We start from the raw sequence: 57671 nt of genomic DNA on the forward strand, positions 1-57671 counted from the left end.
AAAGTCCTACTATTGTAAACCAATAGCAGGACTAAAATATAGTTGTAAATCTATTTTAGGATTAAGTGTAAATATGTAAACTTTTTTTAGGACGAGACAAGATTGCGTTCACGAGCGAGATGCTTACGCTAGTAGAGCACAAAGCTTATTTGACTTTTTTGTAAATTTTATACAATAAGTATACTATTGCTGCCAAAAAACATATATAAAATATTTGCCAAATTAGCAATGATATTGAGAAGTCATTAATTGTTACATCTTTCATAATTATATAGTTTAAAGTCTTTTACCTGTAATTATTTCGCCAGTCTTATTATTAATTAAATGATCCATTAATTATTCTATCATTTTTTTAATTTAATTTAGGCACTATAACATCAAGATGCTGTTTTTCTTGCCAACGCTATGGCATAAACCGAAGATATTATAAATAGAACTAACGGGATTACAAAAGCAGTGTTTATCCTGTGGTAATTGTACAGTATTCCTGTGATGTAAAACATTATAAAAAATAAGATTACAAAACAGCTCAGCAAAATTTTATAATTTCTGCTTCTTAAAAATAAAACAAGCAGACCAGATGTAGGAATGACTATTAATCCTTGCCAAAGTATTGACGACGTGTTATTAAAGAGGTCGTACAAAAACTGGCAGAAATATATAATTAAAAGAATAAAATTTGGTACTCCATTCTCTTGAACGCCATAAGTTATTAAAAAAGATAGCACGGCGATGAATTTTATAACTTTCAAATTTATAGACATGAATTTTTTGTTTAGGTGTGTTATTGATATCTCGCTGGCGCAAGTCCCCATTTAGAAGTATGAATACTCCCAGTCTACCTCATAGCCCTAGGACATTCTAGGGCTATTATTAGTATGATTTAAACTTCTGAAACTAGTATTAAAATGTTATTTTCTTAAGTAATGATATAAAAGATGTAAAACATAAAATACAAAAGCAAACAAAAAGACAAATGTTGCTACTGGGATATAAGTTAGCACGTAATAAGTATCGTGGATATTAACATCTAAACAATATTTAGATGGATAAATACAACCATAAATCAGCAATGCGCCTCCTAAAATCAGAAGGAAATAAATAATGTATTTCATAATCTAGTGTAATATTCATCTAAAAAAAACGCATTAAAAAATGTAAAATCTCCAAATGGGATAAATCCTCTGCTAATCTGCGGAAGTTTGTAGTTCAATAATTCTGTAGGGAACTTTGAAATTTGGTATTTTTTTTCAACTAATTCATTAATTTTATGAATTTCATCAGCATACAAAACTTCAAGATTTTCATTTTTATATGGTTTTTCAATCCATTTTCCAAGACTTAAATCAACTTTTGCATCTAGAACATAACATGTAAAATATGGGCACAAAACACTTATGTTTAAACAAATAGAATGAAGATTTTTATCATTCATTTTGGTAAGTTGTAAATTGAAGGCTCTATCACAAGAACTAAACAAAGTTGCATCATGAAAATTCATGTTTAAGTTTATTGCTTTGAAATCTTCTATTAATTCAGTAAAACAGCCTTCATTTCGATGCTTGTTCTCAAAAAAGATTAATGTTTTACATAAATTTTTATGCTCATAACTTTCGTTATATTTTTCCAATTCACTTAGTTCCGAAATATTAGACGGATAATTTGAATTTGAAATATTTTTTAAAATTTCGATTATCATAATATATTTAATTACAATTGCTTGGAAAAAACCAATTATTTCGATATTCAGTTGGTGGGACTGTGCTGACAGGATTTAGTACTAATCTACTTCCGGGAACCATAAATTCAAATTCATCTTTCAATGTTTTTCTAAAAAATTGATCTACCATTAATTCAGTTGCAGGAATAGCTTTATAATAATTTTTTGTTTTTTCCATTGCTGTGTTTACCGCCTTTGCGGCAATACTAGCTGCTATTCCAGAAGTAATGTCTGTATTTCCTATTGATGTATTTGTAGGCATTTGAAAAGATACTGCTTGTGGTAATACGATTGTTTCCGTACTAGTGCGTAACGGGGTTAAAGATTGAATTATTACAATATTAAATCGAATGTTTTTCACAGCAGCTTCTTGCCAAGGTACACCATTTAATTTTATAAAATTAAAGCTAGAACAATCAGGATAAACATCTTTAATGTCAGATCCACTACTTCCACCAGTACCTCCTCCACTTTTAGGAGTACTTGAATTCCCACTTGAACCTCCATCTCCACCAAATGCACCAGCAATGCTAAAGTCCCTAGGAGCTGGAGCAGGAGATTTCTGCGTAACAATAACGTTATTTAATGGAATTGCCGCAGTTCCTCCTCTCTGTAAGGTGTCGTCACGTTCTCCACCATAATTAGCGCTCTCATCAAACATTTCTATCATCTTAGATGTCGAGCTATGTTTGTGATCTTTGTCAAATAACATTATCACATCTTGTACATCTTCAATAACAAGACCTTCTTTTAATTTCGCCCTTTTAAAAAGCCTTTTTTAAAATCCCAATGAATGATATAACCGCTAAAAAAAGTTAAAACCTCAAACCCTTGCTTTTTTTGCGCATCATCAATTTTGTCTTGCGACTCTGGAAATCTCTCCTGTATTAGAGCCTGATACTTTGATCCCGATTCATACAAATATAACATTTTCTGTCCTTTGTAATCTGGATCTTCGGGGTTATCCTTAATAGGTACAGTGATTCCTGTAGAGTTATCACTCAGTTGGATTACTTTGGCATTTTCCCAATAGTAATCAAGATTTCTAAATGCTTTATTAAATTCTCCTTCTTCTGATTTATTGGTTGTGGAGTTTGATTTGTAGTTTTCAAACCAATTTTTAGCCTGACCAATTTTAGCATTTTGACTTATTAATTGACCTGTGTCATTTTCTTCATTGTCACAGCCAGCAGTTAAAATAATAGTACCAAAAACCAAAAAAGGCATTAGTACTTTTTTTAATCTTTTCATAATAAAATAGTTATAAGGTTAGTATTCTTAAAACTAACCCTTCGAAAAACTATTCAACTACCATATAAGTCATTTAAATATCAGAATAAGACATTTTTTTATTACGGAAATATCTGTTTCAACTTTGACATAATCTCACGCGGCAATCGCATTTAAAAGATTTTGTTAGATATTTAGTAATTTTTTGTTTTTAACTATTTCATGTCTCAAAAATCGTACTTTTGTTTTGATAACTAAATGATACAAATCATTGAAAAATGTATCATACATAGCAAATATATTTTTTACATATTGATTGTTGTGAACCTTAATATTATCTTTGACTTATGAGCACATTTACAAAACCAAACCATATAGGGCGAAAAATAAGCCGAATTCGTGAACTTAGAGATATGAAGCAGGAAGCCTTGGCGCAGGCTTTAGGAACGAGCCAGCAAACCATTTCAGCTTTAGAAAATAGCGAAGAGATTGATGATGAAAAGCTAAAACAAATTGCAAAAGCTCTAGGAGTAAGCCTTGAAGCGCTTAAAAATTTTTCAGACGAAGCGGCAATTAATTTTTTTAATAATTTCTATGATAATAGTGGAAGTCATGGTACTAATTTCGGAACCAATAATACCTGTAATTTTAATCCACTAGATAAGCTAGTTGAAGCTTACGAAGAAAATAAAAAGCTTTACGAACGTTTGGTTCAAGCTGAAAAAGATAAAGTTGAGTATTTAGAAAAATTATTGAAGGATAAATAATTGTTCTTTTTACAATATAAAAGCCTAATAAATTTTAATGTTTATTAGGCTTTTTTACAGAATTAAAAAATTGCATTTTTTTAAAAGAACTGAAAATATTATTAAAAATGACACAAACCGACAAGATTAGAATTAAAGTTTTAAATTATTCCCTAAGTCTTGAAAAAGTTGCAAGCTATATATTGGGTTTTATCTTAGATATTGAAGATGTTAATTTATCAAAAAGCTTTGGTAATACTTCTAATTCACTATCATTTAATCAAAAAGTTAATTTACTATTAGATTATGGGGCAATAGAAAAAAACGATAAGATTAAACTTGATTTAGCTATGAGTATTCGAAACCAGTTTATGCATAATCTTAAATGTGAAACATATCAATATGCATTTAATTGCCTAGATGGAGCTGAAAATAAAATAAAGAATTTGTATCCTGATTTATTTGCAAATGAGGATAATGAAATAAATTTAGAAGAATGCACCGAGAAAATTTTTACAGATTCATTTGTTATATTAGGCTCAATGAAAGGTGGTGTAGAACGAAAAATTGAATTATTAAGTTCGAGTTCATTTAATAAAAAACTAGTTGATTCATTTAAAAATAATAGTAAAGAAAAGTTTGAAGAATTATTAACCGAAATTCTTAATAAAGAACTTAATTTTCAGAATGAAGAAATTTTGGTTAATAGAATCACAAAACTTTTTACAGAAATTTTGGTTGGCTCGGTAGAAAAAATTAGTAAAACAAAAGAACCTTTACAATAGAATAGCTTGATTTATATAGTATATTGAGTAATTTTAATGCTTATTAGTTTTTAAAGAAAATATTTCTGTATTATCGGTTACCCATTTTTTATTATCACCTGTAATAAGACTTGTGAATTTCCCATTGATGAACACAATTTTTTTAATTTTTCCTTTTTCTGTTATTGTATCATTTTCGATATAAATTGGTTTTTTCAATTCATTTATATATTAAATTTTTTGGAGTAGGTCAATGAACTTGTAGTAATATCCAAAATTTTAAAATCCTTTTTATACGTAAGATCCAAGTAGATATAATCATCTTTAAAATTAAAATTATATATAAGAGCATTCTGACATTCTAAATGTTTAAGAGGAGTAATCTGTGAATAATCAACAATTACTTCTTCAAAATCTGATAAAAAAATTGTATCGTTAATTTTTGAAACTTTATCTTTTACTAGAATATCAGATTTACCAGAATAAAAACCTAGCTCATTTTTGTTTATCTTTTCGATCTTACATTTCTCGGATGAACAAGAAATCAAAATAAAATTAATTACCAGAAGCGTTACCTTTCTTATTTCCATCTACTTTTTTGTTTTTCTTTTTTGTTCGCTAGCGAGACTAATTATTCACTATCCTCATTTTTTATGCCTTTAAGCAAAGCATAAATTGCCATTGAATGTCCTTGGCCTAAGTCAAAGTCATTTTTAAGCCAGTTTACAATATCTCCAGCTTTTACTTCTGGTTTTAATTTTCCCTCAGTTGTAAATCCTTTTTGTTCTGCTAAAGTTTTAAACTCGGCTGGACCATTTCCTGTTTTTTCTTTAATTGTTTTTAAGTATCCTTGAAATGACATAATATTAATTTTAGTTAGTTAAAGTATTTGTACCGAAAATACAATAAATGTTTAATTGGTTTTAACTTTTCAAATGTCTAATATAATTATCAAGTAAACCCTGAATTTGCTGACTGGCAACAGGATTAGCAGAATGAACATTGAATTTTAAGTTTTGTAAATCTATTCCAGATTCATAAACCAGCCATTTGGCGCAAGCGTAACCATCTTCAGCAACTTGATCATTTTCATCAAGACCTAAATCATTATCAAAACTAATTAGCGCAGGAAGTCCTTTTTCAAGAATAACTTTTTTAAAATCATGGGAATTTCTAACCACAACGAAATCATCATTGGTCAGTTTTTTGTAAATCATATTTACGTCTCTAATATCGTCGAGAAAGAGTTTGTATGTCATTTTAAAGTTTTAAAAATTATTGAATATTTTGTCATTTCGACGAAGGAGAAATCGCACTAGAAACTCGACAAAGATTGGCGATTTTCTTTGTAGATTAACGAGTGCGATTTCTCCTTCGTCGAAATGACAAACTTTGAGCAAAAACTTTGACAAAGTTCTACACACAAAGCTTTGCGTTCTTAACGTTTTTTAAAAACACTCAAAATCAAAAAAAACTTAGCGCACTTTGCGTTAAAAAATATCGGCAAAATAAAAAAACTAAAGCACCCGATAAACAGGATACTGCATATGCGCCTTTTCATAATAAACAGAATGCTTGTAAATCCAATCTAATTGCGCTTCAGAGTTTTTAGCAAATTCAGCATCAGTTTGTTTTTTAGATTCTAGTTCGGCTTTTAGAGCAGGATTTTCTTTTAAAAGATTTGCTGCAGTATCTTCAAAAATATATTCAGAATAATGTTCTTTTTGCTGTAAAATAGGATCAAAGAAATTCCAGTTAAAAAATGAATCTACGCCTTCTGGTTCAAAAGCTTCTACAAGATATTTTACACCTTTTTGGTTGGTTGGAACAATGTAATCTCCTTTGGCGAAAGCCATTTTAACGATTTTAGAAGTTACGGTTGTATTTCGATGTGCATAATGTCCTTCGTAAGCAGACGGAACGGTTTTAAAATCGGCAATTCTGTAACTTTCTACTTCAATAATCGTGTCGTTTTTAAGCTGCGAAAAGCTGATATTATTGTTTTTCAAAAGATCAATAATATTCCAATAACCTCTCGGAATAACATAAGCCGTAGGAATCACAACTTCCTTAACCGATTTAAATTCTTTGATATACGGAACGTCTTTTTTGTACGGTTTGCTTCGGTCGTAATACAAACGATTTCCAGTTGTGGCGTCGCTTTTTTTGTAACCTGCTTCATATCCTAAAAATGAAAATGTAGTGGCTTTTGTGCTGTCTAATTCCCATTTTAAAGTATACGATTTTTTAGGTTGATATTGCTCTAAGTTTTTTACTCGAAGTTCTTTGATTTTCTGATAATTTGCATCGGTAAAATCCAAAGTCGATTTCATGTATTCGTATGTCATTTTTACACGCTCGGCATATTTTTTCAGCATGTGCGTTTCAACCACAAAACCAATCGTATTAAATAGGGAAGTGTAACCCGTTGTATATCGCGGACTATCAACAAACTGCCCAAAGCCTTTGTCTGGAGTATCTTTAAAAGAATCTACATAAGGCGTAGTTTCGATTTTCTTTTTCTGCAAATCTTTTACCAAAGCCGGCATCATTTCGTTGTTCATAAAATCGCCCAAAACAGTTCCCAGTTTATTATGCTGTGTCATAATATAAGTCAGCTTGTATTGATAATCAGATCCGTTGCTTACGTGATTGTCAATAAAAACATCGGCATTTATTTTTTGGAAAATCTCGACAAAACTTTTTGTATTTCTCGTATCCGATTTCATTAAATCACGATTCAAATCGTAGTTTCTGGCATTTCCTCTAAAACCGTAAATTTCTGGCCCGTCCTGATTTGCACGCGTTGTCGAATTACGATTTAAAGCACCGCCAATATTATAAACCGGAATGCAGACTAAAACAGTATTTTTTGGAGCTTTCAGTTTTCCAATTGCTAAATCTCTGTAAAATTGCATTGTTGCGTCGATTCCGTCCGGTTCTCCGGCGTGGATTCCGTTATTTACAAAAAGAACTGCTTTTGTTTTTTGAATTTTATCAAAATCAAATTCCTTGTCAGGATTGAAAGTTACCATGTGCAAAGGTTCACCAGAATCTGTTAAACCCATTTCTTTAATTTGAATCGTTGGAAAATCATTCGCTAAAAGCTTAAAATAAGCAATAGTTTCGGGATAAGATGCGGATTGATTTCCGTTTCCTTTTTCAAAAAAGGTATCGTATTTTTTATTGTTTTGAGCAGAAATGGTAAGCGTAAAAAGTGAAATGATAATGGTAAAAAATCTCATGATTTGGGTTTTTAATAGAAATCAAATATAGAGAAATTTAGATTTAAAGTTAGCCACGAATTTCACGAATTAGCACGAATTAATTTGTGGAAATTCGTGAAATTCGTGGCAAAAACTATTCAATCGTAGCTGAAAACTGTGACTGCGGCTGTAAACTGAATACTAAAAGCTGTACACTGCCAACTATTTTCTCTACTTTTGCAAAATGAATAAAAAACACCATTCTAACAATATACTTTCGAATTTAGGGATTGAGAGCCTAAACGAAATGCAGGAAACAGCGCAGGACCTAATCCTGAACGATAACAATGTTTTGTTACTTTCTCCAACGGGATCTGGAAAAACACTTGCTTTTTTACTTCCTGTTTTAGAATTATTACAGCCTGAAATTTTATCGGTTCAATGTTTAATTTTAGTTCCGTCGCGCGAACTTGGACTGCAGATTGAGCAGGTTTGGAAAAAAATGGGAACGCAGTACAAAGTAAACATTTGTTACGGCGGACATTCGATCGATACTGAAATCAAGAATTTAAGCAATCCTCCAGCAGTTTTAATTGGAACGCCCGGAAGAATCGCTGATCATATTGACAGGGATACTTTTAGAACAGATAAAATTCAAACGTTGATTTTAGACGAGTTTGATAAATCGCTTCAACTTGGGTTTCACGAGCAAATGTCTTTTATTATTGCAAGATTACCGAAAGTAAACAAAAGAGTTTTAGTGTCTGCAACGTCTGATATTGAGATTCCGAAATATACAAGAGTTGTAAATCCAACGGTTTTGGATTTTATTGTAGAAGAAGAGGAAAAGGCAAATCTTTCTATGAAAATGATTGTTTCGCCTTCTAAAGATAAATTAGAAAGTTTATTCAATTTAATTTGTTCTTTAAAATCACAGGCGGCTATTATTTTTTGTAACCATCGTGATGCTGCAGAACGTATCAGCGATACTTTAAACGAAAAAGGAATTTACGCCACATATTATCATGGCGGAATGGATCAGGACGAACGTGAGCGTGCTTTGATTCAGTTTAGAAACGGAAGTATCAGTTACCTTATCACGACAGATCTTGCTGCGCGTGGATTGGATATTCCGGAAATGAAACACGTTATTCATTATCATTTACCTTTAAAAGAAGATGAATTTACACACCGTAACGGACGTACAGCGCGTATGCAGGCAACGGGAACGGCATATATTATTGTTCACGAAAGCGAAAAACAATTAGATTACATCGATTATGGTATGTCTGTTTTGGATGTGAAAAATGTGACATCTCTGCCAAAACCACCAGAATTTCAAACTATTTATATCAGCGGTGGAAAAAAGACAAAACTGAATAAGTTCGATATCGTAGGTTTCTTTTCTCAAAAAGGAAAACTGGAAAAAGATGATTTAGGTCTTATCGAAGTAAAAGATTTTGTTTCGTTTGCGGCGGTAAAGTTTGGAAAAGTAAAAGAGCTTCTGAAAAATATAAAAGACGAAAAAATGAAGGGCAAGAAGTTTAAAATTGAAGTTGCCCGAAATGTCATAAAGAAAGAAGAAGAGAAAAATAAGAAATTTTAGGCTTTTTGAGATAGTTTTAGAAAGTTAGAATTGTGTTTATACTTCTGTATATCAGGTTTTTATTGTTTATTGAACAACATTAACAATTTTGTGTTAAAAAAATAATGAATTGATAGCTGTTTTTTCAATATTTCTGTGTTTTTTTGTTGCAGTAAAATTGTAAACCCCAAATCCACTATGAAAAAGATTATTACCATTGCCATTTTGTTCTTTAGTTTTGTTTCGTTTGCACAAATTAAAGTTATTGAAACAGTTCCTGTAGAGAAATTAGGAAAAGTAAATAACAACTACATTCAGAAAATTGGAGACGAGTATACTGTGTACTACACAAGTATTTTAAACGATGATGATTCTTCTCCGTTAAGAAAATTTTCTTTTAAAAACGTTAATAATGATTATACTAACCTATATAACATTATTATTGGCGGTTTTACAGCGAGTCCGTTATATGACATTAAATTAGAGTTACCAAACAACTACATTTGGTTACACTACACAGGAAATGTTGTTCCAGACAAAGCTACAGTTCAATTTATGGTTTCAAGCAAAGATAGAGACGCAGCAACAAACAGCGTTTCTGAGCCATTAGTTAAAGATCAAATCAGCAAATTATTCCAAAAGTAATTTGTTGTTAAAAACAATATATTGAAAAAGGCCGTTCAGTTTTTGAACGGCCTTTTTTAGTTTACAGTTTTCGGTCTCAGTTTACAGTTTTACTTGACTGAAAACTGCGACTGCGACTGAAGACTTATATCTTTTTCACGTATTGTGTAATAATAACAATTTGCTGTCCATCGACTTTTCCTTCGATATATTCGGCGTTTTCGTGGTCTAGACGAATATTTCTTACGGCAGTTCCTTGTTTGGCTACCATACTTGATCCTTTTACTTTTAGATCTTTAATCAAAACGACAGAATCTCCGTGTTGTAAAACAACGCCGTTACTATCGCGGTGAACCAGTTTGTTTTCGTCATCTTCGCCTTCACCAGTTGCTTGTGCCCAAGCCATTGTATCTTCGTCTAAATACATCATATCCAGTAATTCCTGAGGCCAGCCTGCAGAACGTAAACGGCTTAACATTCTCCAGGCAACAACCTGAACCGGAACGTTTTCATTCCACATGCTGTCGTTAAGACATCTCCAGTGATTTAAATCAACATTATCAGGATTTTCAATTTGGTCAATACAGGTATTACAAGCTAATATAGCTTCATCAATACCGCCTTTTTGAGTTGGTAATACTTGATATACTTTTAGGTTTTCTTCGGCGCCGCAAAGTTCACATTTAGATCCGCTTCGTTTGCTTAATTCTCTTTCGATGCTCATTATTTATTGTTTGTTTTAAAAATGCGAAATTACTTATAATTTGCTTCGCTTGCAAGTTTATGGATTTTGATGTTTTTTATTAAAATGATTTAGAATATTTTATTTCAGGAGGTAATATAATAACCATAGAATAGAAAAGATTATTCCAATTATTAAGATTCTGTTTCCATGTTTTCGGTCTTCTTTTGAATAAGTATAAACTCGATTTCCGTTTGGAAGTGCTTTTTTATAAGTTAATAGATGCCAACCAATAAATAATGCCCATATTCCTCCAAAAAATGCAGAAATATATCCCAAGATTAAAAAACCTTTATGATTTTCTTCTGGTTTAGATAATTCTAATATTCTTTGTTCTTCAATCTTTTTAATTCTTTCTTCGCTAACATCTATGCCTTTTTCTTTCAGGAGTTTTTTTGCAAGAGTAACATCAAATTTGTTCCATTCGTCACTTTTTGAAACTACCTCTATTAATTCCTCGTCTGAAAAAGTAAAAAGATAATAGTCTTTTTCAATTTCATTTATCTCTTTTTCAGATTTTTTAAGTAATATTTCGTTGGCTTTTTTAAAGTCTTCTTTCTTAATTTTTAAACAATACTCCGTACCAAAACCATTATTTGCAAAAGTGGGATCAAAACTTAATGAGTTATTTTCTAAAAGATATTCAATATTCGTTTCTTTTAATATTTGCCCAAGTTCTTCCGCAGAATGTTTATCGTTGAATTTTTCAAAAGTTATAAATTCTTCTGTCATAAATGTATTTCTTCTTTATTTCTGTACCCTAACCGCATCCGGAACCAATAATTCATATTCACCGCCATTTCGTAATACATCACGAACGATACTTGAACTGATATAAGATGTTTTTGCTGCAGTTAATAAAAACACTGTTTCGATTTTAGAAAGGCGTCTGTTTGTGTGAGCAATGGCTTTTTCAAATTCGAAATCGGCAGGGTTGCGCAAGCCTCTTAAAATGAAATTGGCTTTTAGTTTTTTGGCTAAATCTATAGTTAATCCTTCATAAGTGATTACCGAAATTTTTGGTTCATCTTTGAAGGTTTCTTCAATAAAGCGTTTTCTTTCTTCAAGTGAAAACATGTATTTTTTTTCGGCGTTGACACCAATGGCAATTACGATTTCATCAAATAAAGAAATTCCTCTTTTGATGATATCTTCGTGTCCAAGTGTAATAGGGTCAAAAGAGCCCGGAAATATTGCTTTTCTCATTTTTTTTGAGGTTCTAAGGTTCAAAGTTGCAAAGGTTCAAAGTTTTTAATTGTGTTGAAGCTTTGCTTTGGAATTTGGAATTTATCCCAAAACTTCGGGATTGGAATTTATTTAAGTTATTCTAAGTGTTTTTATTGCCGAAACCCATTCGTCTTTTTTACAGATTTCGCAGTTTGTGGTTCCTTTTTTAACTTCTTGTGTATGACCGCAGAAAGTGCAGGCGTAAATTCCGTCTGTTGAAATTATTTTACTTTTTTTATTGAACAAAGCCGGTAAAATAGGTAAGCCGTATTTTACATCTTTTTCTTCATAGAAAAATACACTTATTTCGCCGCTTGGTTCAATAAAGGCATGTTTTACCTGTCCTAAATGTTCGATTGATTTTACGCGGAGTTCTGAGAAAAATTCGTCTTGTGCTAAAGTTTCTTTTTTAAAACTCGTTATAGAAAATTTTCCGTCGTTAATTAAACATTCGGTTTTGCCTTCTATAAACTCTTCAAATTTTTTGCTTTTTCCGGTAAGCCATGTTACAGAACGATATAAAATGATAATTACCAAAAATACAATGGCTGCAGGTGCGATTCCAACATCTTCATAAAACATTGGGTCGCCGGCAGCAGAACCTAATGCAATGATAATTACGGTTTCGAAAATCGATAATTGTTTTACACCTCTTTTACCGGCCAGTTTTAACGTTAGCAGTAAAATAGTAAACATTACTGTTGAACGAAATATTACTTCCAAAAGGAAAACTTGTGGCAGTTCATTAAAAAATAGTCTATTCCATTCGAAGATTTCTTTCATTTTTTTAGGTGCTAAGGTTCTGAGATTCTAAGTTACTAAGTTTTTTGGAGATTTCTTGAGAAGGACTTCGACTTCGCTCAGTCTGACAGTTGTATAAATTAAAAAATAAAGGTGCTAAGATCTTAGAAACTTAGCACCTTAGTATCTTAGGAACTATGCCAAAGCTAGTTCAATCGCATTTGTAAATAATTCTTCCAGAGAAATTCCGGCTGCTTTTGCTTGCTGCGGAATCAAACTTTCGGTTGTTAAACCCGGAATTGTGTTCATTTCCAGCATATATGGTTCATTGTCTACAATGATGAATTCGCTTCTTGAGAATCCTTTCATTTTTAAGACTTCATAAGCACGTTTTGCCGTTTCTCCCACTTTTTTTGTCAGTTCGTCAGAGATTCTGGCAGGTGTGATTTCTTGTGATTTTCCTTCGTATTTAGCTTCGTAATCGAAGAAATCATTGTCAGATACAATTTCGGTAATTGGTAAAACGATAACTTCTCCTTTGTAATTAATTACGCCTACAGAAACTTCAGTTCCGTCAAGGAAACTTTCAATAATAATTTCGTTGTCTTCTTTATAAGCTACTTCAATTGCAATTGGAAGTTCGGCTTCGCTTTTTACTTTTGAGATTCCAAAACTTGAACCCGCTTTGTTTGGTTTTACGAAACATGGCAAACCTACTTTTTTAACGATTTCCTGCGTATTGATTTCGTCACCTTTGTTTAAGTAATAAGAAATAGCGGTTTTGATTCCGTATGGTTTTAAAACAGATAATAAATCTCTTTTATTAAATGTCAATGCCGATTGGTAATAATCGCAAGACGATTGCGGAATGCCTAATAATTCAAAATAAGCCTGCATTAATCCATCTTCGCCCGGAGTTCCGTGAATGGCGTTGAAAACACAGTCAAATGTGATTTTTTCTCCATTTACCGTAACAGAAAAATCATTTCTGTCAATTGGGAATTCGGCGTCGTTTGCGTCTACATAAACCCATTTTTCTTTGAAGATATGAATTCGGAATCCGTTGTATTTTGTTTTGTCAAGATATTGGTAAACAACGTTTCCGCTGATAAGCGAGATTTTGTATTCGCTTGAATATCCGCCCATGATGATGGCAATGTTTTTCATTTATATGTTTTGTTTTATATTTTGTTTCAGGTTTTCTTTGTTTCAGGTTTCAGGTTTTTTGCCACGAATTTCACGAATTTTCACGAATTATTTTTTTCAAATCTGTTTACATCTGTAAAATCCGTGTGCCAACTACATCCAGCATTCACTAGGGTTATCTGCCTAATTGAGGAGTTTATTGTTTTAAACAAAATTATCATTTTTTTTGAAATGAAATACTTTATCTTTGCGACAACTAAAAATAAATTTATGAGTTTACGTAAGTATTTAACTAGCCGAGTGTTTTTCTTGCAGGTATTAAGTGCGGCTGCTATTGTTGCGGTTTTGGTTTATTTGTTTATGCATTGGTTGACTTTTACAACTGATCACGGACACGAAATTGCTGTTCCTAATTTAGCCAGACTGACTGAAGAACAAGTTGAAGAAAAACTGGATGAGCTGGACTTAGATTATGTGCTTTTGGATAGTGTTGATTACCGAAGTGAATTTCCGAAATATAGTGTTGTAGAGCAGGATCCACTGCCGGGAACTAAAGTTAAAGTAGGAAGAAAAATATATATTAAAATTAATTCTTCGGGATTTTCGTCTGTGAAAATTCCTGATTTAATTGAAAAAACATATCGTGAAGCGGTACCAACTTTAAAAGCTTTAGGACTTGAGCCGGGAACAATTACTTATATTCCGAATCTTGGAAAAGATATGGTTTTGGAAATGCGTTTAAAAGGCAGAAATTTAAAAGTAGGAGACCGTGTTTTGAAAGCGTCTAAAATTGATTTGGTTTTAGGTGACGGAAAAGCGAGTTATGTAGATGACAGTCAGGCAGCAGATAGTACAGCAGTGCCTGAAGAAACCCCAAAAGATGAACAATAATATTGAAGAAAATTTAGATCTGGAAGACGAATTATTCGAACATTACAGATTTGAAGTACCAAAAGGTCAGGCGTTTTTACGTATTGACAAATATTTGCTGAATTTGATTCAGAATGCTACGCGTAACAAAATTCAGAACGCAGCATCTGACGGAAATATTTTTGTAAATGATATTCCGGTAAAATCAAACTATAAAGTAAAACCTTTTGATGTGATTACGGTTATGTTATCGCATCCGCCATATGAAAACCATATTCTGCCAGAAGACCTTCCGATTAATATTGTGTATGAAGATGACGCCTTTTTATTAATCAATAAAGAGCCGGGAATGGTGGTGCATCCGGGTCACGGAAATTATACGGGAACTCTTGTAAATGCTTTGGCACATCATTTTGATAATCTGCCAATGAACAGCAGCGAGCGTCCTGGTTTAGTGCATAGAATTGATAAAGATACTTCTGGACTTTTGGTTGTTGCCAAAACAGAAGCGGCAATGACGCATTTGGCGAAACAATTTGAAGCTAAAACTACAGAACGTGAATATATTGCGCTTGTGTGGGGAAATGTTGCTGCAGAAAGCGGAACAATTGAAGGAAACCTTGCCAGACATTTAAAAGACCGCATGCAAATGGCGGTTTTTGCTGATCCAGAAATAGGTAAACCGGCAATTACACATTATAAAGTTTTAGAGCGTTTTGGTTATGTGACTTTGATTTCCTGCAAACTGGAAACTGGAAGAACACACCAAATTCGTGCGCACATGAAACATATCGGACATCCGTTATTTAATGACGAACGTTACGGCGGACATTTGATTTTAAAAGGAACTACGTTTACAAAATACAAACAGTTTATAGAGAATTGTTTTAAAGCATTGCCACGTCAGGCGCTGCATGCTAAAACGCTTGGATTCATTCACCCAAATACGGGAGAAATGATGCGTTTTGATACGGAGTTACCGCAGGATTTTCAGGATTGTATTGAAAAATGGCGCAATTACGTGAAATCGCATAATACTGAAGATGAAGAGAATTAATTAGATAATTTGTCAATTAGATAATTTCTTTAACGAAAATAAATAAAAAGCTCCTTTTGGGAGCTTTTTTGTTTTGCTATAATATTTTATATCGTTCCAATTTTCTGTAGAGACGCACTGCAGTGCGTCTCTACAGATATACTTTGTGTTATAATGCTATTGATAATCTTTTTTAATTTAATTCTGAGTGATATTTAATTATACCGATTGATCCCGTTGGGCTTGGTAGAAGTTCGAAAACAGAAGTAGGAGCGAGGCCGGATTCTATTCTATGCGAAACGTATAAAATAGTTACGTTTGTTTCTTGTTTTATGGTGTTGATAAGCTGAATTACCAAATCTACATTTTCGTCGTCCAGACCTTCTACAGGTTCATCTAAAATTAATAAAGGCGGATGTTTTAAAACGGCACGAACAATTAATGCGACTCTTTGCTGACCAATGGAAAGATCAATGAAACGCTTTTTTCTTAAATGTATCATTTCGATAACTTCCAGCCATTGCGAAACAATTTGTTTTTGATGCGTTGTTGGCTCGATATAAAGCCCGATGGAATCGAAAAAACCGGAGAGAATCATTTCTTCCAAAGTGTGTCCTTTTTGAAATAAATCGGTCATTGACGTTGTGAAGATTCCGATTTGTTTTTTGATATCCCAAACACTTTCTCCACTTCCTTTTTTTCTTCCGAATAAATATAAATCCTGACCAAATCCTTTTGGATTATCGCCTGTAATTAAAGATAAAATCGTGCTTTTTCCGGAACCGTTTGGGCCAATTAACTGCCAGAATTCGCCTTGTTTAATAGTCCATGAAATGTTGTCGAGAATTTTTCTTTCTTCATAACTAACCGAAACATTTTCCAGTTTTATTAATACACTTTCGTGGAAGGAATGCGGCTCAATTGCTTTTGGAATTGCCGATGTATTTAAGGTTTTAAAATGACTTTCGGTTTTTGAAATGGGATGTAATTCAAATGTATTATCGTTGATCTGTGCTTTATTCGGAACAAACGCCAAAACATCAACAATACGATTTAGCAGCTGTATAATAGCGATTTCGGTAGTTAAATCTTTTAACGAATCGGCTAAAATTACTCTCGAAGCCTGATCTAAATGATCAAACGGATTATCGAAAATGATAAAATCCGGTTTTTGATTGATGCAGTATTTTAAAAACTCTTTTTTACGTTCTCCAGATGAAAAGGTGCGTAATTGTCTGTGTGATTCTGGAGCTGCTTCTACGCTGTCGTATTGGTATTCTTTTTCGATGAATTTTTCGATTGCAATGTCTGAGAATAAAATCCCTTTTTGAGTATTAAAAATGGCTAATTCTCCTTTTGCTTCTCCATTAAGTAAACTGTCTATGAATGCTTTTTTATTTACCTGATTAGATAAAAGTATATCCCAATGCTGCATTTTTTATTTTCTATTTTTAAACTGTTGTGTGCATTTTTAACACATAGTAACATAGCTTTTTGAAACTTAAATAAAGGCGTTTCACTTGCATTAATAAACATAGTGTGCTATGTGTTAGAAGCGTGCTTCTTTTTATGCTCTTTTAGACACAATAAAAATCTATATTTCTATGTGTTTAAAAAAGAGTTTATTTTGTTTCTTTCGTTGCCATTTCGCGGTCATTTCTTGACCATTCGCTCCAGGAACCTACGTAAAGTTTTGGAATTTCAATTCCGGCATAATCCAAAGCTAATAAAGTATGACAAGCCGTAACGCCCGAACCGCAATGTACAATTACATTTTCTGACGTTTTATTATTTAAAACTTCGTGATATTTTTTAGATAAAACTTCAGGAGATTTGAAAAGACCGTTTTCGTCCAGATTTTCACTAAACGGAACATTTACCGCTCCGGGAATATGTCCGGCGATTAAATCTAAAGGTTCTGTAAGTCCGTCAAAACGATTTTTATCTCTTACATCAATTACGATATTTTCGCTGTTATTTCGGGCTTTTTCGACTTCTTCAATGGCAGCCGTTTTTAAATTCCATTCTGAAATTGGGTAATTTCCTATTTTCTCAAAACTTTCGATTTCTGAACTAACCAGAAAACCAGCTTTTACAGCTTCTTGTAAACCTCCATTTAAAACCTGTACTTTTTCATGTTTTGCGGCTTTTAGCATCCACCAAAATCTCGCAGCGGCATTTGAGCCATTTTTATCATCATAAATTACAACATGAGACGAAGGTGAAATTCCGAGTTTTGAAAGCACTTCCGAAAACTTTGAAAAAGAGGGAAGAGGGTGCCTTCCGCCATTTTTTGGATTGCAGTCGACTGTTGCTAAATCTTTGTTTAAATCGACATAACGAGCGCCTTTTAAATGTTCTGCCTTGAAGTTTTCCTCGGCATTAATTCCTGCTCTGGCATCGATTAAAATGATTTCTGAGGAATTAAGTTTTACTAATTCTTCAGCGTTTATGATGGGTGAAAGTTTAGACATTTTTAATCCATTTATTTTTTAGAAGTTCCTAACCAAAGCAATGCATCAAGAATGAATTTGCTTTCGTTTTTATTTTCAAAAGTGTATGAAAGCGTTTTGTTAGTTCCGCCTTCATAATCAATATCATTGTGTCCCATATTGACATACAGCATTTTGTAGTTTTTGTTTGTCCAAACTTCAGGGTAATAGCCTTCATGCCAAATTTCATGTGCTTTTGGTCCGGTTCCTAAAGGGAAACTACTTTCGTCAATTGCGAGAAGAATTTTTATGTCCGGATTTTTTCTAAGATCGTTGCTCCATCTGTACCATTCGTTTGGTGCTGATGTAAATGTTTTAGGCAGATTTTTGACTGCCGGATGCTGGTTTTCAACTCTTAAAACTGCCGATGTCGGACGCCATGTATTGCTTCCGTATTCTCCGGAACCTAAAAAGGTATTATGATACCAATCCCAATTTTGCGGATAACTTGAATCGTTTAAGGCAAAGGCCGAAAAATGAAATCCCATGAAACCGCCGCCGTTTTCCATATATTTTTGAAAAGCTTCACGCTGTTCCGGAGTTTCTGGCCTTGTATCTAAAAATAAAACAACCTGATAATTGGCTAAAAATTTTGCGTTTAGATTGTTCCAGTTATCTGTAGAGTCGTAAACAAAATGATTTTCTTCGGCTGCTTTTGGAAACCATTTATTGGCTTCATGCACAAAACTGATGTGTGCCTGATCATTTTTTGCGGTGTAAAAAGCAATTACTTTAAACTTTGATTTTTCTTTTTTATGCTGAGAAAAGCCTGAAAAACTTGCTAAAAAAAGCAATACTAAAACAGCTTTTTTAATCAGCGAATAAATTGGATTTAAATTTGCCATTGATTTTTTTAGATTAACCTGGAATTTTTTCAATTAATATTTCGTTTTCTGCACTGTCAAAATAAGTGCAGGTCATTTCGATAATATCAACTCTCCATTTTGCAATTCCGCATTGTCCGGCATGATTGCAAAAAGTAAGATAATCTGTTTCACCGTTCTGGTGTTTTACCAAAAACTCGATAAAAAGTTCCTTATTGACACTTACGGCAATTGAAATTGGATTGTATTTTTCATCAGATGTAACAGAATAACCGTTTACACCATAATATTCAACGTGTCCGTCATTCACGAAAGTGTCATAACCTTTTACACCCAGAATGATTAAGTCTTGTATATAATTTGGAAAATCGGCACCGCTTTTTACTTTAGCGTGTGCTTCTTTGATTTGGTCGATTGTAAACATATTATTTAATTTTTAGATTATTAGATAGTTATTGTCTGCCACGAATTACACTAATTTTCACGAATTTTTTATTTACGCTCCGCTCAAATTAATTAGTGTAAATTAGTGAAATTCGTGGCGAATAAAAATATAATTCGTGGCAAACAAAAAAAGATTATTATTTCAAAAATACGATTAATGGTTTTATAAATTGATCGAAAGATTCTATATGTGGTAAATGCCCGGTATTGGGAATTTCAACCAATTTTGAATTCGGAATTGCTTTTTGAGTTTTTTTGCCTAATTCAACATAATTTCCCATTGTTTTCCGAATTTCTTCAGAAACTAAAGGCTTCCCTATTGCAGTTTTATCTCTTGTTCCGATGATTAAAAGCGTCGGGCTTTTGATGTTTTTGAATTCGTATAAAACAGGCTGTGTAAAAATCATATCGTACATTAAAGCAGAGTTCCACGCCACTTTATTATAATCCGGAGCAGAAGTCCAGCCGGCAGAAAGTTCCGCCCATTTTTGATAATCGGGATTCCATTTTCCGTCGTAATAATTTTCCATTTGGTATTTTTTGATGGCCTGATAATTTTGTTTTAATTCAGATTCATACCACCAATCGACTGGTTTGTAAGGAACGACAAGTTTCCAGTCTTCTAAACCAATTGGGTTTTCGAGAACTAATTTTTCGGCAGTTTCAGGATACATCAAAGTAAATCTCGTGGCTAACATTCCGCCCATAGAATGTCCTAGAATCGTTGTTTTTGTAATGCCTAAATGATCCAGTAATTTCTTGGTATTTTCGGCAAATTGCTGAAATGAGTATTGATAATTTTCTGGTTTTGATGATTTCCCAAAACCAATCTGATCCGGTACAATAACTCGGAAACCTGCTGCCGTCAAAGCTTTTATCGTAGTTTCCCAATAAGCGCCGTTGAAATTTTTTCCGTGAAGTAAAACAATGTTTTTGTTATTGTAGTTGTCTGGTTTAATATCCATATACGCCATTTTTAAATTTTGGCGCTGATTATTCAATTCTAAAAACTGAACTGGAAACGGATATTCATAATTGCTTAAATTGATATCTAAGGCCTTTATTTTTTCTTCTTGCGAAAAACAAAATAAGGGTAATACTAATATGATGAGTTTTATAATTTTCATTCTGATGCATTTTTATTAAGGATTATAAATTTACCGCTATGCATTTTGAAATCCAAAAATTACAGTCTTAAAATTATCAGAAAAAAGAGAGAAGTGTCGTTTATAAACTATTTTTTAAGTGTTATAACTCTTTGCGGATACGGAATATCAATTTCTGCTTCGTCAAAACGTTTTTTGATACTTTGCAGTAAATCGCAATACATTACAAAACCGTCTGTAGAGTTTTTTGCCCAAGCCCAAGCTTTTAGTGTTACGCTCGAATCGGCCAAAGCGACAACTCTTGCTACGACCAAAGGTGTTTTTTGTTTTTTATTTTCGGCAGTTCTGGTGTCAATAAAAAGCGGATGTTTGGCAATTTCATCCTGCATGATTTCTAATGCTTTTTCGACATTCGATTCATAGCCAATTCCTATTTCGATTATTTTACAGCATTTGGTATCATGCATATTAGTATTGACAATAATCTGATTGCTGATAACAGAGTTTGGAATTATAATTCGGTTGTTTTCGGCATCTTTTAAAACGACTTGTCTCAAATTAATATCTTCAACTGTGCCGACAAAATTATTTATGGTGATTTTATCATTGATTCTAAAAGGCTTAAAAATCACCAGGAATATTCCGCTGACAATATTACTCAAAGCCTGTTGCGAAGCTAAACCTGCAACTAGCGAAATTACTCCGGCACCGGCTAAAAAGGAATGTCCGATTATTTTAAATTCGGGAATTTGGATCAATGCAAAAGCAAATCCCAAAATATAAATTACAGTGATAATAAAATGTTTTAGAAACTTAAATCCGGTTACATCATATTCCTTATCGCTTAATTTTCGGTATAAAAAATAGCGAAGTACTTTATCTGTTATGGAACCTAAAATTATGGTTGTAATGGCTATAATAGCAATAAAAATTCCTATTCTAAAGTCTTTTAAGTAATCGATCATAGCTTTGAGAATTTTTGTATTAATGTGAAATTACAGATTCGATTAACCATTTTTTGTCTACTTTTTTCAGGTTAAATTCTATAGGCATAGCAATATCCTGATTTGGAGAAACAACTATCCGGGCAGTCGAATCTGTAATTTCTTTTTCGAAATATTGAGCATCTTTTTCTTTATCCAGAAATCTTGCTTTTTGATCATCCGGAATACTTTTTTCCATCTTTTTAAGGGTTTCTAAATTCATTAAATTCTCTTTATTAAGAATCACGAATTCTTTCGCAGCTTTAAAATCAAAATGATTTGTTGCAGCTAAATAAGCCGTAACAGTTTCTTTTGGAGTTGCGATTTCCTTTTTGGATTTATGCGATTCACAGCTTGTAAAAACAGCCAGAAAAATTAAAAACGCTATAGAATATTTCATTTGTTTTGTGTTTTACAATCCAACAAAATCATCACTTTTTGGGAAAATACTTAATGCCTGAATTGCAATTTCGGGAGTTGGAGAAGCCAGTTTTCTAAGTTTGGTATCCATCCATGCACCGTCGACTGTAATGGTGGCGCAAAGTGTGTCATCTTCTCGTCTAAACTCGTGAATGATGGACCAGCGCGAAGCATCGGCTTTCATTTTTGATGTTTTGGTATGAATAAATATTTTGTCTGAAAGTTTTAATTCTTTTCTAAAAACACATTCTTCTCTAAATAAAACGGGACCAAAACCCTGCGTTTGCATTACTCGTAATGTCAAGCCAAGTTCTTCGAGAATTTCGATACGATGCTGTGCACCAAAATCGTAATAAGCACTATGACGAACGTGAAAATTTGGGTCAAGATCTGACCAGCGAAAAGAGATTTCCTTAATAAATGAAGCCATTTTTGTATTTGTAATTTAATAATTTTTTAAATGCTGTACTGAAATTGTTTTTTGAACATACATTTTAAGAAATCTAAATTACAAATAAAAAGTGAATGGGACTGAGAAAGTAAATTTGAGATTAATCTATATTTTGAGTATACCGATGTTTTGTTTGATGATGTTTTTATCAGAAACGGAACTGGCAAGCTGCAAAGCTTTTTCGAAATGTTCGAGTGCTTTTTTATTGTCAATATCTGTATATAAGTTCCCTAATAAAGAGTAATAAAAATGATTATCGGTTAATTGTAATTTCTCTGCTTCAATAATGGCAGTTTGTTTTCCGTTTGTTTTGGCTAAAGCAAATGTGCGGTTGAGCGCTGCAATTGGCGAATATTCGAGAATTAATAATTGGTTATAAAGCTGTAATATGTTTTCCCATTTTTGGGCAGAATCTTCTTTTTGAGTATGCCAATACGCGATTCCGGCTTCAAGATGGTATTTCGTAAGTGTATTTCCGGTTGATGCTTTACCGAGAAAATAAGTGCCTTTTTCTATAAGTTCCTGATTCCAGAGTGTTTCATCCTGATTTTGATATAAAACCGTTTCTCCATCGCTGTTTGTTCTGGCATCAAATCTTGAAGAATGAAAACACATTAAGGAAAGCAATGCGTTTACTGGCGGCAGGTTTGTTGAAGGATTTTCGATTAATAAAAAAGTCAATCGCATGGCTTCGGCACAAACGTCTTTTCTTAAAATTGTATTTTGAGAAGTCGAATAATAGCCTTCTGAAAATAACAAATACAGGGTTGTTAAGACATTTTCGAGTCTATTGTTTATTTCAGAATTGCTGGGCTGCTCAATTTTTACATTGGCTTCTTTCAGTTTTTCTTTGGCGCGGTTAATTCTTTTGTAAATGACTTCTTTATTCGTTAAAAAACCGTCTGCAATCTCCTGAATTCCAAATCCGCATAATATGTTGAGTGCCAATGCAATTTGTGCTTCGGCAGAATTTATGGGATCGCAAACTGTAAAAATCATGGCTAACTGACTGTCGAAAATGTTTTTATTGGATAAATCAATTTCAATTTCTTCAGACTTATTAGCATTGTGTTTTACTTCGACGGCAATTTTTTGTTCGAAGAGTGTATCACGTTTTAAGTAATTTTTTGTTTTGTTTTTTGCAACGGTATAAAGCCACGCTGTTGGGTTTTCGGGAATTCCTTTTACGCTCCATAATTCTGTTGCGGCGAGAAAAGTATCGCTGGTAATATCTTCGGCGATTTCGATGTTTTCAATTCCGAATAAATAACAGAGTACCGAAACTATTTTTCGGTACTCTGTTCTAAATAAATTGGGTAAAAGCTGACTTTCTTCCATTTTATAAAATTCCTTTTTAAAAGAATAAGAAGTTTTTTTAAAGATAATTATGCTCCGGTAACGGCCATTCTAATTTCTACATTTCCGCCCAATTCTAAAATCGGACATCCGTTTGCAATGCTTACGGCTTCATCATAATCTGCCGCTTTTATCATAATCAAACCGCCAATTGCTTCTTTAATTTCTGCATACGGTCCGTTGATTACACTTTTGTTCGATTTTACAATTTTACCTTCGCCATCCCAGCGTTGTAAAGGTTTTGCAAGCTTATCCTGAGCCGCAATTCCGCCCAGCCAATCCTGCCAAAGTTTAAGTGAATCCTGCAATTCCTGCGGAGAAGGCTGCGTTTCTTTAGTGATATAATCTCTTCTAAATATTAATACAAATTCGTTCATGATATTATTTTTTTAATGTCAATATTTTTATGCGATAATTATTTTGATTAACCGAATTGTCCAACTTTGTAAGTTCCCGGCTCGTTAGGAAATGCAAGGTTAATACGGTTCCAAGTGTTAATGTTTGTAATTGCCAAGGTTAAATCAATTAATTCCTGTTCGTTAAATTCGCTTGCTGCTTCTTTATAAACTGAATCTGGTACATCACATTTTGTTACAGCTTCGGCCCAGGCAAAAGCAGCTCTTTCACGATTTGTGTAATATGAGGTTTCTCTCCATGCACTTAATCCGTATAAACGTTGTTCTGTTTCTCCTTTATGGCGTGCATCTTTATAATGCATATCTAAGCAATAAGCGCAGCTGTTGATTTGTGAAACCCTAAATAAAACTAATTCTAAAAGAGCTGATTCTAAAGTTGATTTTTTTAAATAGCCGCCAATTCCGTAAAGTGTTTTTAAAGCGTCTTGTCCTTTTTCGTGAATGTTAATTCTTGTTTCCATTTTGTATAAAGTTTTAATGTTATACTCTAATAACAATCGAACTTTCGGAATTGGACAAAATATTTTATTTTTTTTGAAATAAATTTGAAAATAATTAAAAACCCTTGTGTTTACAGGACTTTACGGATACTTTTTTTAATGAAAAATTATAAATGAGATTCTTCTATAGCCGAAATTGTGATGTCATCTTCATTTAAAGACTTTAAAAAATCTGCTGCGTCAAAAATTTCTCCAACAACAGTAACACCAGTTTTTGCTGTTTTACCAAATAGTATTCTGTTTATCGTTTCTACGACTAAAGGTGAAGTTACCGCATAAATATCTTGTCCTTGTGCCACAATTTTTCTTTTGATATTATCTTTTACAGCAACCACTTCTACAGAAAACTGCTGGGATGATCTGTTCTTTTCGTCAATGGCTTCTGGTTCCGGAGTATCTTTATTTCTAAGATCATCTAAAGAATTTTGACTTAAATAAGTATTGATTGTGTTTACATTTAAATGACGTGAAATGGTAATAATTTCAGAGAGAGGAAGACTCACAACTTGTTTAATTCTAATTGGGTTTTGGAAATCCCAGTCGATTGGAACACTTGGTTCCAGTTCTTGTAATTGATTGTTTTTTAGTGTTAATCTGGTGTAATGATTTCTATCGCCTGTTAATCTGGTTCCTTTTGTTGGATACCAGGAATCGAGACCAATATAAATGTTTATTTCATCAATTTTGTCCCAATCTTGCGTTACTGCCGTACTCAATAAATCTCCTAAACCGCCATAAAATGCAACGGCAGGAATTATTAAAATTTTACCTTTGGCTTTTTCAGCATAATTTTCAAATACATCTAAAACAGCTTTTTGCTCGGCACTTAAATCAATATAATGAATACCTAATCTTAAAGCAGATTCAATAATAGGTTCGGCAGTATCTAAAAACGGACCTGCACAGTTTATAATAATTTCAGATCCAGAAAAAGCATTGTCTAAACTTACTGCATCACTAATATCTGCGGCTTTTATTGTCGAATTTGGGTATTGTTTTTTTAATTGCTGCAGCTTGTCTTCATCTCTTCCGGAAAGAATTAATTGATATCCTTTTCTGGAAAGTTCAGCAACAATAAATTTTCCCGTGTGTCCGTAAGCGCCATAAATTGCAATGCTATTTTTCATGTTTCAGAGTTTTTAGTTTTTTATAGTACTTGATAAGTTACTCCAAATCTGAAGATTTTTGAATAAGCTTCGTTTGTACCGCCAACATATCCGTCCAGATAATTTCTTAATCCGAAAGAGTAGAAGTTTTTTTGGTTAAAGTTAACGAAGCTAATGTAGGTAAAATAGTATTGTATTTTGAAGCCGTATTTTGTTTTTATTTTAAATTTTCATCTAATTTTTGTTCTTTTTCGCTTTTAGTATTTAACCGTTTAACAATCCACGGAAGCGTAAGTCCCTGCCCGATAAGCGTAAAAAGTACGACCGCAACAGAAATAAAAATAATCGTATTTCTTTCGGGAAAAGGAGTGCCGTCTTCAAGGAATTTTGGAAGTCCAATCGCAATAGCAAGAGATACAATGCCGCGCATTCCGGACCAGCCTAAAATAATACTGTTGTTAAAGTCTAAAAGGGCATCTTCACTAACTTTTCTTTTTCCGCCGCGGTTTTTTTGAAATGCTTTTTGAAGATTAATTTTTTGGAGAAATACTCTAACCATCCTAATTAGCAAAGCTACAATTGTAATGATAAAAGCATAACCAATGTAAGGCAGAATCATGTAGTTATCAATATCTTTTAATAGATACCTGAAATTAAGACCAATTAAAATAAAGATTAATCCGTTTAAAAGAAAAATGATAATGTCCCAAAGGCTTCGGGAACTGTTTTTTAAATTTTCGGGGAATATTTTTTTGCTGAAACGGGCAATTGCCAATCCGGAAACTACTACTGCAATTACGCCTGAAACATGAAATTGTTCGGCTACCAAGTAGGCTACAAACGGCATTAACAGCATAAAGCTAATCGTGACATTGGTATTTTTATGTACTTTACTTAATATAAAAGCAAGGATTTTTGCAATCACCATTCCTACCAGAAAACCACCTCCTAATAAAAAAATAAACTGCAGTGTTGCTTTCCAGATTACAAAAGCAGATCCCATTACGGCGGCAACAGCAAAACGATAGGCAACAAGTGCCGAAGCATCATTTATTAAACTTTCGCCTTCAAGAATTGTAATTGTTTTATGAGATATTCCGAGTCCTTTGGTAATGCTTACAGCAGCAACAGCGTCGGTTGCAGAAAGGATTGCTCCGAGTACAAATGCCAGCGGCCATGTTATATTTGGGATCATATAATGAGCTACTACGGCAATCCAAAATGTGGTAAGAAAAACTAAAGTTATCGCCAGCGTGCTTATAGTGTTGAGATTGGTTTTGAAATCCTTTGGAGAAATATTAAACGAGGCATCATATAATAATGGCGGCAGAAATATCAAAAAGATAATTTCGGGATTAATCTGGATTTCGGTCATGGTTGGAATAAAACCAATGGCGATCCCAACAATTACAAGAAGAATAGGGTACGGAAGTTTTGCTTTATCAGCAAAGGCAGATAAACCGATTACGATGGCAAGTATAAATATAATGATACTGTAATTTTCCATTTTTTGGATTTAGAAAAATGCTAATGTACTTAATTCAGTATTTAATTAAAAATTATTCTGGTTGGAGAAAGACAAAAGTTCTTTTGAAAACTAATGCCCTAGCCCCGATAGAAGCGGCATCCTTTTGTGCTCTCGTTTCTTTAACGAGAGCATAAAAGATATAGTGGATAGCGGGAATAAGCTCCTTAATTATGACATATTTATAGGCTTATGCCATGGTTGTCAGTCTTGAAAAATGTCATGTTGTCAGATGATTATTGTCGTGCCAATATTAAAACTGACAATTTACTTTGGTTTTTTATCTTGGCACAAAGATTGACTTATGCCACGTGAGTTATGAAAATTAAATCAAAATTAAATATATAAAAAATGGGTAAAATAATCGGAATTGACTTAGGTACGACGAACTCTTGTGTTTCTGTAATGGAAGGTAACGAAGCAGTTGTTATCCCTAATGCAGAAGGAAAAAGAACGACTCCATCTATCATCGCTTTTGTTGAAGGTGGCGAAATTAAAGTAGGGGATCCTGCAAAAAGACAAGCAGTAACGAATCCTACAAAAACGATTGCTTCTATTAAACGTTTTATGGGACATACTTTTGCTGAAACTCAAGATGAGGCAAAAAGAGTTCCTTACAGTGTTGTAAAAGGTGACAACAATACTCCACGTGTGGATATTGACGGTCGTTTATACACTGCTCAGGAGTTGTCTGCAATGACACTTCAAAAAATGAAAAAAACTGCTGAAGACTATTTAGGTCAAACTGTAACTGAAGCAGTTATTACTGTTCCTGCTTACTTTAACGATGCACAACGTCAAGCTACTAAAGAAGCTGGTGAAATTGCTGGTCTTAAAGTTATGCGTATCATCAACGAGCCAACTGCTGCTGCACTTGCTTACGGATTAGATAAAAAAGGAACTGATCAAAAAATTGCTGTTTACGATTTAGGTGGAGGTACTTTTGATATTTCTGTTCTTGAATTAGGAGACGGTGTATTTGAAGTATTATCTACAAATGGTGATACTCACTTAGGTGGTGATGATTTTGACCAGGTTATTATTGACTGGTTAGCTGACGAATTCAAATCTGAAGAAGGTATTGATTTACGTTTAGATCCAATGTCATTACAACGTTTAAAAGAAGCTGCTGAGAAAGCTAAGATTGAATTATCATCTTCTGCTGAAACAGAAATCAACTTACCTTACGTAACTGCTACTGCTTCCGGACCAAAACACTTAGTGAAAAAATTATCCAGAGCTAAATTTGAGCAATTATCTGATACTTTAGTAAAACGTTCTATGGAGCCAGTTGCTAAAGCATTAAAAGATGCAGGTTTATCTACATCTGATATCGACGAGGTAATCCTTGTAGGAGGTTCTACTCGTATGCCAAGAATCGCAGACGAAGTGGAGAAATTCTTCGGTAAAAAAGCATCTAAAGGTGTTAACCCTGATGAGGTTGTTGCTATTGGAGCTGCTATTCAAGGTGGAGTTTTATCTGGAGATGTAAAAGATGTATTGTTACTTGACGTAACACCTCTTTCTTTAGGTATCGAAACTATGGGTGGTGTATTGACTAAATTAATCGAATCTAACACAACTATTCCAACTAAAAAATCTCAAGTATTCTCTACTGCTGCTGATTCTCAACCATCTGTTGAAATCCACGTATTACAAGGAGAAAGAGCTATGGCTGCTGATAACAAAACTATTGGTCGTTTCCACTTAGATGGTATCCCACCAGCACCAAGAGGAGTTCCTCAAATCGAAGTAACTTTCGATATCGATGCTAATGGTATTATCAAAGTATCTGCAACTGATAAAGGAACTGGAAAATCTCACGATATCCGTATCGAAGCTTCTTCTGGATTAACAGCTGAAGAAATCGAAAAAATGAAAAAAGATGCTGAAGCTAACGCTGATGCTGACAGAATTGCAAAAGAAAGAGCTGAGAAATTGAACGAAGCTGATAGTACTATTTTCCAAACTGAAAGTCAATTGAAAGAATTGGGAGATAAATTAACAGACGATCAAAAAACAGCTATCGAATTTGCTTTAACTGAATTAAGATTTGCTCACCAATCTCAAGATCTTGAGGCAATCCAAAAAGGATTAGACAATGTAAATGCAGCTTGGAAAACAGCTACAGAAGCAATGTACGCTCAAGGTGGTGAACAAGGTCAACAAGCTGCTCCACAACAAGAGCAATCTGGAGACAATGTTGAAGACGTTGAATTCGAAGAAGTCAAATAAGTACTGATTAACATCAGTTAATAATAAGTGTTAAAGCGCTGTAAACATAATGTTTACAGCGCTTTTTCTTTTGGGGTCTTTTTTAATGGTGTTGTTTTTTAATCGTTTTTTATCATATATTTGTACCATATTTGTACCTGTCACTTAAGAGGAGACAAAGTGGGACTTATGTACCCTTATGGTACCTTAATGAGGAGACAAAGACGATGAAAAGAACGAATAAACAATGTCTTAACTGCGGGGAGGAATTTCTTCCTAAAACCGTGACTTCTGTTTACTGCTCACATGTATGCAGCAAAAAAGCATACAAACAGAAGATGAAACGGCTTAAAATTGAAGAGGAACTCAAAGCCCTTACGGATAAAATACCCGAGAACAGGGCATTTATTTCTGTTCCTGAAGCTGGCATGCTTTTTGGCATTGCCAATAAGTCCCTTTACCGGCTTGTCTACCAGGGAAAAATTCCTTCAATTAATCTGGGAACGCGCCTTATAAGAATAGACCGCAGAGTTATGGAAGAGATGTTCAGCCCTTCACGCAGCCTGCCGCAGGCTGAAACCGCGCCGAAGAAAAAATTATACAGCCTTGAAAAAGAAGACTGTTATTCCATTGGTGAAATAGCTCAGAGGTTTCAAATATCTGAAGGTTCTGTCTACAGCCATATCAGGAAATATTCAATCCCGACCAGACAGATTGGAAAGCATGTATATGCTCCAAAGAGCGAAATTGATAACTTGTATAACGGAAATGATTTTATATGAAACAATTAGCAAAAACCAAGGTGACTGTTCGTCTTCGAAAGGCAGAAGACCGAAAAGAATGGTATGTTTACATAGAAAGCTATCCTGTTGAGGTTTACGGAAAGAAAACTCCCCAAAGAATCCGTGAATATTTAAACAGAGCCGTAACAACGGTGGAGTGGGACAAGAAAAGAACTGCCCGCACAGATGCAGACGGAACTAAATCCTACAAACCCAGACGCAGCGATAACGGGGTAATAATGTGCAGAAGCGAAAGCGACCGTGAAATAATGCTGTATGCGGACGGAGTGCGCAAAATCCGGCAGAAGGAATACGATAATACAGATCTGTACAGTGATGCTGATAACCTATTGGCGGAGCAGAAAGAGAAAGGAAAAGAGGATTTTATTAGATATCTAGCTGCTGTGGCGGCTAAAAGACACGCACGAGGTTCAAAATCCATTCAGATCAATTGGGAGCGGACCAGAGAATTTTTAAAAAGCTATTCCAAAGGCAGCCTGATGTTTTCCGAGGTTGACAGCACAATGGCGGAAGATTTTAAACTGTTTCTGCTGGGTGCCCCGCTCGGAGGAGGCAAAAAAGGAATACTTTCCCACAACACTGCGGCAAGGTATTTTTCCATTTTTAAAGCGGCTTTAAAACAGGCCTTTATCGACGGATATCTAACAGTTGATTTATCTTCAAAAATAAAAGGCATTCCGGATCAGGAGTCAAGACGTGAATATCTGACCATTAAAGAATTGAATGCATTGGCTGAAACACCCTGTGAAAAAGACGTCCTTAAAAGTGCCGCACTTTTCTCAGCCCTTACAGGTCTGAGGCACTCCGATATTCAGAAACTTCGCTGGAAAGAGATAAGTCTGGAAGATGGTATGGCTAAACTGCATTTCACACAGAAAAAGACAAAAGGTGTGGAATATATGCCTATTTCCCAGCAGGCCTTCCAGCTATGCGATGAACCGCGGCTTCCTGGGCAGCTTGTTTTTGAGGATCTGCCGGACCCCTCGTGGATTTCACGCCCTCTGAAAAAATGGGTTGAATCTGCGGGCATTAAAAAAAATATTACCTTCCACTGCTTCCGCCATACATTTGCAACACTGCAGCTGTCAAGCGGAACAGACATTTATACGGTCAGTAAAATGCTCGGGCATACCAACGTAAAAACTACTCAAATCTATGCCAAAGTAATAGATGAGAAGAAAAACAGAGCTTCGCAGGCAATACAATTGGAATCTTTAAAGAAAACAGCGAAATGAAAATAAAGTACTTCGAATATATAGCAGTTTACCTGTCTGTATTTTTAGTCTGTGTCTTTGTCGGCATAATCGGAAGACTGGTACTGCTGGAAAAAGGTGCTGATGAATATACAGCAGGCGTTTTCTTTTGGATCAGCACTGGATTTGGAGTTTTAATGTTTGCAATTCTAAGTTTATTTCTAAACGAATTGGCTGAGAGATTACTGAATCGTTTTTTGAAGGCAGAAGAAAATGAACCGCCTGAAAGACGCATTCCAAATGAAGACCAAGATGAGCAGCAGGATGTTTTAATTAAGCACCGATTATCTGAAAATATAGAGTCAGCCAGAGATATTGAACGGATAAGGGAGGAAAGGCAAAATGCAGTCAAAAGTCAGAAACAAGCCAAAATTGATACTGCCATCCGTTATGCACAGCACGAGTTCGCGCTGTATGCGTCGGATGAAGATTTAAAGCAATTGAGTAAAAATATAACTATATATGCTGAAGAAATAAATCTAGAAAATATCAAACCGGTAAAAGTAAAAGATCTGTCTAATCTCGATCTGTATCATTTTGGCTGGAATCTCTGGAATTATTTTAAAGTCAGCAGACAGGATAGAGTTGCACAATTTCTAAAGTTAACTTTTGCCTACGCTTTAAAAGATGTTGAAGAGAACAGCATTAAAACGCATATGAAAGATGATGAACAGAAAGGCATTATAAAGATAATAGAAGATTTTACTAATTTTTAAATGCAAATAGCTATAAAATACTGTGTTTTTCAAGTGTTTTTGTTGTGAAACGGGACACAGCAAAAACATTTTTTTCATTTGTACCATAACAATTAAAAACGATAGCTATGGACATAAATGATATCTCTTTTGAAAATCTGCCCAGAGCAGTAGCGCAGTTAATGAAGGAAATTGCCGAGATTAAAATTATGATTCAGAATGTGCAGGTATATGAATCTAAAGACAAAAGTATTCCTATCGGCATTGAAGAGGCAAGCAGGCTGATCGGGAAAGCAAAGCCTACAATTTACGCACTTGTAAGGCAAAGAAAAATTCCGTGCTATAAATATGGTAAAAAGCTGTATTTTTTTGAAGAGGAACTTTTAGAATGGATTTCAAAAGGGAAAAAGAAAACAACACAAGAAATAGAATCGGATGCAATGAAATATATCCATAATAAATAGATGGATGATAGCCAGCAAGAAGAAAAGGAATCAGAACTAGCGCGACGCATCGTGATTATAAATCCTGAAGAATGTTTTTTATGATTTTTTAGCGTATTCAATGCAGAATCTTTTTCTCTGCAGCGGAATCAAAGTTTAATCAATTTTTTTCTTCTTAAATAAATCTAATAAATTTTCAATTTTTTCAAGTAGTTCATTAAAAGGAATAATTAGAACATCTTTATTGCTCCATCTAAACAATTCAAATGAAGAACCTTGTCCTTTCTTTTTATATTTTGAGGTATCGCCAGCAATAACGACGCAAATTGAGTTAAGGGATTCAGCTTCGTTACCTACTATTGTGTGATAATTTTTAAGCAACGTGTTTTTTTGGTCTAGAACTTGGATTATTGCACCTGTTAATTGATTGCTAACGGGATACAAGTCATTGCGATATTCAGTTGCAGCAACTAAAGTGGTTAAATGTGTTTTAATTTCGATAAAGGCGATGTTATTATTTATTTTGTTTCTGTACAGAAAATCTACGATTTTATCTTTGCTTCCTGTAATGTTATGCCCTCCAACATTTACTTTTTCACCTAGAAATACGGCAGGAAATGAAAAAATCTGACTAAAAATCCATGTATGTTTTTTAAAAAACTGATGCCATTTTTCTTCAAGTGTAGCTGTATCTGTTGTCTGCTTCAAATTTTCTTTGTATTCATTAACTATGTCCTCAATATAAACAATATCAAATTCTGTTTTTGCAGCAATTAAAGTTTCATGCGGTAAACCTGAATTAATTAACATATCTGTTAATTCTTCTGTCTCTTCTTTTGAAAACTTTATATTAGTGTAACGATCAATAAATGATTGAAGCGTACCGCTTACATAATTTGACTTAGTTGGCGGATCTATTTCTGAAGGAAGTAGTTTATGTAAAATAGATTGATAAAGATTCTGGCTTTCATTTTTTTTGTTTTCCACGAAACCTCCTGTCCTTTTTTCTATTGCATTGAAATCTTTTACATTAAGAATCAATTTAGTTTTCTCAATTTTGGTCTCTTGATTTGAAGTAATTAATATTTCATTGATAGTCGGAAATTTTTCTTGAAAAAAATAGAAAAAATTAGAAACGCCCTTAGGACTTGTGAAACCAAAACCTTTTGCTTCGTTAACTGAAATCCCGGATTTAATTATAGTTTTTGATTCAATACTTATGCAAACTATTGATTTATATTTATGTTCTATTTTTCCATCATTTTCGTAAAAGGGATAATATTTGATAGTTCCGTTTGACAAAATTTCTTTTGCAAGAAATTTTGTTTTATTGCCATTAATTTCTACTATGAAAGTGCTTTTAGTCGCTAACTTTTTATTCTCTATTAGTTTTATTCCTTTCATGTTTTTTAATTTATTTTGGGTTGTTACCTTAAAACAGCAAATAATGAAATATACTTTTTACAAAGTAAATCTCTTATTTAGAAAGTATTTTACGTAAATCCGTACTTTTTAAAATTTTACTCTGACTTTCAAAAGTATAAAATTGCTGCTATAATCTCTTAAGTACATATACCTATTTATCGGATAATACTTTTTTATTGCTCTTTTTTTATTTATTGGAAAGGAGGATTGGCTCTTAACAATATAAAAGCAATGGTTGAAGACTTTACTTTGGTTTTACAAAAACTTGCGAATTTGTATAGGTGATAACCAGAGATTGATACCTACTTTTGCCAATTACGATCTTGCTTGTTATGATGAGAGCCAGCAGGCTTTTGTGACTGATTCGGGACTCTATATAATACGTTTCGCCGCTTCGGCAGACGATATCCGGCAGAATGTTAGCTCAGAGCGTGAAATGTCATGATGCATTAAAAATGAAATAAGTAAATTTTATTTCAAAAGCTACTTGTAATTTTAAAGGGCCTACCAAATTTTTGGATAGGCCTTTTTTAAAGCATACCGATTATTTTGACTTAGTATCTTAAATGATTTGTCAATTCCGAAAATACGACTTAATTTCGTTGCATAGCCGATCTATTACTAGAGGAAAGGGCACTATAATAATATGACCGAAACACGAAAATATTTTGAAAAATTAGTTTCAAACTTTGATGCACTTTGCAAGATTCAAAATGATGAAATTATTAGATTCGTTCAGTTAAAGAATCAACTATTTGCTCTTTTAATTGAAATTAGTAATTATAAACTATTGGAGATTGAAATGCCGAAATTATGTCTCGACATTGCAGAGAGTGAAGATTGTAAAGACTTAGTGGAAGAGCAAAGAATACTTGCTGTAAATCTTGCTGACCAGCTTTGCTCTCTTTTAATTGGTAAAATTTGGTATGGTGGCGAAATCCTGTATCACTTGAATAGACTTACTATTTCCGCGTATCATCTGCCTAAACAAATACAAGAAGAGATAAATCGATTGGATGGTGAAAAAGTTGATGGTTTGCAATTTCGCATTAGATTAAGAAATATTGAAGATCCTTCTGATACGATAAAAAATTTGATTGAGAAAAATAATGAAAACATTAATTCCACCGAAGGTAAGTGCAAAAAAATAGAACATACAGTCTATTTAGATTTGAAAGAGCAATTAGATAAAAAAGTTTCATTCTACCGCAGTTATATAATTGAACATTATCCCTTGGCAGCTAACTATTTTAGCTTTAGTGGAAAATGCATCAAAGCCTATCTTTGCGATGAGAGGAAAGAACTGGTAGTTTGTCGCATTCAGTCGTATGAAGATCCAACTGATACTTCAGTTCATTTATATGAACAAATTTTAGACTTTATTCCAAGACCTCCATACAATTGCGAAAAAATTGATAAACAAATTAGCTCGTGGAGCTGGTTTGGGATCAACAAAAGCGACTGGAAAATTTCTGATCAAAATTTCTCAAAGGAGTTCATACATAGAGAATTATTAACAATTTATTTGGCGCATGCTGGAGAAAACGAATTGGTTGAGTTCGTTAAATTTTTCATTAAAAATAGAAATTTACAAGTAAAGTTTAATGTTGAGGAAAATACATTTTTGAGCATTGAAGGAGATTCCACGTATAACTATTTAAAAATTTTCAACAAGAAAGAAATTAATGAGACAGATCTTGAATCAACTTTGGAAAAATTAAACAATTATTCGTCTAAGTATAATAAGCAAGTCATGTTTACCTCTAAACCTGATAATATTGTTATAGAGTATTTCGAAAAAAATCATGTGAAGGTAAGGTATATCAAAGATTTAACAGATTTATATTTTGAAAATGACCATAGCGAATTAATACATCTTTTTATTAAATCAAGACTTAATCTGATTTCATTTGGCGTACCAAATGAAATAAATGAAGGGAAATTACTTATTAACGAACTACGTAACTGTCCTAGAGGAAAGGCAGGATGGCCAAACTATGAAAAAATTGGTGCAGAAGTTTTCAAATTTCTTTTTGCAGATTCCTTTGCTCCCTATATTGCAGAAACGCAAGCTTCTAATTCAGCTGACACTTTAAGAAGAGATTTAGTAGTTCATAACAGTTTTCAATCAACTTCAACATTTTGGAGCCGCATTAATGTGGATTTCAAAGCTAAACTTTTGATAGTTGAATTTAAGAACTATAAAGATGAATTTGACTACGATACGATGCATTCAACAACAAAATATCTAAGTGGAAAGACAGGGAATTTTATTCTAATATTTTCAAGATTAGGCGGTAAACAGTCTATTCAAGACCAGCAAAAAGAGCAGTTAAGAGAAGGAAAGCTGATTATAACCTTCAATGATATAGAGCTTATTGAAATGATAGAAGAAAAAATCAATGGTAGAAATCCTCTTTATCGATTAGACCTAAAATATTTTTCACTTCTAAAAAAATAACTGTGCATATGAGCGAAAAATTGAAATGTACGCAAATATAAAATGAAATGTGCATTTTAGGTTTTTTAAATTTAATGAGTAGTAGTGCTTTAGGGTATTTTTGAGTCAATCCATTGGGCGACCCATGAGGCAACCCATTAGTTCAATTTGATTGATTAAACTCCGATACGGTGCTTGTATTAAAGGGCAGGGGCCTGTTTTTATAATTAAATGTACATCTCATTTTGGAGAGGCTTTACAAAAAAAAATGTAAAATGCTTTAATCAAGTAGTGTACAGTAAAATTGTAATTTTTTGAAATGTACTTTTCATTTTTTCGATTATAAAATCTTACTCAAAATAAATCTATGCAAAAGTAAATTCAAAAAAATGCGTAAATGACCAACTAGGATTGTGGTTGAATTTGTCGGAATCCAGCAGACTGTAAATGTCAATTCCATTTTTGGTTGCAAAATCCTGCATTTGGTTGATCTGTACAGTATATTTATTTATAAACTGCTGGTGAGCGGTGTTACCGTTGAATATTTCTTCATATTGCTTCTGCAGGCCTGCAAATTCGTATTCCTTTGTAAAATTAAGTATTTTAATCTTTATTTCCTGGGCTTTTTCGTCTCTTCGAAGAAAATGAAATATCTGAAATTCGAGAAGATAGCACGACAGCATGTTTTCCCTGAATTCAATAGCATCATATGATTCTGCTATTTTTTCCAGTTGGATGCAGTCGAAAAGCAGCTGCTTTTGGGTTTTCTCATCAAGGACTGCACTGATATCAAAAAATCTCACATTCCAATTTGACAGGTAATGTGTGTGGATTGCTTTCTCATAATTCCATTTAATCCTGAAGATTATCAGATTGGCGATCCCGATCTGGTACTCATATTTATTTGCAGCGTCAACAAGCTCGTCGATCTGGTTTAAGAACCTATTCTCCATTTCGAGCCATTCAAGATAAGTTTTGGTCTGCAAAGGATTCGTGACCCGTCCAATAAAATAGCAGAAATTGGAAGTTAAATCATTCAGAAGAACAGTGGATTCCGCTGAGACGACTTTGCTGTAAGCTATGATTCGAAGTTCATTGTTGGTCTCATTTTCCAGGATATTCTCAACTGTGCCACAGAATATCTTGAAAGCATTTGAAATATCTGATCGGGCATTGCACAAAATGCTATAGGCTTTTTCTATCTGAAAGTACGTACCGGTCTTTCCGCTTTCACTTAACTTCTGCATTTCTTTGTCGAAATCCTGTTTTGAGATAATCCCCAGAAGGTGTTTTCCATTCAATAAAGTAAATGCGAGAGCAGCCTGCATGTTGCTGTCAAAGCTTTCAGAATGCAGCTCTGCTATTTTTAACAGATCTATCGCCTTGTAAAGGTTCCCACGCTGATAGTACGCAATTCCGCAAAAGAGATTGAATCTTGGCGTAGCGTCCTGGCGGGGATGCGTCTTTTGTTCAATTTCAATAATGTAATTGAATTGATGCTTATTGATAAGATATGCCCCATACTGGTCAAGGTATTCTATATTGTCAGCTGCGTTGTAAACGGCATTATTGTGATCAATTAGTATGCCCTGTGAAATGTTTTCCTCTGAAGGTGTTTTCAGGTACTGGTTTACCTGGCGCAGCAAAATTCCGTTTGCGAGAGTCTGCTCATAAATGGCGTGTAGAGCCAGTTCATCGAGTTTTTTTGAAAACCGCAGTGCATGTTTTTCTTTTTTGCTCCATTCGGGTTCTTTCTGATGAAGGGCAGCTAGAAAAATTCTTACGTCTTCGTAGTAAAAAGACTTCGTAGACTTGTGAAAGAAGACATAAAAGGCAGGCATTGCGTTATTGAGCAGATAATTGACATTTGAAGAATCGATCTGAAGGGTAAAACTGCCATCCTTATTTGTCTTTACAGATTCGCTGGCTTTAAGCTGGACGGCAAGCCTGTAATTTGTAAAAACCCACTTACCGGGAGCGACTTCTTTCTTAAGCTCAATATGAAAATCAATTCCTTTGTCCCTTTGGGTTTCAGAGCGAATTTCAAATTTGTCGGTTCCAAAAAGAGGCCTAAAAAAGTTATTGGAAATCGTTTCCAGATTTTCGTTAGGATTCACCTTTGGTAGATTCGAATCTTCAAAATTGTACTGTTTCATAACTTGCCAAATTCTATTGTAAAAATAAGCATTTAGTGATAACTGTGGTTTTTGCAGGCTATTAATGTACGAAGTGCCATACGCAGAAGATCTGTTATTATCAAAAAAACAATCAGTCGTGATTTTTAATGAAAATTATTTTTAAAAATAGTATTTATTTTCGTCTAGTAATTTCAATACTTCCGCCATCTTGTATGGTTTTGATTTATGGCTGTAAAATATTTCATGAATATCATTTTTAAGTTTGTTCAAGTAATAGGGGTCGAGGTTCTGAGCCTCCAGCTTCTGGGAGTCTATAGCATTTAGCAGTACCAGGGCTTTTGTGCATGCTGATTCGTCATTTGCTTTGCATATGCTTATTATGGTGTCAAAACAGATCCTCGCCGGGGTGTAATGGTCTCCGAAAATTTGCTCCAGATTTTTCGTCGAGACACACAGATACAAAGTTTTGACCAACATTTCCAATGCCTCTGCGCGAGTGAACCTTAACCATTCCTGCGTTCGGAAATCAAATTCGCCCTTGACGTCATTTTGGATCTGGCTTTTTATAATGCTGTAAAAATTTTCAAAAGCCTGCGGATGATCCAAGATGATCAGATTTCTGACTATTTCCTTTTCCGAAAATACATCTTCAGCAATTAAGGTCGAGTAATTATGGGTCAAAAATTCCAGCACGATTTGCTCTCTGCCTGATTTAATTAGCAATGAAGAGATGCGATCAAAGAGAAAACGCACAGGTTCACGGTTATTTTCCAATTTGTAATTCAAAAATTCTTGTAAGGATTCTAAATCTTCGGCAAAAAAGTTCTCTATCAGCTCGCCGGTGTAATGGTAATTGCCATTATTTAAAAATTCATAGACTTTTGATTTCAGGTCAAGTCCCAGTTCCTTTATGCTGATGTTGTTCTCTCGGCAATATTTAAGATGGTTACAGAAATTCTCTGCTGAGAGCTTAGCATTCTGAAGATTACAAGAAATTCGGCGCTTTATTTTTTCAGCAGGAACAACTCCGTCCAGATAGTCAGTTTTTATTTTTTCTTCATGCGAATTGAACCACAGCATATCCAGCAGCAGCTCCTGATCCAAATCGAAATGAAAATACTTTTGAAATTTGTAAATGGATTCAAAGAGATGATAATCCTCGTCGTAGTAGAAGTGATACTTATCATCTGAGGAGATCATTTTTGAATAAAAGCCTTTTGCGGCCGGGGTCATCTCTTGGCACCATTTTTTGATGAACTGCTTCTGCTCCTGTGAGATTTTAAGTCTGGTGGCTTCTTTTTCCTTGGGAAGACCGTGCAGGACATCAAGCATAATAACGCGTCGTGAATTGAAGACCTCTTTTTGCACATCTGATACATTTAGTTTTCTTCCTTCTGAATAATTATTGCTAAGAATCTTATAAAATAAACGTTTTGCGTTTTCGGTCACTTTTTTCTGCAGTTCAAAATCTCCATAGTATCTGTGATAAAACTTGTCGATATCCTTAAAATTTAAATCTTCTTTGCCAATGTAATGATACAATTCCAGAATCTGATCTGCAATCTGCTTGTGGTCAAAGAGCACGTCAAAGTTTTTCTGTTCTCTATTTGCGTAATAATTATTTCTTTCCTCAAGCTGCTGCTGGCTGAATTTATCCGCAAAAATGAATTCGGTCTTTGATTCTATGAAAGTTTCAAGCTCTTTGCTCATGGTGAAATCGCGGTGGCTGAGCACGTTTCGGAACTGGTTCAGGAACTCTTGGTCAAGACTCCCGTCATTGTACTTTTTAAGAATTTTATCAAAATCATCTTTGGTTGCAATCTCCGCTAAAAAATGCTTACTGTCAGAGTTGCCGTGGATCGACTCGAGTACAATTTGAAAAACCTGGTCTTCTATTTCACATGATCTGACTATTTCCAAAAGCAGTTCTGCATCATAATAATTTGCTGGATCTTTTATTACCACATTTGTAATTATCTTGGTCAGCTGACGGTTATATTTCTTGTTGGAAGCAAAATATTCTTTTGCATACGATAGAAACTCCTTTACCAAACTGTCCCTGAACTGGTAGTTTTTCTGCCTCTCAACGGCGAAGCTGTATATTTTAAGCAAAACTGCGCCATCAGTTATCTTTGTAAACAAGGCAAAAATCCGTTCTTTGGTTGAACTCATCGAATTGTATCTGGAAACTGAATTCCACTTTTTGCTGCCGATGGTTTTTTCCAGGATTTCCAAAAAATAATCGATGTTGTCAATAGTGGATCCAACCGGCACAAAGGAAATTATGGAACTAATAATTTCTCTCTGATCTTGATCCCTAAGTAGTGCGATGATTTGGTTGAAAAACGCTGTATCTTGAGTCAGCCCCATGCTGTAGCAGAGCGTCATTGCATCTTGTATCAGATGCACATAATGCTCATCTGAAAAATCTGCAAGCTGAATAATTTCAATTGCCAGTGATTTTACCTGTTCTGAATATTGGTACGGAATATTCATATTGGATAGGATTTTCAAAGCGGACATCCTTGCTCTTCTGTGGTTGGAGATTATTCCTGCCTGAGATAGCAGATAGTCGATATTCAAATTGCATTGGCCGAAAGATGCAATTCCCCCAGGGTCATTAATCCACAGGTAATCATCTATGCAGTCCTTTTTAAAGAGCCTGCTTAAGAGCTTAAATTTTATTTGATCGTCTATTCTGTCCGAATCTGCATTAAATAGCAGCTCGTAATCGTTGTCCACCAGCCAATCCACCAGGGCATTATATATCTTTTGATCTTCAATAAAGTTCAGTAAAAATGTGACCACATTATGCCATGTAGGGTGGACCTTGTCAGTCTGGGAGTCTATACGGATCAGGCCTATTATCTGATCGAAACTCAACTCGGACAAGACCCTGGCAACGAAATACTCCTGAATGTTTTTAAGCACAAAACTCCAGTTGTCGGCAAGGTTCTCTTCCAGGAACGGGTTTTTTGCAAGATTTTCTTCATCTACCTGCGCGGCCTTTTTTATTTCTGAAGCTGCAAGAAACGGCTTCTGCATGGCTTCAAAAGTGAACGCGATTTTTTTTGTATAGACTAGAACCTGGTCTTTGTCAAATGAAGGGTCGTTGCTGAATTTATTGGCTTTATCATCCTTGAGCCTGGAATCAACATATTCACCGATCAAGAGGGCCTTGTTGGTCAAGATCACATTATGCTTTAGATAGTGGTTGCCTATCAGCTCAAGATAAAATGGATTTTCCAGAATTTCCTTGTTTTTATAAATGTCAAAATTTCTGTTATTTTGGGCATTCAATCCAAATTTGGATTCAAGAAAATGCAGGCCAGTCCATAGATTTATTTCATTTAAGTAGTAAACCCCCAAATCGCTGATGTTCTTAATGTATTTTTTGTAAATGTTTGTCCGGCAGCTGATCACCAGCCTTATATTTTTATTTTCAAACAAAGACCTGTAGTCATTGATGAAAGTTCTGAGTTTGCTGCTGAAGTCGATAATATTCTCTATTTCGTCAACTCCGTCAAAAATGATGATCTGCCTTGATATCAATTTAAAGTTTTCGGGAATAAAATCTTCGATTGAAGAAGACATAGTGAAATTTTTTATAGATTTAAAAAAAGGAATAATATACAATTCATCCTTTTTGCTCCATAATTCAGCGGCCAGCTGCTTTAGTTCCGAGGTCTTTCCAAAACCCGGATTTCCAAGCAGTATGACCCCAGCGTCGTTCAGGTAGATTTCAGATAGTATTGTTTTTTGGGCTGTTGTTGGAAGATAATATTCATACTCCCTGTTTTGCTGGGCCCTAACGCTTCTTTTAATATGAAAAGGATCTTCCTCAATTTTGCCGATATAATTAGTTTTGTCTCTTTCATCTATAATTATTTTATGTAGATTACGATCTGAGAAAATAAACTTATCGAATTGATTTAATATTTCCTGCCTTTGATTTTTATTTAAGACAGGTGCATCCTGCCGGTAAACTTTTTTATAAATCTCCGGATACAAGGAAAAATATATTTCGACATCGGTTTCCGGACTTAGGACAGCAACTTTGAAGTGTCCATTAGCCAAAGCCTCCATAAAGGGCTTATTTCTGGTGTCTTCAAAAATATTGGTAAAATCCTTTCTTGGGGAAATTAGTAGAAATAAATCTATATTTTTATGGGTGGAGGCAAGCTGGGGAATTTTTATGAAAGCATCCGTATAATTCAGTTCAGTCGTGTAGTCCTTGCATTCGCTGTAGATCAGTTTGCTGAAGTATTTATCATCTACAATTTCAATCAGTCCATCGTATCCATCCTGTGAACCGGAAAGCTGTATTCGTCTTCTCACAACGTCATATGCCAGTTCTTTGAAAATTTTTTCAAGGAACTCAAGAGCCTGTATTTCGAAATCACCTCCTTTTTTTGCCATTAGGGTAAATTTTGTATGAAATACAAATATACTATAAGAAATGACCGAATTAATGTCCTTAAGAAATCCAATTGTATATTGAGTTTATGTTTACTTTTTTACGTTGAAAGTGTAAGGAGATGTTTTTTTTCGAATGTAAAATTTCATAAATCTAACTTTTTTTATTGCCGTGCAGGAAAGTATTACGAATTTTTAGAGCATATATGGATGTTCCAGTAAATAAGTTATTAAAGATTTGGCATGTACTTTGAATGGCGCTTTTTTTATGGTATTTACGGTTCCTTGAGTACTTCTTTTCTTAGATCAAATTTTTCATAACGGCCATCATTCCACTCATATTTTACTCTACTATCGGTCATCAGATCAATTATTTCAATGATTAATTTTATTGCAGGTATAAGATTGTATTTAGGGTCATACTGGCGGTCTTCTTTTCCGATTTTAAGATGAGCTAGATTCTCATTTCTTCTAGACTGTTTCATATCCCGTATCAATCTGCTGAACTGTTTTATTTTCTCTTCAATCTGGGTTTTATTTGGATGTGCTGCTGTTAATTCATTAATCGCTTTTTTGAGTGAGTGTACGCCTTTGGTATCATCATCAAATTTACAGATGCGCACCACCAAGTCATTTTCGATGGCTTTCAGGGCAAGCCACCGGTCCACAAATTCAGAACGTGATATATCTTGGAAGTCACTAAATAGGGAAATTCTATTATAGGCCAGCTGAAAACGAAGCAGCATTAAAGATTCGCCTTGCAAAGCATCAATATGATGCGATAAGGTAGTTCTTTTCATAAATTGTCAAATTTTGAAGATTAAAAAAGGATAGTGGAAAAATTTCAGTTTTCACTAGATGTTTATTATTTGCAGTTTAAAAATCAAATATTTTATAGGGCATTTCAGTTACTTAAATGTAATTTTAAAGCTATTGTTAAGGTGTCCAATTTCAGTCTTGATGTCTATCCAGTCATTAAAATATTCCAGTCTGCTTACAAGAACCCCAAAATCGATAAGGCAAGTATCACTTTTTGAGAACTCTATTGATTTGCGTTTAAATGAAAGATTAATGCTTTTTAAAATGACATCTTCAGAAAATCCACGCTTTTTAAATTCTTTTACAGGTTCAAGGGTGTCTACAATTGCCAGAAGATAAAAAAGAGGAAAATCATTTAATTTTATTTTTTCAAAATTAATGAATTCAGTCAGATCATACTTTTGCACTATTTCTGGTTTTTGAATCCAGATATTATGAATTGAGATGGCATCTGCTGCCATTCTGTACTGGTTTTCAAGTTTTATTCCCCAGAATAGCCCACCTTCCTGAGCCCGGTGTTTAGCACGTCGTATTTTGACCAGACGGTCATATAGAAGCAGCCCCCCCAGAAGTCCGTGGTCAACAACGCCGAACTGCTTTTTCCTAAAAAGGAAATATTTTCCCCTGACCTGCATAAGTTTTCTGCAGCGTTTAAATTTTGCAGCAAAGAGATTATGTGTAATATCAAAATGAGCAATGAGATCCGGCAGAGTATGGATTTCTGTAAGCTGTTGCTTATCTTCCATCTGGTAGGCGTTATCATGGAATAATGCTGTCAGGAACCAAATGAAAGGGAAGGTCTGGTAGCCAGGGTCATTTGTGCCGGGTTTGATTCTGGACCTTAAAGAAGTGTTCTCATGAAAAATTATTCCCATCATAAAAACGGAGCAAATATGTTCAGGTAGCCTCAAGGTGCTGGGATTTATTCTGCTGTTTTCAAAAATCTCTACTTTCTGTCCCTGAGTAAAGTAGTTACGGATAAAATCCGTGTATGAGATACTGTCCACAAAAGGCTTTTGTGCGGCAAAGCGGTTATCAATACCATGATAGTAATGCCACTGTTCAATTTTTAAATCTTCAATATGCTGGTAAATGGTTTTCATAGTCTAAAATAAATATTATAATAGGGCTGATCTTATTGTTTCAGGTCTTTCTGGTACTCTTTTATAAAGTCGTGGATAAAGGTATTATCAAAATGAAGGTCATCTCTGATTAGATCTATCAATTTTTCAAACTCCGCATCTATATCTTCAAGCAGTTTCTGCATGCCGTTTGGAAGATCTTGTGTTTTCACTGAAAAATGTCTACTCTGGATATTGTATGCTTCATAAACAAGCCCATTGAGCTTATTGAATTTAGTCCTGATTTTAGAGGGAAATAGACCTGCATTTTCCAGTGCATTTCTTTTCAGGTTTTCAATCAGATTTTCTGAAAGTTTGTTATACACGGTTTGGTAATAATCATATATATCATCTATTAAGGCATCACCTTCATGATAGATCTGCTTGACATTGAAGAGATCTGATTTTGATTTCATTAGATTCTTTAATGAGTTTATCTTATCTTGGTACAGATGGCTCTGAATAATCTGCAGTGAGTTTAAAATAATGGGCTGGTAGGATGATTTTACTTTTGCGATTTCAGCATTATTTTTATCAGTTTCAGTTTTCAGCTTACTAATTTCAGCCTTGATAGTCTTCCTTGTGATAAATCTGGTTATAAGTACAAGAAGGACTGCAAGAATTAGTGGAAAACCTAAATCTTTTGCAAATGGCTTTTCAAATACTGAGCTCTTAGGGCTTTCTTGTTGAATAAGCTTTACGGTAATAATTCCTTCGTTTTTTTCGGTTTGCTGTAATTCATTCTTTATTTGTGCAATTCTGTTTTCTTTCATTGTGTTTTAAATGTTTTATTCTTTATAAAAAAAATATCATTAAAAGTTGTCTCTAATGATACGAAATAATAAAAAAAAATGGAATATTCTTTTATGCACGTGTTTTTACAGTATTTATACCTGATGTTAAAATGCTTGTTTTTTGCGCCAAATAAAGATAGGACAAATTCTTATTACAGAAATTTCAAGAATAGGGAACATTACGATCTTCATGCAGTGAGAAAGAACCTGATGAATTCGAACGTGTAATAAACAGCAGCATTAAAATTGCGTATTTCTACTTGTCAATACATGGTTTGGAATTTCTATATTTGAGTATTAACAACTTGATTTTCAATTCCTGTCGTAAATTTAACATTAGACTTACATTAGTTCAACTGAAGTGTACTACATTCTTAATAATTTTAAGCTATGAAACCAGAAAATTATGAAGATCCAGATATCCGTGCTGCATTTGAGTGGCTTATTTCTTATATGTCAGCAGAACATTGGGCCACAAGAAGAGATCGAATTGAAAAGAGTATAGCAAATGCTTTGAACAGCAGTCCTTTTGAATCGGCAGAGCTATCTGAGATGCATCGCCTGTCCATTGATAATGATGTCATTGGCTGGTATCTCTATTTGATGGATATGCTTTTAAATGATATAGCAAAATATGAGCCTGTGCAGGGTTCTAGGGCAGCATCAGTTTTCTTTGCTGTTGGAAAAGAATTAGAAATAGTAAAAGGAATCAGAGGAATTGAAAATAAGGTCAAGCGTCTTTTGAAAAATGAAAAGGCACAGGCAGATTCTATTTTTTTTGAAATTCTTACGGCTGTCACCTGGGTTAAAAACGGCTGGAAAGTCAATTTCATCGCTGAAGTCCCTAATGAAAAAAGCCCGGATTTACTAGCCGAAAGACAGGGTGAGGAATGGTTTATAGAATGTAAAAGACTAAGCGGATCTGAATACGGTAAAAATGAACGCATCAAATGGCTTAAAATGCTTTCTTATATTAACGTTGCGCTTTTAACTTTTGACATGGTGCTGGATATTGTGTTTCATGTGGAGCTTAATTCACTGGATGATAGATTTCTGGAAAAGGAACTTAAGGCCAAACTCCCTTTTATAAAAGAAGAAGGAATAATTTTCTCTAATGAGATCTGGGATGTGTCTGTATCTTTTGTTGATTTTGACGTTATTGATGAGCATCTCGAAAAGTTTTTTGTAAAGGAATTTTCGCCACAGGTGCAGTATCTAATTGCTGGCAAGAAAGAATTTTCAAGCGGTTTTGCATGTGGGATATTAGGACAGTATGTCCATTATGGACAGGGTGCGGCAATTGGCCGTTATATTACCCGAATAGACAAAGCTTATGGTGCCTACTGGCAGTGTGATGCACCCAAAGCAATAGATTCAAAAGCGAAAGATATCAAAAGACAGCTGAAAAGTGCTGTCGAACAGTTTCCAGATGGAAGAAATGCTGCGATTCATGTCGGAATTGAAACTGTTGACGGTCCGCAAGTCGAGAAGCTCAGATTTGATAAAATCTTTAAAACAATTGGTGATTTTAATCCCGGAAACAAACATCTGCGAAGAATCTATTGTAATTTTTTTCAGTCCTATGCACCTCCTGAGATCTGCTGGGTAATTGATGAGACCAGTAATTGGCACTCTGTTGATCTTGATGGAAAAAATTTTCCATTAAAAAGAAAGTTTATAATTCTGCCTGAAGAAGCCTCGGACGAAGAATCCCTTCATTGGTTGAGACCACAGCCATAAATAATTAAGAAAGAAGTTGTTTCAGGATATTTTTTGAGCAATTTAATGTGTTATGATCTAGCTGTAATTACTCTTCTTGATGATTGATATCTATGGTATCATTTAAACGTTCCAACAATTTTGGATCGTCATTAGCTGGTTCAAAATATCTAAATCCTCCGTTTCCGTCATCTACCAGACGAATTGAATCCGGCCATTTTACATCCACGGTTACCTTTTCTTCGATATATTTTTCAATTTCCGGCTGCAGGATGTCGAAAACTTCCTCCCTCATTTTTTCATATTGTTTTGTAATTTCAGCAGCAGATATTCCAGGCAGACTGCTGATGGAATCTTTCATAAATTCCTTTACATGTTCCTGAGCAGCCACGATATGGTCAGTGTAGGGATCATCGGGTTCAAAGAAGCCCATAACTTCCGGATCATGTTCATATTCGAAATGGGTTTTTGAATATAGTTCGTCGAGAAAGGACTTCATAAAGTCATCTTTTGTCTTACCGTAATTATCCATGATCTTTTCTATTAAGTTTGAAATGCTACCAGATTCCCTTCATAGGGATATGCAAATTCTTGAATCTTTACGGACTGGTCCAGCCAAGCCGTTTCATCCTGTTTTTTAAGCATTATAGGCATCCTGTGCTTGTGGTTGTGCACGAAGTCCATTAACTTATTTGCTTTAGTGGTCACCATGGTATAGGTGTTTCTAATCTCATCCGTTACCGGATCCGTCCATGTAGAGTACAAGCCTGCAAAGGTGAAGATCTCGTCATCCTGAGAGTTGATCTGGTACTTGTCCTTGCTTTTTCCTTTTTCATCATTCCAGTGCCATTCGTAATAGGCCGAAGCGATTATAAGGCAGCGGTTATGGGTTATATTATTGAATGACGCTTTCTCGTCAATGGTTTCTATGCGGGCATTGAGCGTGTTTTTTCTGAACTCAATGTCTTTTGCCCAGGACGGCAGAAGCCCCCAAGTGTAATCCGTTGTGATAAGGTGCGGAGAGGAATTGAGTATTACAGGGATGTTGGGATGGGAGAATCCGTTAATGAAATCCGACTGAAGATAGGTCTCCTCATTGTCGAGTTCTGCATTAAAGCGTCTTTTTAGATCTTCTATCGAGGCATTCTGCTGGGTATAATAACACATAATTTTCCGTTTTAAGGCTGTTTTAAAATGTCTTATTCTGATACTAATATATCATTAAGGGGGCTTTTATTTTTTTCATTGCGCTTATGTTTGACAAAACAATCTTATGGAATTATACCCAATAGACATTAAACGCATCGAAAGGCTTATAAAAGAAAATGAGCATCGAAAAAAGCTGCTTTGGAAAAGAAACAGCAGAAAACTGCTGTGCTTCATGCTTATTTTTCTTTCTCTTTTTTTACTTCTCTATCAAATTTAATTCATTCTTAGGACTTTACATAAAAAAAAATCAGAATTTCATTCTGTGGCGCGGCAGATTGATTTCGTGCTCCTGCGGATAAGGCTGTCTGTGGGTGCTGCTGACATCCTGTTTTATATTGTGCTGGGTGGTATACCTTTTTTCCGAGTCCGAATATCTGGGATCAGGAATGAAAGGCATTTTCGCCATCCTTGAAATAGTGATGGTCGGAAAATGATAGTCAATTTCCACGGTTCCCAAAAGCAGGTAGCAGCCGCCTCCCTGAAAAGGATTATTTGCAAGACTGTCGGGGAAATGCGCCGTATCAAAATAGGCTCCTTCATGGTCGATCCACGTCCCGAAATACATATTGCCCCTTTTGGTCGGAACCTGCTTGGTCGAGATCAGGTAAGCCAGCATGCGGACCTGCTTTTTATGGTATTTCAGGAGGTCGCGGACCATCACATCTCCGCGGTGTCTGGTCTGCAGCAGATCAAAAACGGTGCAGGAAATGGGAAAATTCAAAAGCTCGATTTCATCAAAAGCATCTTCAAATACGGAGCGTGCCAGAACCGGCAGCTTGAACTCTTTTGCGGGCTGCTCAATGAGCATAAGTCCGCGGTTCTCGGGCTTAAAATTATTCATCAGAAGGCTTACCTGAACCAGCAGCTGATTTTTGGTTTTCCCGGTAAAGCGGAAAGCGCCTATAAAGATGAGAACCTTTACATTCTCAATGCCCATCGGCACCCTGTTTATGAAATCCTCCAGTGACTTATAAACGCCGTTTCTTTCTCGTTCAAAAGCGATGAACTGCGAGAGTTTGGAATCCAGGCCCTGAAGGTGCATAAAACCCAGATAGATATCGGTGCCGTAAAGGGCAGTTTCATATCCGCTTTTATTTACGCAGGGAGTGTGGATAACAGCGCCGGCCATTCTGGCTTCGTGCACGTAGATTTCAGTTCTGTAAAAACCTCCCTGATTATTTATGACGGCCACCATAAATTCAACAGGGTAGTGTACCTTGAGGTAAAGGCTCTGGTAGCTTTCAACGGCATAGGATGCCGAGTGCGCCTTGCAGAAGGAATAACCTGCAAAGGATTCGATCTGGCGGTAGATTTCATGGCTCAGCGCTTCGGGATGCCCTTTTGCGGCGGCTGAAATAAAGAAATCATCCTTTACTTTCTGAAGTGCCGCTTTTGAGCGTCCCTTGCCTGACATGGCACGTCTTAAGATATCTCCGTCGGCGGCTGAAAGCCCGCCGTAATGCAGGGCAATTTTGATCACGTCTTCCTGATAGACCATAATCCCGTAGGTTTCTCCAAGCTCCTTTTCGAAAACAGGATGAAAATATTCAAATTTTGACGGGTTGTTATGTCGGAAGATGTACTCCTTCATCATTCCCGACTGCGCCACTCCGGGACGGATAATCGAAGAGGCGGCCACAAGTGTTTTATAATTATCACATTTCAGGCGGCGCAATAGGCCGCGCATGGCAGGACTTTCAATGTAAAAGCATCCGATTGTCCGGCCCTCGGCAAGATACACGTTTGCGGACTGTTCGTTTTTTGACAGTCTCGTGTCGCGGATATTGATGCGAATGCCTCTGTTCTGCTCAATTATCTTCACGGTATCATCAATATGTCCGATGCCTCTCTGGCTGAGGATGTCAAATTTATCAAAGCCGATATCTTCAGCTGTATGCATATCAAAGAGCACTATGGGAAATCCTTTCGGAGGCATTTCCAGCGGCGTGTAATTGGTCAGCGGTTCTTCCGAGATCAAAATCCCGCAGGAATGCATGCTTCGCATGTTGGGGTATTTCTCGAGCATCATGCCGTATTCCTGAACCAGCTTGACAATAGAATTGGTCTGGTGGAGCTTCATGGGATTTTTTGCCAGCATATCCAGCTCATCTTTGGGAAGGCCGAATACCTTGCCGACCTCCCGGAAAATCGAGCGGTATTTGAATTCCACATTGGTACCGCAGAAAGCTACATTCTCATAACCGTAGCGGTCAAAGATGTATTTCAGGATCACATCCCTTTCTTTCCAAGACCAGTCAATATCGAAATCGGGAGGGCTTTTACGGTTTTCATTCAGGAAGCGCTCGAAATACAGATCAAGTTCCAGGGGGCAGATATCCGTTATTCCCAAACAGTAGGCAATAATGCTGTTGGCGCCAGATCCCCTTCCGATATGAAGGAAACCGCGGCTGTTGCTGTAGCGTATGATATCCCAGGTAATGAGAAAATAGCCGCTGAATTCAAGGTCATTGATGACTTTTAGCTCTTTTTCCACACGCGCTTTCGCTTCGATATTATGGCGTCCGTAGCGCCACACCAGACCTTCCTCGGCCAGTGTGGTTAAAAGGGCAATGTCCCCAGCTTTATTTTTGGTGTAGTGTTTTTTGTTTTTCGGGCTTTCGAAATCATATTTAAAATTACAGTGCTCGATGATGTACTGGGTATTCTCGATGATCTCGGGATAATCTTTATACAGGGCGATAAGTTCCGCTTCGGGAATCATGATATCCGATTTTCGGCAGCAGTCATCAGGGCCGAGTTTGGAGAGAAGCTCATTGAGGTCGACTGCACGCAGGATTCGGTGCAGGTTGTATTCCCTTTTGGTACGGAATACCACTGGCCGCAGGATAACCATTTTGGAAATCTTCTTTTTAAGCTCAGGCATAAAAAGCCTGCCGAGCTGGTCAGGCTCAATGCCTATAAATTCATTTTCGCCGAGCTGGTCAGGCGCATTTTCCAGACCATAAATAAAATATACCGATTCCAAAGCCGGGGCCTTTTCAGGAAGCGGAGCACCGCTGAAATTATGATCGGTCAGAAAGCGGTTCATTTGGGCAAGCCCTGCTGCATTTTTTGCAAGACCGATATAGCGCAGGTGGTGCCTGCAGCGGAATTCTATCCCGACAAGCGGTTTTATGCCTTGAGCCTGGCAGCCTTTTATAAAATCATAAATCCCTGTTACGGTATTGATGTCGGTCAAGGCTGCTGCCGTGACACCGCAATGGGCTGCCTGCCAGATCAGATCATCCAATGGAATAGTGCCGTAGCGCAGGGAATGATAGGAGTGGCAGTTGAGAAACATGATTTATTTTTTGCGTTTTAAAATTTCGTCTTTATTGTTGGGTTTGAAAGATGCGCCGGCGCATCTCATAACGGCATCAAAGCCGTAACGGGTCTTCATCCTGTCCATTGCCTGATAGAGTGAAAGCATTTCTTCGGTATCATTGAAAAGGTCAATCTGGTAGGTTCCCCTGACAAGGCCGCTGAAACGGACTCCGATAAGGCGCAGCCTCATGCGGCGCTGGTAGAGCTTGGTAAAGAGATCTGTCACTGTCTGGGTCAGAAGGTGATCTGCTGAGGTGTACTGGACTCTGGACTGTTTGGTTTCGGTATCAAAATTGGCGTACCTTATTTTGACAGTCACCGTTGAGGTGAGCCACTGCTCGGCGCGCAGCTGATAAGCCAGTTTCTCCACCATGCCCTGAAGAATCCTGTTTAGTTTCAGAACATCAATAGTGTCCTGTGAAAAGGTATGTTCAGTTGAAATTGATTTTCTCTCCGTATAAGGCTCTACAGGGGCGTTATCAATTCCATTGGCTTTTTTCCAGAGTTCGGTTCCGTTTTTGCCGATCATCTGCTGCAGGGATTCGGCAGGCATTTCAGAGAGTGTGCGGATGGTGCGGATGCCGATGCGGGAAAGAAGCTCGAAGGTTTTCTGGCCAACCATCGGGATTTTTCTAATGGAGAGCGGATTCAAAAAGGACTGCACCAGATGCTCGGGAATTTCAAGGTTCTGTTTCTGCTTGCCCTCGCCGGTTCCGATTTTCGAAACGGTTTTATTGACCGAAAGCGCGAAGGTGAGGGGAAGTCCGGTTTCTTTGGTAATGCGCTGGGCGAGCTCATCGGTCCATCTGTAGCTGCCGTAGAATTTATCCATGCCTGTGATGTCCAGATAAAATTCGTCAATGCTGGCTTTTTCCACCACGGGCGCTTTTTCCTGAATGATTTCTGTAATGTCGTGTGAAAGCCTGGAGTAGAGCTCCATATCTCCTTTCATAATTTTAGCCTGAGGGCAGAGCTTCATGGCCATATGGATCGGCATGGCCGAACGCACGCCGAATTTTCTGGCTTCATAGGAGCACGAAGCCACAACGCCTCTCTCACCGCCTCCAATGATAAGCGGTATGCCGTTAAGTTCAGAATTTGTCAGTCTTTCGCAGGATACGAAAAACGTGTTCATGTCGATATGTACAATAGCCCGGCTCATAATCTTAATCATTTTATACAGACCAAAATTAGTACAGTCAGTAACAAATTTTAAAAATAAAATGTTCTAAATAATAACAAAGTTTAAAAAGCCTTATTTTTCGGGGCATAAAAAAAGCACCGATTTCGGTGCTTTTTTCCTTTATTAAGAATTTACGGAAGGATCAGAATTATTCTGAAGCAGGTTCTTCGCTGATCGGCTGGCCTGCTGTTTTTTTCATAAGCAGGTAAAAATCTCTTAAATGCCACCATGCCGGACAGCGGTCTATCGGGCCGTTAAAATTTCTGATGGTGGTATAACAGCTGTTCAGGAAAACCTGAGTGTCGGTGATCTTCGCCCATTCGGTCCACACTACTTCCTTCGGCGGCGGATTGTTTTCAAAATGGCGTTTTATTTCTTCATGATTCATAGGGCAAAATTACTTAAAAAACCAGAACAGCGCAAGGCTATGAAAGATGAAAACGCCCTTAAAGGGCGCCTTCATCTGCAAAAGAGTAATAGGTCTCAGGTGTCACGATCAGGTGGTCGAGCAGCGGAATATCCAGCAGTTTTCCTGCTTCGCGGATTTTTCGGGTCATATTTCTGTCGGCCTCGGAAGGTGCTGTCTTTCCTGAGGGATGGTTGTGGGTGATAATGATCCCGACGGCGGCAGCTTTCAGGGCTGCCGCGAAAAGCAGGCGCATATCAACCACAGTTCCCGCAATGCCTCCTGAGGAAACCTCATAGATTCCCAGAACCCTGTTGGATTGGCTGAGCAGCAGCACCTTGAACTGCTCAAAAAATTCTATCTTGCCGGGATCCCAGCTGTCGAGCAGCAGTCGGTAAGCATCTCTGGATGAAGTGATATAAGGTCTGTCGGCGCTTTTTACTCTGCTTTTATAGATCAGTTCTATTTCTGATACTTTCTGCCAGTCTGTGTTTTGATATTGATTTTTCATAATTGCTGCAGTTTTAAGATTAATTACAGCACCGCCGTGCGGGCAGGGACAAGCGAACGCAGAAAGCAACGCAATAAAGCAGGAGCGCAGCCCTGCATTTATGGGGGAATTTTTTGCGGAGAACCGAAGGCCGTGCCCGAACTTTGTGATGAAATTGACTTAACATTCCACAATAGCTCCTAAACTAAGATTAGCCAGTGAACCTTAAAGTGTCTGCGCGCGCAAAAAAATACCGCTGTGTAAAATCTGCGGTATCAATAGTTAAATGGTTTAAGCGAGGGCGGTCTGCTTTTTATGCTTTTTCAACCGCTCGGCAATCTCAGGCAGGTTTTTATTAATAATCCTAAGAATCCTGCTGTGATATTTAGTGGCTTTATTGCGAAGCCCCCTGCACTGTATAATTTCCATTTTGGAAAGGGAGAGTTCAATGGTTTCCACAGGTCTGTTTTCAATCTGCGCCGAGAGTATCAGGGAATCTTTCTTTTTATAATACTCATTAGTAAATACGCAGTGGTGGAGCGTGTCGCCCTCTTCTAGAAAATCCTGCACACGGTCAAGGACTTTTACGGTAAGGTCATTATCGGTAAAAGAAAGTCCGAAGAACTGTTTTTTGTCCTTTTCATAAATGGGCTCTGCTTTCTGTATTTCAGCACGCATCTGCTCAAGATGCTTTCTGCGCTGTATGTCCCTTTTTTTGGCAACAAGCCTGTCATGCTCCTGGTCTAAATTCTCAGGGCAGACAAGTGCAGGGGAGCTGAGGTCTTTTTTGAACCATCTGAGCAGGGCAATGTAATCCTCCCAAATTTTTATGTCCTGAATCTGATAACGCTGTTTAAGGCAGGTTTTTACTGCCTGCCAGTTTTCGCGCAGGTGCTGTTCATGGGAGGTGAGGTAATGCTTGAGCAGAGAGGTCTGCGAACTTTTTAAAAGGGTTTCTGCAATACAGTCCTTTAACAGGGCAGTAAAGAGTATCTGAGGGGCAATGCCATACGTAGAAGTTTTAAAGCCGTTTCTTTTCAAAAGCGGAATCACTTTCATGTGCGGATAAACCTTATAGGGATTGATGCGGTATTTTGGCGAGTTCTGAAAATCCTTTGGACGGATTTCCAAAGGGGAATAGTACTGCCATGCATCATAGGCATTGGAAAAAACATTGGTGCTTCTTGAGATGGTGCGCACTTCCCCTTTTGGATTTATCCAATGCTGCATGACTTCCGTGTGGGAGTAGGCAGGAAGAACATTCTTTTTCATGTTCTTGTGCGAGCAGATGATACGCACCACCTGATACCCAGAGCAGGTATCGGTGAGGGCGAAGTATTCGATTTCTTTGAAATGCACCTGATTGTGCTGATGCATTTTAAGTTTCCCCTGACAGGCGTTGCAGTTAATATAATTTTTGCAGGACTGGCTTTCGCTGTCGGGCTTCCACGAATGGGTGCATTCCAGACAATGGAATTTTCCCCTTGAGAGCACCGCCCATTTCAGGAAAATGTTTTTTTCCGCCCACTGATGCATCTGCGCTGTCATTGGGGCTAGGGTGGCGCTTAAGGCGCTGATTTCTTTTTCTGTAACCGTTTTGGGTATCATAAGTCAAAGAGTGTTAGGGTTTTCTGTACAGGCTTCACGGATTGAACTATCTGTGTTTTTTGAACTGTGTTTTGAGATACTGCGGGAGCAGTCGAGAATAAATCAGCGTTAACAGGCGCACTTACCGCGACTCTGCATTGAACAGGGGCAGGCGTTCCAATGGTGTCGTCTGTGTAGTACTTCACAGCCATGTCAAAGATTTCCTGATTGTCAAAGGCGCATTCCCCTGTTTTTTTGACCTCTCCGAAAATGTAGTTAAAACAGCTTTCAAGGTTTTTGCTCTCTTTTTTATAGTCCGCTGAAAACAGGGCATCGTTCTGCGCTTTTTCGCTCAGGTAGCTTTCTATGGCGGTTCTAAATTTATCTGATGCTTTCATAAAGGAAGATTTAAGATTGAAAAAGCGTTATTCAAAACTGTTTCTGTAGATGTCAAAACAGTATTCTTCAAAACAGAGCCAGCATACAAAGGTGTAATGGGGCAGACGGTGGCGGTTTTTGACAGATTCCCCAAGGGAATCTTCAATTTCGTATCGGATATTTTCCAAATCATCCAAGTGCTGAATGTAGAATTTTCGGCAGTCCGAGTTGTAGATAAACTCTGAAATCATCCCGCAGATGCATCCGCTTTTCTGCAGGTCTTCGAGGAAAGATTTCAACTGCTCTTTTTTTGTCCCGTCATAAGATTCCATATTGGAAAGGACTATTTTTTTAAACTGGGCAGATACGGGATATTCTATGTAAACTGATTTTTCAAAGGCTTTCATGGCGTATAAATTTTGATATGAAACGGTATATATTCCAATTAGAAAGGCAGGTCGTCGGGTTCATCTTTTGGCGCATTTTTCTTTTGGACTGCAGGAACAGCTGAAGCGTTTTCTGTTTTTGGGAAAACCAGTATCTTAATATTACTGGTGTGAAAGGTCAGCGAACCGAGCGCTTTGCCCTCGGCATTATTGTAGACATTCAGACCTACGCGCCCGAAGAGTTCAACCACAGTGCCTTTTTTTAGCCACTGCGCCATTTTGGAACCCATCCAATAGGAGCAGTCGATATAGGTCACAATCTTTTTAAGTTCTGTAGACCCTTTTGGTCTGTAGCTGTCGTTTATGGCAATGGAGAAATTTACCACCTCCCTGTCATTTGAAACTTTTGCCGTTACGGCATCTTTTGTAATTCGTCCTGAGATTTCCATGATGCAAAATTTTAAGTGAATGTTTATCTGTTTTTTCCCAAGCCCCGAATTAAATTTTTCAAAAGAAAAACGGGAAAAAAGAAAGCACAAAATCAAGCGCCCGATTAAGGATCCGGAGTGCTATAAGTCCCGAAGGGCGGCAAGGCCGTTATGCGCATGCAGGAGCCTGCGGGTGCTATTTTCGCGGCTCTTTTAATCCGTTTTTATTGAAAATTTCGCTATTAGTTTTACAGCAGGCTGAACCCCTATTTCAGACGCCTGTTTTGGAATCGGCATTGAAATATTTTGTAATTTCAAGCGACAAAAAAGCAATGCAATGGAAAAGCAATATGATCTAGACCGTTTTTTAGAGGCACAAAGGGAAACGTATAACAACGCACTGCGCGAAATCGGAGAGGGAAGAAAACAGACCCACTGGATGTGGTTTGTTTTTCCGCAGCTGAGAGGACTTGGATTTACAGACTATAATATCTTTTACGGCATTGAAAACCTAGAGGAAGCCTTACTGTATCTTAACCATCCGGTACTGGGAAAACGTCTGGTGGAAATTACCAGCGCAATGCTTAAAATCGAAAACAAAACGGCACTGGAAATCCTCGGCAGACCAGATGAAAGGAAACTGAAATCCTGCATGACCCTGTTCAGCCTGCTGCCCAATTCATCTGATTGTTTTTCACGCGTGCTTCATAAATACTATAAGGGACAAAGGGATGGGAAAA

Annotated in this window: 56 protein-coding genes (1 of these 56 running past the window's edge); 14 read left to right on the top strand and 42 right to left on the bottom strand. The window is 35.9% G+C overall.

All coding sequences use genetic code 11. The features are described from left to right. Positions 1-1111: 1111 nt before the first annotated feature. The 3 genes from FLAPXU55_RS10250 to FLAPXU55_RS10260 are packed head-to-tail and all read right to left on the bottom strand — an operon-like array spanning position 1112 to position 2971. A complete protein-coding gene (locus FLAPXU55_RS10250) occupies positions 1112-1699 on the bottom strand; it encodes a hypothetical protein (protein ID WP_180857567.1) in 588 nt (195 codons plus the stop codon). A gap of 7 nt (positions 1700-1706) precedes the next feature. Further along, a complete protein-coding gene (locus FLAPXU55_RS10255; protein ID WP_180857568.1) occupies positions 1707-2432 on the bottom strand; it encodes a hypothetical protein in 726 nt (241 codons plus the stop codon). A 38-nt stretch (positions 2433-2470) separates the two neighbouring features. Next, complete coding sequence (locus FLAPXU55_RS10260; protein WP_180857569.1) at positions 2471-2971, bottom strand: hypothetical protein; 501 nt, start codon at positions 2969-2971, stop codon at positions 2471-2473. 326 nt (positions 2972-3297) lie between these two features. On the opposite strand from FLAPXU55_RS10260, the gene FLAPXU55_RS10265 reads away from it, so the two are divergent. Further along, positions 3298-3717, top strand: a complete 420-nt coding sequence (locus FLAPXU55_RS10265) for a helix-turn-helix domain-containing protein (protein ID WP_180857570.1) — start codon at positions 3298-3300, stop codon at positions 3715-3717. Positions 3718-3824: 107 nt separating this feature from the next. Continuing rightward, positions 3825-4481: a hypothetical protein gene (locus FLAPXU55_RS10270; RefSeq protein WP_180857571.1), complete on the top strand. Its 657-nt coding sequence runs from the start codon at positions 3825-3827 to the stop codon at positions 4479-4481. Positions 4482-4514: 33 nt separating this feature from the next. Here the strand turns inward: FLAPXU55_RS10270 and FLAPXU55_RS10275 are convergent, their stop codons facing one another. The 5 genes from FLAPXU55_RS10275 to FLAPXU55_RS10295 all read right to left on the bottom strand — a co-directional run bounded on the left by FLAPXU55_RS10275 (position 4515) and on the right by FLAPXU55_RS10295 (position 7705). Continuing rightward, positions 4515-4679 (bottom strand): hypothetical protein, encoded by a 165-nt coding sequence (locus FLAPXU55_RS10275; protein ID WP_180857572.1) that lies wholly within the window; start codon positions 4677-4679, stop codon positions 4515-4517. Between the two features lie 5 nt (positions 4680-4684). Next, positions 4685-5050, bottom strand: a complete 366-nt coding sequence (locus FLAPXU55_RS10280; RefSeq protein WP_180857573.1) for a hypothetical protein — start codon at positions 5048-5050, stop codon at positions 4685-4687. A gap of 41 nt (positions 5051-5091) precedes the next feature. Continuing rightward, positions 5092-5322 (bottom strand): DUF4287 domain-containing protein, encoded by a 231-nt coding sequence (locus FLAPXU55_RS10285; RefSeq protein ID WP_180857574.1) that lies wholly within the window; start codon positions 5320-5322, stop codon positions 5092-5094. A 61-nt stretch (positions 5323-5383) separates the two neighbouring features. After that, entirely contained in the window at positions 5384-5719 is a 336-nt protein-coding gene (locus FLAPXU55_RS10290) for a cyclic-phosphate processing receiver domain-containing protein (protein ID WP_180857575.1), read from the bottom strand. 258 nt (positions 5720-5977) lie between these two features. Then, positions 5978-7705, bottom strand: coding sequence for a M14 family metallopeptidase (locus FLAPXU55_RS10295; protein WP_180857576.1), 1728 nt, complete (start codon positions 7703-7705; stop codon positions 5978-5980). 205 nt (positions 7706-7910) lie between these two features. On the opposite strand from FLAPXU55_RS10295, the gene FLAPXU55_RS10300 reads away from it, so the two are divergent. Both FLAPXU55_RS10300 and FLAPXU55_RS10305 read left to right on the top strand, forming a co-directional pair. After that, entirely contained in the window at positions 7911-9272 is a 1362-nt protein-coding gene (locus FLAPXU55_RS10300) for a DEAD/DEAH box helicase (protein ID WP_180857577.1), read from the top strand. 177 nt (positions 9273-9449) lie between these two features. Beyond that, positions 9450-9896 carry a hypothetical protein gene (locus FLAPXU55_RS10305; protein ID WP_053473527.1) on the top strand — a complete coding sequence of 149 codons (447 nt, stop codon included), beginning with the start codon at positions 9450-9452 and terminating at the stop codon, positions 9894-9896. Between the two features lie 124 nt (positions 9897-10020). On the opposite strand, the gene FLAPXU55_RS10310 is transcribed toward FLAPXU55_RS10305, so the two are convergent. The 5 genes from FLAPXU55_RS10310 to FLAPXU55_RS10330 all read right to left on the bottom strand — a co-directional run bounded on the left by FLAPXU55_RS10310 (position 10021) and on the right by FLAPXU55_RS10330 (position 13752). Next, positions 10021-10599 (bottom strand): PhnA domain-containing protein, encoded by a 579-nt coding sequence (locus tag FLAPXU55_RS10310; RefSeq protein WP_180857578.1) that lies wholly within the window; start codon positions 10597-10599, stop codon positions 10021-10023. 99 nt (positions 10600-10698) lie between these two features. Beyond that, positions 10699-11349: a hypothetical protein gene (locus FLAPXU55_RS10315; RefSeq protein WP_180857579.1), complete on the bottom strand. Its 651-nt coding sequence runs from the start codon at positions 11347-11349 to the stop codon at positions 10699-10701. Between the two features lie 15 nt (positions 11350-11364). After that, entirely contained in the window at positions 11365-11823 is a 459-nt protein-coding gene (coaD, locus tag FLAPXU55_RS10320; RefSeq protein WP_057122611.1) for a pantetheine-phosphate adenylyltransferase, read from the bottom strand. A 111-nt stretch (positions 11824-11934) separates the two neighbouring features. After that, the gene (locus tag FLAPXU55_RS10325) at positions 11935-12627 is read right to left on the bottom strand and encodes a DUF421 domain-containing protein (protein ID WP_053473524.1); all 693 of its coding nucleotides are present in this window, start codon (positions 12625-12627) and stop codon (positions 11935-11937) included. Between the two features lie 153 nt (positions 12628-12780). After that, positions 12781-13752, bottom strand: coding sequence for a D-alanine--D-alanine ligase (locus FLAPXU55_RS10330; protein WP_180857580.1), 972 nt, complete (start codon positions 13750-13752; stop codon positions 12781-12783). 249 nt (positions 13753-14001) lie between these two features. Between FLAPXU55_RS10330 and FLAPXU55_RS10335 the strand changes: the two genes are divergently transcribed. Together FLAPXU55_RS10335 and FLAPXU55_RS10340 are read left to right on the top strand one after the other, a co-directional pair. Further along, complete coding sequence (locus FLAPXU55_RS10335) at positions 14002-14622, top strand: PASTA domain-containing protein (RefSeq protein WP_053473522.1); 621 nt, start codon at positions 14002-14004, stop codon at positions 14620-14622. Next, entirely contained in the window at positions 14612-15658 is a 1047-nt protein-coding gene (locus FLAPXU55_RS10340; protein ID WP_180857581.1) for an RluA family pseudouridine synthase, read from the top strand. Before FLAPXU55_RS10335 ends, FLAPXU55_RS10340 begins: the two co-directional genes overlap by 11 nt. Before the next feature lie 172 nt (positions 15659-15830). On the opposite strand, the gene FLAPXU55_RS10345 is transcribed toward FLAPXU55_RS10340, so the two are convergent. From FLAPXU55_RS10345 to FLAPXU55_RS10405, 13 genes are all read right to left on the bottom strand, one after another. Further along, positions 15831-17072 carry an ATP-binding cassette domain-containing protein gene (locus FLAPXU55_RS10345; protein ID WP_180857582.1) on the bottom strand — a complete coding sequence of 414 codons (1242 nt, stop codon included), beginning with the start codon at positions 17070-17072 and terminating at the stop codon, positions 15831-15833. Between the two features lie 187 nt (positions 17073-17259). Next, positions 17260-18111 carry a sulfurtransferase gene (locus FLAPXU55_RS10350; RefSeq protein ID WP_180857583.1) on the bottom strand — a complete coding sequence of 284 codons (852 nt, stop codon included), beginning with the start codon at positions 18109-18111 and terminating at the stop codon, positions 17260-17262. An 11-nt stretch (positions 18112-18122) separates the two neighbouring features. Further along, the gene (locus FLAPXU55_RS10355) at positions 18123-18974 is read right to left on the bottom strand and encodes a ThuA domain-containing protein (protein ID WP_180857584.1); all 852 of its coding nucleotides are present in this window, start codon (positions 18972-18974) and stop codon (positions 18123-18125) included. 13 nt (positions 18975-18987) lie between these two features. Beyond that, positions 18988-19377 carry a DUF1398 domain-containing protein gene (locus FLAPXU55_RS10360; protein WP_053473518.1) on the bottom strand — a complete coding sequence of 130 codons (390 nt, stop codon included), beginning with the start codon at positions 19375-19377 and terminating at the stop codon, positions 18988-18990. Positions 19378-19534: 157 nt separating this feature from the next. Beyond that, complete coding sequence (locus FLAPXU55_RS10365) at positions 19535-20524, bottom strand: alpha/beta fold hydrolase (protein WP_180857585.1); 990 nt, start codon at positions 20522-20524, stop codon at positions 19535-19537. A gap of 107 nt (positions 20525-20631) precedes the next feature. Further along, positions 20632-21468, bottom strand: a complete 837-nt coding sequence (locus tag FLAPXU55_RS10370) for a mechanosensitive ion channel family protein (protein WP_180857586.1) — start codon at positions 21466-21468, stop codon at positions 20632-20634. A 19-nt stretch (positions 21469-21487) separates the two neighbouring features. Further along, on the bottom strand, positions 21488-21886 hold the full coding sequence (locus FLAPXU55_RS10375) for a hypothetical protein (protein ID WP_180857587.1): 399 nt from the start codon (positions 21884-21886) through the stop codon (positions 21488-21490). A gap of 12 nt (positions 21887-21898) precedes the next feature. Then, positions 21899-22336 (bottom strand): acyl-CoA thioesterase, encoded by a 438-nt coding sequence (locus FLAPXU55_RS10380; RefSeq protein WP_053473514.1) that lies wholly within the window; start codon positions 22334-22336, stop codon positions 21899-21901. A gap of 126 nt (positions 22337-22462) precedes the next feature. Then, positions 22463-23695 carry an RNA polymerase sigma factor gene (locus tag FLAPXU55_RS10385; RefSeq protein ID WP_180857588.1) on the bottom strand — a complete coding sequence of 411 codons (1233 nt, stop codon included), beginning with the start codon at positions 23693-23695 and terminating at the stop codon, positions 22463-22465. Positions 23696-23742: 47 nt separating this feature from the next. After that, positions 23743-24090, bottom strand: a complete 348-nt coding sequence (locus tag FLAPXU55_RS10390; protein WP_180857589.1) for a YciI family protein — start codon at positions 24088-24090, stop codon at positions 23743-23745. 47 nt (positions 24091-24137) lie between these two features. Next, positions 24138-24590: a carboxymuconolactone decarboxylase family protein gene (locus FLAPXU55_RS10395; protein WP_180857590.1), complete on the bottom strand. Its 453-nt coding sequence runs from the start codon at positions 24588-24590 to the stop codon at positions 24138-24140. A 146-nt stretch (positions 24591-24736) separates the two neighbouring features. Next, positions 24737-25756, bottom strand: coding sequence for a saccharopine dehydrogenase family protein (locus FLAPXU55_RS10400; protein WP_180857591.1), 1020 nt, complete (start codon positions 25754-25756; stop codon positions 24737-24739). 196 nt (positions 25757-25952) lie between these two features. After that, the gene (locus FLAPXU55_RS10405; protein WP_180857592.1) at positions 25953-27242 is read right to left on the bottom strand and encodes a Na+/H+ antiporter; all 1290 of its coding nucleotides are present in this window, start codon (positions 27240-27242) and stop codon (positions 25953-25955) included. 369 nt (positions 27243-27611) lie between these two features. Between FLAPXU55_RS10405 and dnaK the strand changes: the two genes are divergently transcribed. From dnaK to FLAPXU55_RS10430, 5 genes are all read left to right on the top strand, one after another. Then, a complete protein-coding gene (gene dnaK, locus FLAPXU55_RS10410; protein ID WP_053473507.1) occupies positions 27612-29495 on the top strand; it encodes a molecular chaperone DnaK in 1884 nt (627 codons plus the stop codon). 206 nt (positions 29496-29701) lie between these two features. Further along, positions 29702-30256: a helix-turn-helix domain-containing protein gene (locus tag FLAPXU55_RS10415; RefSeq protein WP_180857593.1), complete on the top strand. Its 555-nt coding sequence runs from the start codon at positions 29702-29704 to the stop codon at positions 30254-30256. Continuing rightward, positions 30253-31512 (top strand): site-specific integrase, encoded by a 1260-nt coding sequence (locus FLAPXU55_RS10420; protein ID WP_180857594.1) that lies wholly within the window; start codon positions 30253-30255, stop codon positions 31510-31512. The genes FLAPXU55_RS10415 and FLAPXU55_RS10420 overlap by 4 nt, the downstream gene beginning before the upstream one ends. Beyond that, positions 31509-32246 (top strand): hypothetical protein, encoded by a 738-nt coding sequence (locus FLAPXU55_RS10425; RefSeq protein ID WP_180857595.1) that lies wholly within the window; start codon positions 31509-31511, stop codon positions 32244-32246. Before FLAPXU55_RS10420 ends, FLAPXU55_RS10425 begins: the two co-directional genes overlap by 4 nt. Before the next feature lie 107 nt (positions 32247-32353). Next, the gene (locus tag FLAPXU55_RS10430) at positions 32354-32689 is read left to right on the top strand and encodes a helix-turn-helix domain-containing protein (RefSeq protein WP_180857596.1); all 336 of its coding nucleotides are present in this window, start codon (positions 32354-32356) and stop codon (positions 32687-32689) included. 135 nt (positions 32690-32824) lie between these two features. Here the strand turns inward: FLAPXU55_RS10430 and FLAPXU55_RS10435 are convergent, their stop codons facing one another. Continuing rightward, positions 32825-34072 (bottom strand): Shedu immune nuclease family protein, encoded by a 1248-nt coding sequence (locus FLAPXU55_RS10435; RefSeq protein WP_180857597.1) that lies wholly within the window; start codon positions 34070-34072, stop codon positions 32825-32827. Between the two features lie 667 nt (positions 34073-34739). On the opposite strand from FLAPXU55_RS10435, the gene FLAPXU55_RS10440 reads away from it, so the two are divergent. Next, on the top strand, positions 34740-36554 hold the full coding sequence (locus FLAPXU55_RS10440) for a hypothetical protein (RefSeq protein WP_180857598.1): 1815 nt from the start codon (positions 34740-34742) through the stop codon (positions 36552-36554). Positions 36555-36898: 344 nt separating this feature from the next. On the opposite strand, the gene FLAPXU55_RS10445 is transcribed toward FLAPXU55_RS10440, so the two are convergent. The 5 genes from FLAPXU55_RS10445 to FLAPXU55_RS10465 all read right to left on the bottom strand — a co-directional run bounded on the left by FLAPXU55_RS10445 (position 36899) and on the right by FLAPXU55_RS10465 (position 45800). Beyond that, positions 36899-38689, bottom strand: coding sequence for a DUF4365 domain-containing protein (locus FLAPXU55_RS10445; protein WP_180857599.1), 1791 nt, complete (start codon positions 38687-38689; stop codon positions 36899-36901). A gap of 141 nt (positions 38690-38830) precedes the next feature. Continuing rightward, positions 38831-43090, bottom strand: coding sequence for an NACHT domain-containing protein (locus FLAPXU55_RS10450; RefSeq protein ID WP_180857600.1), 4260 nt, complete (start codon positions 43088-43090; stop codon positions 38831-38833). Positions 43091-43362: 272 nt separating this feature from the next. Next, on the bottom strand, positions 43363-43887 hold the full coding sequence (locus FLAPXU55_RS10455) for a hypothetical protein (protein ID WP_180857601.1): 525 nt from the start codon (positions 43885-43887) through the stop codon (positions 43363-43365). Positions 43888-43995: 108 nt separating this feature from the next. Further along, positions 43996-45009 carry a hypothetical protein gene (locus FLAPXU55_RS10460; RefSeq protein ID WP_180857602.1) on the bottom strand — a complete coding sequence of 338 codons (1014 nt, stop codon included), beginning with the start codon at positions 45007-45009 and terminating at the stop codon, positions 43996-43998. A gap of 32 nt (positions 45010-45041) precedes the next feature. After that, positions 45042-45800: a hypothetical protein gene (locus FLAPXU55_RS10465; RefSeq protein WP_180857603.1), complete on the bottom strand. Its 759-nt coding sequence runs from the start codon at positions 45798-45800 to the stop codon at positions 45042-45044. A 411-nt stretch (positions 45801-46211) separates the two neighbouring features. Between FLAPXU55_RS10465 and FLAPXU55_RS10470 the strand changes: the two genes are divergently transcribed. Then, on the top strand, positions 46212-47561 hold the full coding sequence (locus FLAPXU55_RS10470) for a hypothetical protein (RefSeq protein WP_180857604.1): 1350 nt from the start codon (positions 46212-46214) through the stop codon (positions 47559-47561). A 67-nt stretch (positions 47562-47628) separates the two neighbouring features. On the opposite strand, the gene FLAPXU55_RS10475 is transcribed toward FLAPXU55_RS10470, so the two are convergent. From FLAPXU55_RS10475 to FLAPXU55_RS10520, 10 genes are all read right to left on the bottom strand, one after another. Further along, the gene (locus tag FLAPXU55_RS10475) at positions 47629-48072 is read right to left on the bottom strand and encodes a hypothetical protein (RefSeq protein ID WP_180857605.1); all 444 of its coding nucleotides are present in this window, start codon (positions 48070-48072) and stop codon (positions 47629-47631) included. 11 nt (positions 48073-48083) lie between these two features. Next, positions 48084-48707: an SOS response-associated peptidase gene (locus FLAPXU55_RS10480; protein ID WP_180857606.1), complete on the bottom strand. Its 624-nt coding sequence runs from the start codon at positions 48705-48707 to the stop codon at positions 48084-48086. Between the two features lie 289 nt (positions 48708-48996). After that, entirely contained in the window at positions 48997-52050 is a 3054-nt protein-coding gene (locus tag FLAPXU55_RS10485; RefSeq protein ID WP_180857607.1) for a DNA polymerase III subunit alpha, read from the bottom strand. Positions 52051-52053: 3 nt separating this feature from the next. Then, positions 52054-53235, bottom strand: a complete 1182-nt coding sequence (gene dinB, locus FLAPXU55_RS10490) for a DNA polymerase IV (protein WP_180857688.1) — start codon at positions 53233-53235, stop codon at positions 52054-52056. Between the two features lie 169 nt (positions 53236-53404). Then, positions 53405-53644 (bottom strand): DUF6965 family protein, encoded by a 240-nt coding sequence (locus FLAPXU55_RS10495; RefSeq protein WP_180857608.1) that lies wholly within the window; start codon positions 53642-53644, stop codon positions 53405-53407. 58 nt (positions 53645-53702) lie between these two features. Continuing rightward, on the bottom strand, positions 53703-54173 hold the full coding sequence (locus tag FLAPXU55_RS10500) for a JAB domain-containing protein (RefSeq protein ID WP_180857609.1): 471 nt from the start codon (positions 54171-54173) through the stop codon (positions 53703-53705). A gap of 270 nt (positions 54174-54443) precedes the next feature. Beyond that, a complete protein-coding gene (locus tag FLAPXU55_RS10505) occupies positions 54444-55760 on the bottom strand; it encodes a PcfJ domain-containing protein (protein ID WP_180857610.1) in 1317 nt (438 codons plus the stop codon). Then, positions 55757-56137 carry a Cas9 inhibitor AcrIIA9 family protein gene (locus tag FLAPXU55_RS10510; protein ID WP_180857611.1) on the bottom strand — a complete coding sequence of 127 codons (381 nt, stop codon included), beginning with the start codon at positions 56135-56137 and terminating at the stop codon, positions 55757-55759. The genes FLAPXU55_RS10505 and FLAPXU55_RS10510 overlap by 4 nt, the downstream gene beginning before the upstream one ends. 27 nt (positions 56138-56164) lie before the next feature. After that, complete coding sequence (locus FLAPXU55_RS10515) at positions 56165-56524, bottom strand: DUF7222 domain-containing protein (protein WP_180857612.1); 360 nt, start codon at positions 56522-56524, stop codon at positions 56165-56167. A gap of 38 nt (positions 56525-56562) precedes the next feature. Continuing rightward, positions 56563-56952 carry a single-stranded DNA-binding protein gene (locus tag FLAPXU55_RS10520; protein ID WP_180857613.1) on the bottom strand — a complete coding sequence of 130 codons (390 nt, stop codon included), beginning with the start codon at positions 56950-56952 and terminating at the stop codon, positions 56563-56565. 316 nt (positions 56953-57268) lie between these two features. Here FLAPXU55_RS10520 and FLAPXU55_RS10525 point away from each other — a divergent pair, with 316 nt between their 5' ends. Beyond that, positions 57269-57671 carry the 5' portion of a DUF1810 domain-containing protein gene (locus FLAPXU55_RS10525; RefSeq protein WP_180857614.1) on the top strand. The gene runs 26 nt beyond the window's last position, so 403 of the gene's 429 nt are visible here — the first part of the coding sequence; its start codon is at positions 57269-57271; its stop codon lies off the right edge, out of view.

Source organism: Flavobacterium panici, assembly GCF_903819335.1.
GTDB lineage: Bacteria > Bacteroidota > Bacteroidia > Flavobacteriales > Flavobacteriaceae > Flavobacterium > Flavobacterium panici.

Excerpts from the sequence above, each read along its gene's own strand:
- FLAPXU55_RS10335 (WP_053473522.1), top strand. The coding sequence starts at position 14,002 with ATGAGTTTACGTAAGTATTTAACTAGCCGAGTGTTTTTCTTGCAGGTA.
- FLAPXU55_RS10250 (WP_180857567.1), bottom strand. The coding sequence starts at position 1,699 with ATGATAATCGAAATTTTAAAAAATATTTCAAATTCAAATTATCCGTCT.
- FLAPXU55_RS10500 (WP_180857609.1), bottom strand. The coding sequence starts at position 54,173 with ATGAAAAATCAATATCAAAACACAGACTGGCAGAAAGTATCAGAAATA.
- FLAPXU55_RS10325 (WP_053473524.1), bottom strand. The coding sequence starts at position 12,627 with ATGAAAGAAATCTTCGAATGGAATAGACTATTTTTTAATGAACTGCCA.
- FLAPXU55_RS10475 (WP_180857605.1), bottom strand. The coding sequence starts at position 48,072 with ATGGATAATTACGGTAAGACAAAAGATGACTTTATGAAGTCCTTTCTC.
- FLAPXU55_RS10375 (WP_180857587.1), bottom strand. The coding sequence starts at position 21,886 with ATGAAATATTCTATAGCGTTTTTAATTTTTCTGGCTGTTTTTACAAGC.
- FLAPXU55_RS10255 (WP_180857568.1), bottom strand. The coding sequence starts at position 2,432 with ATGTTATTTGACAAAGATCACAAACATAGCTCGACATCTAAGATGATA.
- FLAPXU55_RS10365 (WP_180857585.1), bottom strand. The coding sequence starts at position 20,524 with ATGAAAATTATAAAACTCATCATATTAGTATTACCCTTATTTTGTTTT.
- FLAPXU55_RS10520 (WP_180857613.1), bottom strand. The coding sequence starts at position 56,952 with ATGGAAATCTCAGGACGAATTACAAAAGATGCCGTAACGGCAAAAGTT.
- FLAPXU55_RS10420 (WP_180857594.1), top strand. The coding sequence starts at position 30,253 with ATGAAACAATTAGCAAAAACCAAGGTGACTGTTCGTCTTCGAAAGGCA.
- FLAPXU55_RS10285 (WP_180857574.1), bottom strand. The coding sequence starts at position 5,322 with ATGTCATTTCAAGGATACTTAAAAACAATTAAAGAAAAAACAGGAAAT.
- FLAPXU55_RS10400 (WP_180857591.1), bottom strand. The coding sequence starts at position 25,756 with ATGAAAAATAGCATTGCAATTTATGGCGCTTACGGACACACGGGAAAA.
- FLAPXU55_RS10470 (WP_180857604.1), top strand. The coding sequence starts at position 46,212 with ATGAAACCAGAAAATTATGAAGATCCAGATATCCGTGCTGCATTTGAG.
- FLAPXU55_RS10300 (WP_180857577.1), top strand. The coding sequence starts at position 7,911 with ATGAATAAAAAACACCATTCTAACAATATACTTTCGAATTTAGGGATT.
- FLAPXU55_RS10465 (WP_180857603.1), bottom strand. The coding sequence starts at position 45,800 with ATGAAAGAAAACAGAATTGCACAAATAAAGAATGAATTACAGCAAACC.
- FLAPXU55_RS10330 (WP_180857580.1), bottom strand. The coding sequence starts at position 13,752 with ATGAAAAACATTGCCATCATCATGGGCGGATATTCAAGCGAATACAAA.
- FLAPXU55_RS10510 (WP_180857611.1), bottom strand. The coding sequence starts at position 56,137 with ATGAAAGCATCAGATAAATTTAGAACCGCCATAGAAAGCTACCTGAGC.
- FLAPXU55_RS10380 (WP_053473514.1), bottom strand. The coding sequence starts at position 22,336 with ATGGCTTCATTTATTAAGGAAATCTCTTTTCGCTGGTCAGATCTTGAC.
- dinB (WP_180857688.1), bottom strand. The coding sequence starts at position 53,235 with ATGAGCCGGGCTATTGTACATATCGACATGAACACGTTTTTCGTATCC.
- FLAPXU55_RS10460 (WP_180857602.1), bottom strand. The coding sequence starts at position 45,009 with ATGAAAACCATTTACCAGCATATTGAAGATTTAAAAATTGAACAGTGG.
- FLAPXU55_RS10440 (WP_180857598.1), top strand. The coding sequence starts at position 34,740 with ATGACCGAAACACGAAAATATTTTGAAAAATTAGTTTCAAACTTTGAT.
- FLAPXU55_RS10315 (WP_180857579.1), bottom strand. The coding sequence starts at position 11,349 with ATGACAGAAGAATTTATAACTTTTGAAAAATTCAACGATAAACATTCT.
- FLAPXU55_RS10415 (WP_180857593.1), top strand. The coding sequence starts at position 29,702 with ATGAAAAGAACGAATAAACAATGTCTTAACTGCGGGGAGGAATTTCTT.
- FLAPXU55_RS10435 (WP_180857597.1), bottom strand. The coding sequence starts at position 34,072 with ATGAAAGGAATAAAACTAATAGAGAATAAAAAGTTAGCGACTAAAAGC.
- FLAPXU55_RS10505 (WP_180857610.1), bottom strand. The coding sequence starts at position 55,760 with ATGATACCCAAAACGGTTACAGAAAAAGAAATCAGCGCCTTAAGCGCC.
- dnaK (WP_053473507.1), top strand. The coding sequence starts at position 27,612 with ATGGGTAAAATAATCGGAATTGACTTAGGTACGACGAACTCTTGTGTT.
- FLAPXU55_RS10265 (WP_180857570.1), top strand. The coding sequence starts at position 3,298 with ATGAGCACATTTACAAAACCAAACCATATAGGGCGAAAAATAAGCCGA.
- FLAPXU55_RS10260 (WP_180857569.1), bottom strand. The coding sequence starts at position 2,971 with ATGAAAAGATTAAAAAAAGTACTAATGCCTTTTTTGGTTTTTGGTACT.
- coaD (WP_057122611.1), bottom strand. The coding sequence starts at position 11,823 with ATGAGAAAAGCAATATTTCCGGGCTCTTTTGACCCTATTACACTTGGA.
- FLAPXU55_RS10450 (WP_180857600.1), bottom strand. The coding sequence starts at position 43,090 with ATGGCAAAAAAAGGAGGTGATTTCGAAATACAGGCTCTTGAGTTCCTT.
- FLAPXU55_RS10480 (WP_180857606.1), bottom strand. The coding sequence starts at position 48,707 with ATGTGTTATTATACCCAGCAGAATGCCTCGATAGAAGATCTAAAAAGA.
- FLAPXU55_RS10485 (WP_180857607.1), bottom strand. The coding sequence starts at position 52,050 with ATGTTTCTCAACTGCCACTCCTATCATTCCCTGCGCTACGGCACTATT.
- FLAPXU55_RS10390 (WP_180857589.1), bottom strand. The coding sequence starts at position 24,090 with ATGAACGAATTTGTATTAATATTTAGAAGAGATTATATCACTAAAGAA.
- FLAPXU55_RS10305 (WP_053473527.1), top strand. The coding sequence starts at position 9,450 with ATGAAAAAGATTATTACCATTGCCATTTTGTTCTTTAGTTTTGTTTCG.
- FLAPXU55_RS10340 (WP_180857581.1), top strand. The coding sequence starts at position 14,612 with ATGAACAATAATATTGAAGAAAATTTAGATCTGGAAGACGAATTATTC.
- FLAPXU55_RS10360 (WP_053473518.1), bottom strand. The coding sequence starts at position 19,377 with ATGTTTACAATCGACCAAATCAAAGAAGCACACGCTAAAGTAAAAAGC.
- FLAPXU55_RS10430 (WP_180857596.1), top strand. The coding sequence starts at position 32,354 with ATGGACATAAATGATATCTCTTTTGAAAATCTGCCCAGAGCAGTAGCG.
- FLAPXU55_RS10270 (WP_180857571.1), top strand. The coding sequence starts at position 3,825 with ATGACACAAACCGACAAGATTAGAATTAAAGTTTTAAATTATTCCCTA.
- FLAPXU55_RS10425 (WP_180857595.1), top strand. The coding sequence starts at position 31,509 with ATGAAAATAAAGTACTTCGAATATATAGCAGTTTACCTGTCTGTATTT.
- FLAPXU55_RS10290 (WP_180857575.1), bottom strand. The coding sequence starts at position 5,719 with ATGACATACAAACTCTTTCTCGACGATATTAGAGACGTAAATATGATT.
- FLAPXU55_RS10345 (WP_180857582.1), bottom strand. The coding sequence starts at position 17,072 with ATGCAGCATTGGGATATACTTTTATCTAATCAGGTAAATAAAAAAGCA.
- FLAPXU55_RS10395 (WP_180857590.1), bottom strand. The coding sequence starts at position 24,590 with ATGGAAACAAGAATTAACATTCACGAAAAAGGACAAGACGCTTTAAAA.
- FLAPXU55_RS10495 (WP_180857608.1), bottom strand. The coding sequence starts at position 53,644 with ATGAATCATGAAGAAATAAAACGCCATTTTGAAAACAATCCGCCGCCG.
- FLAPXU55_RS10445 (WP_180857599.1), bottom strand. The coding sequence starts at position 38,689 with ATGAAACAGTACAATTTTGAAGATTCGAATCTACCAAAGGTGAATCCT.
- FLAPXU55_RS10355 (WP_180857584.1), bottom strand. The coding sequence starts at position 18,974 with ATGGCAAATTTAAATCCAATTTATTCGCTGATTAAAAAAGCTGTTTTA.
- FLAPXU55_RS10295 (WP_180857576.1), bottom strand. The coding sequence starts at position 7,705 with ATGAGATTTTTTACCATTATCATTTCACTTTTTACGCTTACCATTTCT.
- FLAPXU55_RS10385 (WP_180857588.1), bottom strand. The coding sequence starts at position 23,695 with ATGGAAGAAAGTCAGCTTTTACCCAATTTATTTAGAACAGAGTACCGA.
- FLAPXU55_RS10515 (WP_180857612.1), bottom strand. The coding sequence starts at position 56,524 with ATGAAAGCCTTTGAAAAATCAGTTTACATAGAATATCCCGTATCTGCC.
- FLAPXU55_RS10280 (WP_180857573.1), bottom strand. The coding sequence starts at position 5,050 with ATGGAAATAAGAAAGGTAACGCTTCTGGTAATTAATTTTATTTTGATT.
- FLAPXU55_RS10310 (WP_180857578.1), bottom strand. The coding sequence starts at position 10,599 with ATGAGCATCGAAAGAGAATTAAGCAAACGAAGCGGATCTAAATGTGAA.
- FLAPXU55_RS10405 (WP_180857592.1), bottom strand. The coding sequence starts at position 27,242 with ATGGAAAATTACAGTATCATTATATTTATACTTGCCATCGTAATCGGT.
- FLAPXU55_RS10370 (WP_180857586.1), bottom strand. The coding sequence starts at position 21,468 with ATGATCGATTACTTAAAAGACTTTAGAATAGGAATTTTTATTGCTATT.
- FLAPXU55_RS10455 (WP_180857601.1), bottom strand. The coding sequence starts at position 43,887 with ATGAAAAGAACTACCTTATCGCATCATATTGATGCTTTGCAAGGCGAA.
- FLAPXU55_RS10350 (WP_180857583.1), bottom strand. The coding sequence starts at position 18,111 with ATGTCTAAACTTTCACCCATCATAAACGCTGAAGAATTAGTAAAACTT.